The organism is Lysobacter sp. MMG2 (assembly GCF_016735495.2).
Classification (GTDB): domain Bacteria; phylum Pseudomonadota; class Gammaproteobacteria; order Xanthomonadales; family Xanthomonadaceae; genus Lysobacter_J.
The window spans coordinates 1,422,685-1,477,766 of record NZ_JAERQY020000001.1; the positions used below are offsets into that span (position 1 = coordinate 1,422,685).

58 protein-coding genes (2 of these 58 only partly in view) are annotated in these 55,082 nt (G+C 67.9%); 26 read left to right on the forward strand and 32 right to left on the reverse strand.

Annotated features, from left to right (window positions below):
• The 3 genes from JI752_RS06440 to hemN (JI752_RS06450) all read right to left on the reverse strand — a co-directional run.
• Positions 1-364 carry the 5' portion of a nitric-oxide reductase large subunit gene (locus tag JI752_RS06440; RefSeq protein WP_216960908.1) on the reverse strand. The gene continues 1,910 nt to the left of window position 1, outside the view, so 364 of the gene's 2,274 nt are visible here — the first part of the coding sequence; its start codon is at positions 362-364; the stop codon falls past the left edge of the window.
• 105 nt (positions 365-469) lie between these two features.
• Entirely contained in the window at positions 470-1,225 is a 756-nt protein-coding gene (locus JI752_RS06445) for a helix-turn-helix domain-containing protein (RefSeq protein WP_216960910.1), read from the reverse strand.
• Between the two features lie 12 nt (positions 1,226-1,237).
• Positions 1,238-2,638, reverse strand: coding sequence for an oxygen-independent coproporphyrinogen III oxidase (hemN, locus tag JI752_RS06450; protein ID WP_216960911.1), 1,401 nt, complete (start codon positions 2,636-2,638; stop codon positions 1,238-1,240).
• Positions 2,639-2,803: 165 nt separating this feature from the next.
• Between hemN (JI752_RS06450) and JI752_RS06455 the strand changes: the two genes are divergently transcribed.
• Positions 2,804-3,043, forward strand: a complete 240-nt coding sequence (locus JI752_RS06455) for a DUF2249 domain-containing protein (RefSeq protein WP_254200205.1) — start codon at positions 2,804-2,806, stop codon at positions 3,041-3,043.
• A gap of 20 nt (positions 3,044-3,063) precedes the next feature.
• Here the strand turns inward: JI752_RS06455 and JI752_RS06460 are convergent, their stop codons facing one another.
• From JI752_RS06460 to JI752_RS06490, 7 genes are all read right to left on the reverse strand, one after another.
• Positions 3,064-3,552: a GNAT family N-acetyltransferase gene (locus JI752_RS06460; RefSeq protein ID WP_216960913.1), complete on the reverse strand. Its 489-nt coding sequence runs from the start codon at positions 3,550-3,552 to the stop codon at positions 3,064-3,066.
• A 26-nt stretch (positions 3,553-3,578) separates the two neighbouring features.
• Positions 3,579-4,259, reverse strand: a complete 681-nt coding sequence (locus tag JI752_RS06465) for a hypothetical protein (protein ID WP_216960914.1) — start codon at positions 4,257-4,259, stop codon at positions 3,579-3,581.
• A 65-nt stretch (positions 4,260-4,324) separates the two neighbouring features.
• Positions 4,325-4,816, reverse strand: coding sequence for a hypothetical protein (locus tag JI752_RS06470; RefSeq protein WP_216960915.1), 492 nt, complete (start codon positions 4,814-4,816; stop codon positions 4,325-4,327).
• 124 nt (positions 4,817-4,940) lie between these two features.
• On the reverse strand, positions 4,941-5,660 hold the full coding sequence (locus JI752_RS06475) for an HAD family hydrolase (protein WP_216960916.1): 720 nt from the start codon (positions 5,658-5,660) through the stop codon (positions 4,941-4,943).
• Positions 5,661-5,781: 121 nt separating this feature from the next.
• Positions 5,782-6,129 (reverse strand): EF-hand domain-containing protein, encoded by a 348-nt coding sequence (locus JI752_RS06480; RefSeq protein WP_216960917.1) that lies wholly within the window; start codon positions 6,127-6,129, stop codon positions 5,782-5,784.
• A gap of 303 nt (positions 6,130-6,432) precedes the next feature.
• Positions 6,433-6,621 (reverse strand): CPXCG motif-containing cysteine-rich protein, encoded by a 189-nt coding sequence (locus JI752_RS06485; protein WP_216960918.1) that lies wholly within the window; start codon positions 6,619-6,621, stop codon positions 6,433-6,435.
• A 2-nt stretch (positions 6,622-6,623) separates the two neighbouring features.
• Positions 6,624-7,136, reverse strand: a complete 513-nt coding sequence (locus JI752_RS06490) for a hypothetical protein (RefSeq protein ID WP_216960919.1) — start codon at positions 7,134-7,136, stop codon at positions 6,624-6,626.
• 135 nt (positions 7,137-7,271) lie between these two features.
• Between JI752_RS06490 and JI752_RS06495 the strand changes: the two genes are divergently transcribed.
• Positions 7,272-7,769, forward strand: a complete 498-nt coding sequence (locus JI752_RS06495; RefSeq protein WP_216960921.1) for a hypothetical protein — start codon at positions 7,272-7,274, stop codon at positions 7,767-7,769.
• Between the two features lie 19 nt (positions 7,770-7,788).
• Here the strand turns inward: JI752_RS06495 and JI752_RS06500 are convergent, their stop codons facing one another.
• Entirely contained in the window at positions 7,789-8,592 is an 804-nt protein-coding gene (locus JI752_RS06500) for a lytic transglycosylase domain-containing protein (RefSeq protein ID WP_216960923.1), read from the reverse strand.
• A gap of 144 nt (positions 8,593-8,736) precedes the next feature.
• Between JI752_RS06500 and hemN (JI752_RS06505) the strand changes: the two genes are divergently transcribed.
• Positions 8,737-10,131, forward strand: coding sequence for an oxygen-independent coproporphyrinogen III oxidase (hemN, locus tag JI752_RS06505; RefSeq protein WP_216960925.1), 1,395 nt, complete (start codon positions 8,737-8,739; stop codon positions 10,129-10,131).
• A gap of 50 nt (positions 10,132-10,181) precedes the next feature.
• Here hemN (JI752_RS06505) and JI752_RS06510 read toward each other — a convergent pair whose 3' ends face one another.
• Positions 10,182-11,606: a PLP-dependent aminotransferase family protein gene (locus JI752_RS06510; RefSeq protein ID WP_216960927.1), complete on the reverse strand. Its 1,425-nt coding sequence runs from the start codon at positions 11,604-11,606 to the stop codon at positions 10,182-10,184.
• Positions 11,607-11,704: 98 nt separating this feature from the next.
• Between JI752_RS06510 and JI752_RS06515 the strand changes: the two genes are divergently transcribed.
• The 12 genes from JI752_RS06515 to JI752_RS06570 all read left to right on the forward strand — a co-directional run bounded on the left by JI752_RS06515 (position 11,705) and on the right by JI752_RS06570 (position 21,231).
• Positions 11,705-12,031, forward strand: coding sequence for a hypothetical protein (locus JI752_RS06515; RefSeq protein ID WP_345777324.1), 327 nt, complete (start codon positions 11,705-11,707; stop codon positions 12,029-12,031).
• Between the two features lie 10 nt (positions 12,032-12,041).
• Positions 12,042-12,248 carry a twin transmembrane helix small protein gene (locus JI752_RS06520; protein ID WP_216960930.1) on the forward strand — a complete coding sequence of 69 codons (207 nt, stop codon included), beginning with the start codon at positions 12,042-12,044 and terminating at the stop codon, positions 12,246-12,248.
• Positions 12,249-12,387: 139 nt separating this feature from the next.
• Complete coding sequence (ccoN, locus tag JI752_RS06525; RefSeq protein ID WP_216960932.1) at positions 12,388-13,827, forward strand: cytochrome-c oxidase, cbb3-type subunit I; 1,440 nt, start codon at positions 12,388-12,390, stop codon at positions 13,825-13,827.
• Positions 13,828-13,837: 10 nt separating this feature from the next.
• The gene (gene ccoO, locus JI752_RS06530; RefSeq protein ID WP_216960934.1) at positions 13,838-14,452 is read left to right on the forward strand and encodes a cytochrome-c oxidase, cbb3-type subunit II; all 615 of its coding nucleotides are present in this window, start codon (positions 13,838-13,840) and stop codon (positions 14,450-14,452) included.
• Position 14,453: 1 nt separating this feature from the next.
• Positions 14,454-14,594 carry a cbb3-type cytochrome c oxidase subunit 3 gene (locus JI752_RS06535; protein WP_216960937.1) on the forward strand — a complete coding sequence of 47 codons (141 nt, stop codon included), beginning with the start codon at positions 14,454-14,456 and terminating at the stop codon, positions 14,592-14,594.
• Positions 14,591-15,523, forward strand: a complete 933-nt coding sequence (gene ccoP, locus JI752_RS06540) for a cytochrome-c oxidase, cbb3-type subunit III (RefSeq protein WP_216960941.1) — start codon at positions 14,591-14,593, stop codon at positions 15,521-15,523. The genes JI752_RS06535 and ccoP overlap by 4 nt, the downstream gene beginning before the upstream one ends.
• Positions 15,524-15,544: 21 nt before the next feature.
• Entirely contained in the window at positions 15,545-15,838 is a 294-nt protein-coding gene (locus tag JI752_RS06545) for a hypothetical protein (RefSeq protein ID WP_216960942.1), read from the forward strand.
• A 13-nt stretch (positions 15,839-15,851) separates the two neighbouring features.
• Positions 15,852-17,405, forward strand: coding sequence for a 4Fe-4S dicluster domain-containing protein (locus tag JI752_RS06550; protein WP_216960946.1), 1,554 nt, complete (start codon positions 15,852-15,854; stop codon positions 17,403-17,405).
• Positions 17,405-17,914: a FixH family protein gene (locus JI752_RS06555; protein ID WP_216960948.1), complete on the forward strand. Its 510-nt coding sequence runs from the start codon at positions 17,405-17,407 to the stop codon at positions 17,912-17,914. The genes JI752_RS06550 and JI752_RS06555 overlap by 1 nt, the downstream gene beginning before the upstream one ends.
• Positions 17,911-20,325: a heavy metal translocating P-type ATPase gene (locus JI752_RS06560; RefSeq protein ID WP_254200207.1), complete on the forward strand. Its 2,415-nt coding sequence runs from the start codon at positions 17,911-17,913 to the stop codon at positions 20,323-20,325. Before JI752_RS06555 ends, JI752_RS06560 begins: the two co-directional genes overlap by 4 nt.
• Complete coding sequence (ccoS, locus tag JI752_RS06565; RefSeq protein WP_216960951.1) at positions 20,322-20,522, forward strand: cbb3-type cytochrome oxidase assembly protein CcoS; 201 nt, start codon at positions 20,322-20,324, stop codon at positions 20,520-20,522. The genes JI752_RS06560 and ccoS overlap by 4 nt, the downstream gene beginning before the upstream one ends.
• The gene (locus tag JI752_RS06570) at positions 20,512-21,231 is read left to right on the forward strand and encodes a sulfite exporter TauE/SafE family protein (protein ID WP_216960954.1); all 720 of its coding nucleotides are present in this window, start codon (positions 20,512-20,514) and stop codon (positions 21,229-21,231) included. Before ccoS ends, JI752_RS06570 begins: the two co-directional genes overlap by 11 nt.
• 43 nt (positions 21,232-21,274) lie before the next feature.
• Here the strand turns inward: JI752_RS06570 and fnr are convergent, their stop codons facing one another.
• Both fnr and JI752_RS06580 read right to left on the reverse strand, forming a co-directional pair.
• The gene (gene fnr, locus JI752_RS06575) at positions 21,275-22,039 is read right to left on the reverse strand and encodes a fumarate/nitrate reduction transcriptional regulator Fnr (protein WP_216960957.1); all 765 of its coding nucleotides are present in this window, start codon (positions 22,037-22,039) and stop codon (positions 21,275-21,277) included.
• A 288-nt stretch (positions 22,040-22,327) separates the two neighbouring features.
• Positions 22,328-22,651, reverse strand: coding sequence for a hypothetical protein (locus JI752_RS06580; RefSeq protein WP_216960959.1), 324 nt, complete (start codon positions 22,649-22,651; stop codon positions 22,328-22,330).
• A 362-nt stretch (positions 22,652-23,013) separates the two neighbouring features.
• On the opposite strand from JI752_RS06580, the gene JI752_RS06585 reads away from it, so the two are divergent.
• Both JI752_RS06585 and JI752_RS06590 read left to right on the forward strand, forming a co-directional pair.
• Positions 23,014-23,547: an outer membrane beta-barrel protein gene (locus JI752_RS06585; protein WP_216960962.1), complete on the forward strand. Its 534-nt coding sequence runs from the start codon at positions 23,014-23,016 to the stop codon at positions 23,545-23,547.
• A 135-nt stretch (positions 23,548-23,682) separates the two neighbouring features.
• Complete coding sequence (locus JI752_RS06590; protein WP_216960966.1) at positions 23,683-24,963, forward strand: APC family permease; 1,281 nt, start codon at positions 23,683-23,685, stop codon at positions 24,961-24,963.
• A 3-nt stretch (positions 24,964-24,966) separates the two neighbouring features.
• Here JI752_RS06590 and JI752_RS06595 read toward each other — a convergent pair whose 3' ends face one another.
• Entirely contained in the window at positions 24,967-25,731 is a 765-nt protein-coding gene (locus JI752_RS06595; protein WP_216960968.1) for an N-acetylmuramoyl-L-alanine amidase, read from the reverse strand.
• Positions 25,732-25,831: 100 nt separating this feature from the next.
• Positions 25,832-26,341 carry a DUF1993 domain-containing protein gene (locus JI752_RS06600; RefSeq protein ID WP_216960972.1) on the reverse strand — a complete coding sequence of 170 codons (510 nt, stop codon included), beginning with the start codon at positions 26,339-26,341 and terminating at the stop codon, positions 25,832-25,834.
• A gap of 180 nt (positions 26,342-26,521) precedes the next feature.
• Here JI752_RS06600 and JI752_RS06605 point away from each other — a divergent pair, with 180 nt between their 5' ends.
• A complete protein-coding gene (locus JI752_RS06605; protein ID WP_216960975.1) occupies positions 26,522-27,217 on the forward strand; it encodes a hypothetical protein in 696 nt (231 codons plus the stop codon).
• A gap of 18 nt (positions 27,218-27,235) precedes the next feature.
• Here the strand turns inward: JI752_RS06605 and JI752_RS06610 are convergent, their stop codons facing one another.
• From JI752_RS06610 to JI752_RS06640, 7 genes are all read right to left on the reverse strand, one after another.
• Positions 27,236-27,673 carry a hypothetical protein gene (locus JI752_RS06610; RefSeq protein ID WP_216960978.1) on the reverse strand — a complete coding sequence of 146 codons (438 nt, stop codon included), beginning with the start codon at positions 27,671-27,673 and terminating at the stop codon, positions 27,236-27,238.
• Positions 27,674-27,777: 104 nt separating this feature from the next.
• Positions 27,778-28,683: a phosphogluconate dehydrogenase (NAD(+)-dependent, decarboxylating) gene (gene gnd, locus JI752_RS06615; RefSeq protein WP_216960980.1), complete on the reverse strand. Its 906-nt coding sequence runs from the start codon at positions 28,681-28,683 to the stop codon at positions 27,778-27,780.
• Positions 28,684-28,797: 114 nt separating this feature from the next.
• A complete protein-coding gene (locus JI752_RS06620) occupies positions 28,798-29,208 on the reverse strand; it encodes a hypothetical protein (protein WP_216960983.1) in 411 nt (136 codons plus the stop codon).
• Between the two features lie 85 nt (positions 29,209-29,293).
• Positions 29,294-29,710, reverse strand: coding sequence for a hypothetical protein (locus JI752_RS06625; protein ID WP_216960985.1), 417 nt, complete (start codon positions 29,708-29,710; stop codon positions 29,294-29,296).
• A 76-nt stretch (positions 29,711-29,786) separates the two neighbouring features.
• Entirely contained in the window at positions 29,787-30,308 is a 522-nt protein-coding gene (locus tag JI752_RS06630; RefSeq protein ID WP_254200439.1) for a lipocalin family protein, read from the reverse strand.
• Positions 30,309-30,400: 92 nt separating this feature from the next.
• Positions 30,401-30,955: a DUF4166 domain-containing protein gene (locus JI752_RS06635; protein WP_216960991.1), complete on the reverse strand. Its 555-nt coding sequence runs from the start codon at positions 30,953-30,955 to the stop codon at positions 30,401-30,403.
• 45 nt (positions 30,956-31,000) lie between these two features.
• Positions 31,001-31,216 (reverse strand): hypothetical protein, encoded by a 216-nt coding sequence (locus JI752_RS06640; RefSeq protein WP_216961910.1) that lies wholly within the window; start codon positions 31,214-31,216, stop codon positions 31,001-31,003.
• A gap of 311 nt (positions 31,217-31,527) precedes the next feature.
• On the opposite strand from JI752_RS06640, the gene JI752_RS06645 reads away from it, so the two are divergent.
• Complete coding sequence (locus tag JI752_RS06645) at positions 31,528-32,301, forward strand: response regulator transcription factor (RefSeq protein WP_216960994.1); 774 nt, start codon at positions 31,528-31,530, stop codon at positions 32,299-32,301.
• Between the two features lie 61 nt (positions 32,302-32,362).
• Here the strand turns inward: JI752_RS06645 and JI752_RS06650 are convergent, their stop codons facing one another.
• The 8 genes from JI752_RS06650 to JI752_RS06685 all read right to left on the reverse strand — a co-directional run bounded on the left by JI752_RS06650 (position 32,363) and on the right by JI752_RS06685 (position 41,606).
• The gene (locus JI752_RS06650) at positions 32,363-32,572 is read right to left on the reverse strand and encodes a dodecin (protein ID WP_216960996.1); all 210 of its coding nucleotides are present in this window, start codon (positions 32,570-32,572) and stop codon (positions 32,363-32,365) included.
• A 147-nt stretch (positions 32,573-32,719) separates the two neighbouring features.
• Positions 32,720-33,202 (reverse strand): hypothetical protein, encoded by a 483-nt coding sequence (locus tag JI752_RS06655; RefSeq protein WP_216960998.1) that lies wholly within the window; start codon positions 33,200-33,202, stop codon positions 32,720-32,722.
• A 79-nt stretch (positions 33,203-33,281) separates the two neighbouring features.
• Entirely contained in the window at positions 33,282-34,256 is a 975-nt protein-coding gene (gene motB / locus JI752_RS06660) for a flagellar motor protein MotB (RefSeq protein ID WP_216961001.1), read from the reverse strand.
• A 1-nt stretch (position 34,257) separates the two neighbouring features.
• Positions 34,258-35,112 (reverse strand): flagellar motor stator protein MotA, encoded by an 855-nt coding sequence (motA, locus tag JI752_RS06665; protein WP_216961006.1) that lies wholly within the window; start codon positions 35,110-35,112, stop codon positions 34,258-34,260.
• Between the two features lie 103 nt (positions 35,113-35,215).
• Positions 35,216-36,010, reverse strand: a complete 795-nt coding sequence (locus tag JI752_RS06670; protein WP_254200209.1) for an aldose epimerase — start codon at positions 36,008-36,010, stop codon at positions 35,216-35,218.
• Positions 36,011-36,017: 7 nt separating this feature from the next.
• Complete coding sequence (locus tag JI752_RS06675) at positions 36,018-37,043, reverse strand: glycoside hydrolase family 43 protein (RefSeq protein WP_216961011.1); 1,026 nt, start codon at positions 37,041-37,043, stop codon at positions 36,018-36,020.
• A gap of 38 nt (positions 37,044-37,081) precedes the next feature.
• Positions 37,082-38,560, reverse strand: a complete 1,479-nt coding sequence (locus JI752_RS06680; RefSeq protein ID WP_216961013.1) for an MFS transporter — start codon at positions 38,558-38,560, stop codon at positions 37,082-37,084.
• A gap of 121 nt (positions 38,561-38,681) precedes the next feature.
• Positions 38,682-41,606 (reverse strand): TonB-dependent receptor, encoded by a 2,925-nt coding sequence (locus JI752_RS06685; RefSeq protein WP_216961016.1) that lies wholly within the window; start codon positions 41,604-41,606, stop codon positions 38,682-38,684.
• Positions 41,607-42,015: 409 nt separating this feature from the next.
• Between JI752_RS06685 and JI752_RS06690 the strand changes: the two genes are divergently transcribed.
• From JI752_RS06690 to JI752_RS06720, 7 genes are all read left to right on the forward strand, one after another.
• Positions 42,016-43,320, forward strand: a complete 1,305-nt coding sequence (locus JI752_RS06690) for an MFS transporter (protein ID WP_216961019.1) — start codon at positions 42,016-42,018, stop codon at positions 43,318-43,320.
• 26 nt (positions 43,321-43,346) lie between these two features.
• A complete protein-coding gene (locus JI752_RS06695; protein WP_216961023.1) occupies positions 43,347-44,345 on the forward strand; it encodes an endo-1,4-beta-xylanase in 999 nt (332 codons plus the stop codon).
• Positions 44,342-47,197 (forward strand): glycosyl hydrolase 115 family protein, encoded by a 2,856-nt coding sequence (locus JI752_RS06700; RefSeq protein WP_345777325.1) that lies wholly within the window; start codon positions 44,342-44,344, stop codon positions 47,195-47,197. Before JI752_RS06695 ends, JI752_RS06700 begins: the two co-directional genes overlap by 4 nt.
• Before the next feature lie 166 nt (positions 47,198-47,363).
• Positions 47,364-48,785 carry a glucuronate isomerase gene (gene uxaC / locus JI752_RS06705; RefSeq protein ID WP_216961025.1) on the forward strand — a complete coding sequence of 474 codons (1,422 nt, stop codon included), beginning with the start codon at positions 47,364-47,366 and terminating at the stop codon, positions 48,783-48,785.
• A 167-nt stretch (positions 48,786-48,952) separates the two neighbouring features.
• The gene (galB, locus tag JI752_RS06710) at positions 48,953-51,658 is read left to right on the forward strand and encodes a beta-galactosidase GalB (protein WP_254200443.1); all 2,706 of its coding nucleotides are present in this window, start codon (positions 48,953-48,955) and stop codon (positions 51,656-51,658) included.
• Positions 51,659-51,723: 65 nt separating this feature from the next.
• Complete coding sequence (locus tag JI752_RS06715) at positions 51,724-52,818, forward strand: endo-1,4-beta-xylanase (protein WP_254200445.1); 1,095 nt, start codon at positions 51,724-51,726, stop codon at positions 52,816-52,818.
• A 112-nt stretch (positions 52,819-52,930) separates the two neighbouring features.
• The gene (locus JI752_RS06720; RefSeq protein ID WP_216961030.1) at positions 52,931-53,965 is read left to right on the forward strand and encodes an SMP-30/gluconolactonase/LRE family protein; all 1,035 of its coding nucleotides are present in this window, start codon (positions 52,931-52,933) and stop codon (positions 53,963-53,965) included.
• Between the two features lie 449 nt (positions 53,966-54,414).
• Here JI752_RS06720 and JI752_RS06725 read toward each other — a convergent pair whose 3' ends face one another.
• Positions 54,415-55,082: the final stretch of a mannitol dehydrogenase family protein gene (locus JI752_RS06725; protein ID WP_216961858.1), read on the reverse strand. It continues 790 nt past the right edge of the window; the window shows 668 of its 1,458 coding nt (coding positions 791-1,458); its start codon lies beyond the right edge, outside the window; the stop codon is at positions 54,415-54,417.

The following is a 55,082-nucleotide window of genomic DNA, read 5'->3' on the forward strand; positions in this document are numbered from 1 at the left end:
CGCGATACGCGGCCTGGGTGTCCGGGCCAAGCTTGCGGTAACTGTCGACGCCGTCCTCGCGACGTGCCCAGCCGTCCAGGAGGGCTTCGGCTTCGCGGTGCAGCCAGTCGGCGCTCCAGTCCGGCGCGACGTAGCCGCCGTGGCCCCAGATGGAACCCAGTTGCTGGCCGCCGATCGATTGCCACACCTGCCGGCCCGTCTGGATGTCCTGGCGGGTGAAGACGACTTCGCCGGTCGGTCCGACGACCCGCTCGGGCATCGGCGGTGCCTGGCGGTGGATCTCGCTACCGACCCATAGCAGGACGGCGAACGAGGCGATGAGCAGGACCGCCAGGCCTGCCCAAAGCTTGCGAGTGGAAGTCATGTCTGCGCTCCTGTGAATGCGCAGGCATCTTCCGGCCGGGTGACCACCCGCCTCCATGATTTATGTCAAGGCGAAACGATCTGATTGACACGACTCGACACCGCATCAGTGCCGCAGCACGGCCCGCGCCATCGCCTCCAGGCGGGGCATGTCGAGGATTTCCACGTCGCGGTGCTTGATCTGCACCAGGCCGTCGCGCTCGAACCGCCGCAGCACGCGGCTGACGGTCTCCGGCGCCTGGCGCAGGTAGTTGGCGATGTCGGTGCGCGACATCGTCAGCTGGAATCGCCGCGGCGAGAAGCCGCGTTGCGCCAGGCGCCGCGACAGACCGATCAGGAACGCCGCCATGCGCTGGTCGGCCGAATGGTCGCCCGCGAACAGGGAGGCCACGCCGATGTCGCGACTCATCAGGCGGAACAGATGGCGCTGCAGATTGGGAAGCCGCGCGGCCAGCGTCGCGATGCGCGGGAACGAGAACCGGCACAGCATCACCGTGTCCAGCGCCACCGCGTTGCACGGGTAGCGGTCGTCGTGGATGGCGTTGAGGCCGATCACCTCGCCGGGCAGATGGAAACCCAGCACCTGCTCGCGGCCGTCGGCATCCACCATGTAAGTCTTGACCGTGCCTGCGCGAACCGCGGCGATCGCGCCGAACCCGTCGCCTTCACGAAAAACGTGTTCGCCCGGATGCAGCGGACCGATGTGTTCGACCAGCACGTGCAGATCCTGCAGCGCCGCCTTGTCCATGCCCTCGGACAGACAGGCCTGCGAGAAGGCGCAGGTCGAGCAGAAGTGAAATGTGTCGCCGTCGTCCGCGAGCACCGAGGCGTCTGTGCGCGGAAACACGATGCCCTGATTCATGCGGCCGCTCGCTCACACCATCCGCGAGAAGGGCGCCGGCCGTTCCCCGGGCGGTGCCGCGAGGTAACGGTCGAAACAGGACGCCAGCACCCGCAGCAGCAGGCGACCTCGCGCGGTCGCGCGGATGCAATGCGGACCCACCTCCACCAGTCCGTCTTCTTCCAGCGGCTTCAACTTCGCCAGGGCCTGGGCGAAGTAGACGCCGAAGTCCATGACGTGGCGGCGCTCGGTGGCCGTCACGTCGATTTCTCCCAGGCACATCAGCTGCTGGATGACGTCGGCGCGGATCACGTCGTCGTCGTCCAGCTGCATGCCGCGCCACACCGGCATGCGTCCTTCATCGATAGCGCGCTCCCAGCTCGGCAGATCGCGTGGATTCTGGCTGAAGCTGCTGCCGACGTGGCTGATCGCGCTGACGCCCAGGCCGAGCAGGTCGCTGTCGGCGCAGGTGGTATAGCCCATGAAATTGCGGTGCAGCTCGCCGCGTCGCTGCGCGAGCGCCAGGTCGTCGCCCGGCAGTGCGAAGTGGTCCATGCCGATGTGGACGTAGCCCGCTTCGCCGAGGCGTTCGATCGCCTGCTGCAACAGCGCCAGTTTGGCCTGCGGCGTGGGCAGGTCCGCCTCGTTGATCTGCCGCTGCGGCCGGAACAAGGTGGGCAGGTGCGCGTAGCTGTAGATCGCCAGGCGATCGGGTCGCGCGCGCAGGGTGATGTCGAGCGTGCGGTCGAACCCGGCCATCGTCTGCCGCGGCAGGCCGTAGATCAGGTCGACGTTCACCGAGCGGAAGCCATGCGTGCGGCAGGCATCGATGATGCGCAGCGTTTCCTCCACGCCCTGGATGCGGTTCACGGCCTGCTGCACGTCCGGGTCGAAGTCCTGCACGCCCAGGCTGGCGCGGTCGAAGCCCGCTGCGGCCAGTTCGCGCACATAGGCTTCATCGACGAAGCGCGGGTCCAGCTCGATCGAGCACTCGCGCCGGCCACGCGCAGCGAACCGGAAGTGATGCCGGACCACGTCCACCGCCTCGGCGAGTTGCTCGGCTGACAGGAAGTTGGGCGTGCCGCCGCCGAAATGCAGCTGCACCACTTCGCGATCGCGATCGAACATCGCCGACGCCAGTCCGATCTCGCGATACAGCCGCGTCAGGTAGGTCTCGCCGCGTGCCTTGTCGCGCGAGATGATCCGGTTGCACCCGCAGTAGAAGCAGGGACTGGCACAGAACGGCACGTGCACGTAGAGCGACAGCGGGCGTGGAATCGGATCGCCGTTGCTCGCCGCCGCGGCCTGGCGCAGCTGCGCTTCGCCGAATCCGGGCTTGAACTGCGGCGCCGCCGGATACGAGGTGTAGCGCGGCCCCGGGCGGTCGTAGCGCCGGAGCAGCTCGGGATCGAAGACAACACGCGAGGTAACCATGGCCGGCATCGTCCGTGGCCCGGGCCGGTTCCACCTTGATTTTTATCAAGCAGCAGCACGCATGCACCCCTGGCGCACCTGATCGCGTTCGGCTTGACCCATGTCATACCGCGCCGCCGCCCGGCATGCGCGAATGGCATGCACTCCACCAGTCATGACACGACGATGAACCAGTACCCCTTCGACGCGCGCGGCATCAGCAAGCGCTTCCGCCATGCCTCCATCTTTGGCGCGCTGGACGCACTGACGCCCGGCGAGACGATGCGCTTCTTCAACGACCACGATCCGGTCCCGTTGCTGCAACAAATCGCGCAACGCTACGGCGAAGGCATCCGTGTGGAATACCGGCAGCGGGAGGTCGGCGTGGTGATCATCGACTTCACCGTGACCGACAGTCCGGCCTGAGCGGTCAGTCGCGCGGCTGCCTAATGAGGCTCCGCAGGTTCCCACACCATGTACACGTCGGCCCGCACGTAGTGCGAACCCGGGCGCGGCGCAGGGTGATGGCGGAAGCCCACGCTCTCGTAGAGCGCCAGCGCCGGGCCGAGCTTGCTGCTGGACTCCAGGAACAGCTCGCGGCCGTTGCGCGCGCGGAAGGCGTCGAGCGCGCCCTGCATCAGGGCGCGGCCCACACCGGAACCGCGCGCCTCGGGGGCGACGGCCATCTTGGTCAGTTCGTACACGCCCTCGGACTCGCGCTTGAGCGCAACCGTGCCGATGGCGTGACCGTTCCCGTCGACAGCGAACAGCACATGGCCGCCGTCGGCGAGGATGTGGCGTTCGGGGTCTCCCAACACTTCACGGTCGATCGGCTCGACCGTGAACCAGCGTTCGAGCCATTCGATGTTGAGGCGGGCGAAGTCTTCGCGCCAACGCGGCGCGTAATCGACGATGCGAAGGGTGGCGATGTTCATGCCGCCATCATAGGCCGCACGACGGCTCAGCCCTTGCCCTTGTCCTGGCCCTTCGCCTTGCCGCTGTCCTGGCCCTGGCCCTGTCCTTTCGCCTTGCCGCTGTCGTGCCCGTTGCCCTTGCCCTGTCCATTGGACTGACCAGCCGGCGCAGCGTGCTTCTTCGCCGGCGCCGTGGCCTGGCCTTTCGGCCGGGCGGGCTCCTTCGCACGTCCCGGGAAATCGCGGGACAGCTCATTGTCGAGCGTGATGCCCCGCCCCCAGCGGTCGTAGCTGGGAACGAAGCCCTTCTTCAGCCGGTGGAACTCCGGCGAACCGGGCTTGATGCCCAGTCCCTGCGCGACGGCGCCCCAACCTTGCGCATGGTCGCGCTCCCACACATCGGCCACATAGCGGCACGGACGGCCGAGCACCGAGGCGATCGCGCAGGCGAAGTACACATCGCCCGGCGCCCAGCGACGCTCTCCGAGCAGGTCGTTGACCAGGTCGCGGGGCGCGCCGTAGTAGCGAACCATCTCGTCGACGAACGGATCGCGATAGCGCGCGCCGTAGCGGTTCATGTCGGACAACCAGGTGTCCACCCATACATCGCCCGTGCGTGGATTCCAGCCGAAGGTGTAGTCCTGCGCCGAGGCGGTGGTGCCCCACCCCAGTGTGGCCGCGGCCGCCACCAGCAGCGCGCCCATCCGTGCTCTCCAGGTCATCGCCATCGGCAAGCTCCCTTCGTCATCGAAGGAACGCCACGCGGGCGTTCCGTTGCGGTCCACGGCCATGATCAGTCGTCGCGGTCGTCGCGCCAGCGGCGATCGTCCCGGTCGCGGTGGTCGTGGCGATCATACCGGCGGTCGTCCCAGCGGCGGTCGCCGTAGTAATACGCGCGGTCGTCGTGACGGCCGTAGCGGCGATCGTCGTAGCGGTGATCGTAGCGGGCGTCGTAGTAGCGCGTGGTGCACTTGCCGTGCTTGTTGCAGTTGCCGCGCGGGGCGTTCCAGTAGCCGTAGGCGTTGCCGTAAGGCGGGCCCGCCCGGTAGACGCGGCGGTAGTAGGTCGGGGCGCCGCGATAGTCGTGCACGACGACCAGCCGGTCGCGATAGCCGCGGTCGTATCGGTAGTACGGATAACCGCCGTGGTAGATCACATCGGCGACGCTGACGATCACGCGCGCCCAGTCGTCGTCGGCGCGCGCGGGCGTCGGGGCCATCGCGGCCGCGCCCACACCCACCGCCAGCACCACAGGGGCGAACCATCGGGTCAGGACAGTGGCCATGTCTGCGCTCCTTGTTGGCCCGCACCCTGCGGGCCCCGGAGCCAAGATACGACCGGCGCCATGAACCATTTTCTAACCCGGCCGGGGTCTGCCGGGAGCGCTCAGCCGGCGTTGGGGAACCCGTTCAGCCGGCTTGCGCGGCGAGGGCCTTCACAGCCGCCGGAAGCTCGTGCGCGCTGCCGATGCGGCGCAGGCGCGGTGCGGCATCGGCCACTTCGGCCTCGTTCTCGTGGGCCCAGGTGGTGTGGTACGGAACGTGGATGCCCCACCCGCCCAGTTCCAGCACCGGCGCGATATCGGACCGCAGCGAGTTGCCGACCATGACGAAACGCTGCGCCGGCAGGTCGAACTCTTCCAGCAGCCGCGCGTAGGTCGCCGTGTCCTTCTCGCTGACGATCTCGATGCGGCGGAACAGATCGGCGAAGCCGCACTGGCGCACTTTCGCTTCCTGGTGGAACAGGTCGCCCTTGGTGATCAGCACCACGTCGAAGTCGGCCGCGATGGTTTCCACGGCCTCGCGCACGCCCGGAAGAAGCTCCACCGGATGGCGCAGCAAGCCCTTGCCCAGTTCCACGATGCGATGCACGTCCTGCGCGGCGATACGCTGGGCGGTGATGTCCACGGCGGCCTCGATCATCGACAGCACCATGCCCTTCACGCCGTAGCCGAACAGCGCGATGTTGCGCTTCTCCACTTCGTACAGGCGGTCCTGCACGCGCGCATCGCGCAGGTCGACGTAGGCACCGACGATGCGCTCGAACTCAAGCTGGGCTTCGTCGAAATAGTCCTGGCTGCGCCAGAGGGTGTCGTCGGCGTCGAAGCCGATCAGTTGGATTTCGCTCATGTGCCTAGTGTATTCGACGCCGCGCGCGGGGCCGGACACAACGAAGCAGGGGCGGCCGAAGCCGCCCCTGCCGGAGTCCAACAATGCGCAGGTTGGACGGGATCGATGACGCGTGTGCGGGTTACTTGCCGCCGCTGCCGCTGCCCGAGGCACCGGTCTGCACCTTGGCGACGTAGGCCTTGTATTCGTCGGCGGTCAGCGCACCGTCGGCATCGGCATCGGCCTGGTCGAACACCTGGCCCAGCGCCGGCACGCTCGAAGCTTCGGACTTGCTCAGCGACCCGTTCTTGTCGGTGTCCACGTCCGACCAGCTCTTCTTCGCCGGTGCGCCCGATGCCGGCTGCGCGGCCGACGCGGCGGCCGGATCCTGCGACTGCGGGGTGGCGGACTGCGCGAAGGCAAGCGGCGCTGAAAGGACGGCCACCAGGGCGGCGGCGGCGATGAGCGGCTTGCGGTTGCGGATGGTCATGCGGTGTCTCCTGGAATGAAGGAAGTTCTGCGCGTGCCTGCCCCAAGGCGTGCCGCACGGATCGACCTTGCCCACCTCCGCATGAACGTATCGGCGCGCGCGAGTGTTAACGCAACGTTGCTTTAACCACCGCGCCCGGCGCTGCCGGTAGGCGCGGGGCCGATTGTCGATGCGATCGGCCCGGGAATGTGACGCGCACCGAAGTTAAGTTGCCTGCCCTCGCGTGCCGCAACTGAACCGAACACAACCTTCACCGGCGACCGAAGTCAACGCGCGCCGAGCGGAAACGTTTTCCGCGCCCGCTCACGCCTCGTCTTCGCTGCCCACGTCGACGTCGATCGCCCCCTCTTCGTCGATGCGCACGCGCACCACCATCGGCCGGCAGCACACCTGGCAATCCTCGATGTAGGTCTGCGCGCCGGCGGAGTCGTCGATCAGCAACGTAAGCGGTTCGCCGCAGTACGGGCACAGGACTTCGACGGCGGGCAGCATGGTCATTTCTCCGGTGCGGCGCTCGGCAGTGCCTCGCCCGGAGCGGCGGTCAAGACGATGTCCACGGGCTGCCCGGGGTTATGGCTGCGCAGATGCAGCTCGTTGGCGTCGAGCTTGAGGATGTCGGTCGGATACGCGATGCCCTCTTCGACCATCGTCAACTTGCCGCTCTCGAAGCTCCACTTTCCGTGCATCGGCGTTGCGTTGGGCGAATCGATCACCAGCGTGCCGTCACCGAGGAAGGCATACACGGTGTCGGGCTCCACCGAACCGGACGACTTCACCTTCCACACCTTGTCGGCGAATGCCGCGGGTGAAATCGCGGGCGCGACGGTCGGTGCGTCGGTCGCGGGCTGATCGGTCGAACGCGCCGGCTGCTGCGAGGTATCGGCAGTGACCTGCGGCGCGGCAGGCGCGGCTGGCTCCTGCGCGGGAGGCGACGACGGCTGGCAGGCGACGAGCATCCCGCCCGTCAACGCGGCGAGAAGAATGGAGGAACGCGCGGAAGGACGCATTGCAGGCTCGCATGTGCGGAAGATGCGCGCACCTTAACACCGCCATGTGCAAGCCCGCGTTCATCACGTCCCGGTAACTCCGGCGCGGCAAAGCTTCGGCCATCGCGTCGCCATGAATCCGTGCGGGAGGGAGCGATGAAGGTTCGCCATGTTTTCAGCACGCCCGATCTGGCCACGGCGCAGTCGGTGATGAACGCAGCGCGCGGCGCCGGCGTGCGCGACGACGACATCCTGCTCGTCGCGCGATCGGACATCGAGCTGGAAGAGATCCCCAACGACCGCAAGGAAGCCGATACCGACCTGATTCCCGCTGCACTGCGCGGCGCGGGTTATGGCGGTGCAGCGGGATTGCTGGCGGGACTGGCGGCCATCGTCATCACGCCGATCGGCCTCACGCTGGCCGGTGCCGCGGCCGCGGCGGTGGCGGGCGCGCTGGTGGGATCGTGGGCATCGGCGCTGGTGGGTTCATCGCTGCCCGATCCGATCCGTCGCAAGTTCGACGAGGAGATCCAGGCAGGCCGCATCCTCGTCGTGCTCGATGGCGACAAGGAATTCCTCGACGGCATCGAATCGCAACTGGCGACCGCGGGTGCCGTGCATCTTCCTTACGAATCGACCAAAGCGATGGCGTAATGCGCCGCCGCTGCGCTCGCTAAGGAGAAGCCCATCCGCGCGCGGACTGTTTTGCGAGCGGCTTGCCGAGCGCATCGCGATAGCGGCCGTGGAGCGTGCGTACCTTCACCACATAGGCCTGCGTTTCGGCATACGGCGGCACGCCGCCGTAGCGCGTGACCGCACCGATGCCCGCGTTGTAGGCCGCGGCCACCATCGTCATGTCGTTGCCGTAACGTCGCATCAGCGCGCGCAGGTGACGCGCGCCGGCCATGATCGACTGCTCGTACGAGAACGGATCGGTGACGCCGTACTCGCGGCCCGTCTCCGGCATGAGCTGCATCACGCCCTGCGCGCCCTTGGGCGAAACGGCGGCGGCATCGAAGTCGCTCTCGGCGTGGGCGATCGCGCGCAGCCAGGCCTCGTCCACGCCGGTCGCTTTGGCGGCGGCGCGGAACTGCTTCGGATATCGGTCGAGCCTCGGCGGTCCCAATCGGCCGAGCCCCTCGTGCGCTGGTTCGCCCGGCGGTGCGGGCACGGTGAAGGACAGCACCTTCACGGCGCCCGGCAGCTTGCGCGTGCCGTAAACGGGCTTGCCGTCCTGCATCCGTTCGTAGAGCACGCCGCTCACCGCCTCGCCGGTGCCGAACAGGTTGGGCACCGCGGCGGCGTTGTCGTCGATCTGCTTCGGCGTGCAACGCGAGCCCGGCTCGGGCGCGGTCGACAGGCTGACGGTGCCATCGCGCACGCATCTATATACGGTGCGCGCCTGCGCCTGGCCGATCGCACAGAGCACGAGCAGCACGCAGAGCAGCACGACGGCGGGAGCGCGAAGCCGGGCCATGGCGCGGATTCTAGGCGCCCCGCCCGAACGGCGATGCAACGCGGGCGCCCGTTCATCGGGGCGGGCGCGGCCTGAACCACCACGCTCGGAAGCGACTTGATTCAGGTCAAAGCGACCCGCGACATGCTCGATAGGCTGCGCGCCATGCCCACCCTTCCGCCCTTTCCGACCGAACTGCTGCGCCGCTACGACCGGCCGGGGCCGCGCTACACGTCCTATCCCACCGCGCCCCAGTTCAGCCAGGACTTCGGCCCGGCGCAGTTGGTCGACGCCGCCCAGGCGAGCAACGGCGATCCGATTCCCAGCCGCCTCTCGCTCTATGTGCACGTTCCCTACTGCACGAGCCCCTGCTTCTACTGCGGATGCAATCGCATCATCACGCGCGACCGCTCGCGCAGCGAGCCCTATCGCACGCGACTGGCGCGCGAGATCGGCATGATGGCCGGCCTGTTCGATCCGGACCGCGAAGTGGTGCAGCTGCATTTCGGCGGCGGCACGCCCAACTTCTTCACTCCCGCACAGCTGCGCGCGACGGTGCAGGACCTGCGCGACCACTTCCGCTTCAGCGATGCCGCCCACCGCGACATCTCCATCGAACTGGACCCGCGCGAGCTCACGCCCGACGACATCGCCGAACTCGCCGACGCCGGCTTCAATCGCGCCAGCCTGGGCGTGCAGGATTTCGACCCGGACGTGCAGCGCGCGGTGAACCGCGAGCAGGACGTCGCGGCGACGCTGGCCATCATCGACGCGTGTCGCCACCACGGCATGCGCTCGGTCAACGTCGACCTGATCTACGGCCTGCCGTTGCAGACCCTGGACGGGTTCTCGCGCACGCTCGACACCGTGATCGACGCGCGCCCGGAGCGTCTGGCCGTCTACAGCTATGCGCATCTGCCGGAGCTGTTCAAGCCGCAACGGCAGATCCGCGCCGAGGACCTGCCGTCGGCGGATCTCAAGCTTGATCTGCTGCGCCTGGCGATCGAGCGCCTCACCGCCGCCGGCTACGTCTACATCGGCATGGACCACTTCGCACTGCCCGACGACGAACTCGCGCTGGCGCAAGCGCGCGGCGGCCTGCATCGCAATTTCATGGGCTACACCACGCATGCCGATTGCGACCTCGTCGGCTTCGGCGTGAGCGCCATCAGCCACATCGGCGACAGCTACAGCCAGAACCCGCGCGATCTTCCGGGCTGGGAACAGGCCATCGACGCACCGCGCCTGCCGGTGTGGCGCGGCCTGCGCCTGAGCGCCGACGACCAGCTGCGCGCGGACGTGATCCAGCGTCTGATGTGCCAGGGCGAAGTGCCCATCGACGCGATCGAACGCGCGCATGGCATCGACTTCACGCACTACTTCGCCGACGCCCTGCGTCGCCTGCAGCCACTGCAGGACGACGGCCTGGTCTGGGTGGAGCCCGAACGCATCGTCGCCACGCCGGAAGGCCGCCTGCTGCTGCGGGTGATCGCGATGTGCTTCGACGGGTATTTGCGCCAGCCGCAAGCGGCACCCGCGCGGTTCTCGCGGACGGTATAGAGCAACGCAACGAAAAGCCCGCGCGCGCCCCTCTCCAAGCAGCAAAGGCGCTAACCGATCGGTCGCGCCGTACGCGCCAGCGCCCCGAGCGACTCCAGCGCCGACTGGCTGCGCGCATCGAACGGATGCCCGAAATTCAGCCGCAGGCAATGACCGAAGCCGCGACTGGCGGAGAAGATCGGACCCGGCGCGATGCTGATCCCCGCTTGCAGCGCGCGACGGTGCAGCGTCAGGGCGTCGCGCCCGTCGGGCAGTTCGATCCATGCGAAGTAACCGCCCGAGGCACGGGTGACACGCATGCCTTCCGGAAAGCAGGCCGCAACGGCCTCGATGTACGTCGCCTGCTGCGCGGCGAGCGTGGCGCGCAGTCGGCGCAGGTGGCGGTCGTAGCCGCCGCCCTGCAGGTAGCGGCTGATCGCGTGTTGCGCCGGCACGTTGGTGTTGAGTGTGGTGGTGAGCTTGTTGCGCGCGATGGTCTCGCGGAACCGGCCCGCCGCAACCCAGCCGATGCGGTAGCCCGGCGCCAGGCATTTGGAGAACGAGGAGCAATGCAGCACGCCCCCCTCGCGGTCGTGCGCCTTGGCCGGCAGCGGACGCTGGGCGCCGTGGTGCAGCTCGGCGTAGACGTCGTCCTCGATCAGCGGGATGCCGTGTCGCGCGAGCAGCGCGACGAGATCCCGCTTGGCCGCATCGGGCATGGTCGCGCCGAGCGGATTGTGGAACGTCGGCATGAGCCAGCATGCGCGCGGCGAATGGCGCAGGATCGACCGCTCCAGAGCCTCCAGGTCGACACCGTCGCGCGGATGCGTGGGCACTTCCACCGCACGCAGGCCGTTGCGCTCCAGCGACTGCAGCGCGGCGTAGAAACAGGGCGATTCCACCAGCACCGCGTCGCCGGGACGGGTTATCGCGGCAATGGCCAGATTCAACGCTTCCAGCGCACCGTTGGTGACGATGATTTCCTCGGCCGGCACCTCGATGCCGTCGATCAAGTAACGCAGGCTGATCTGGCGGCGCAGTTCGCCCAGTCCGGGCGTGAGGTCGTCCACGGTGCTCCACGGGTCCAGCTCCTGCGCGGCCGAGGCGACGGCTCGACCGAGGCGGGCCAGCGGAAACAGCAGCGGGCTGGGGAAGGCCGAGCCGAATGGCACCAGCTCGCGCCGCATCGCCGATTGCAGCACCTCTAACACCAGATCGCTGACATCCACCGGACGCGAGTCCCCGTCCGGTCGCGACGCGGCCTCGGGCTCCGGCGGCAGGCGCGGCGGGTGGGCGGCGACGTAGTAGCCCGAACGCGCGCGTGACTCGATCAGGCCGCGCGCCTCCAGCAGGTAGTACGCCTGGAAGACCGTGGACGGGCTGAGCCGGCGCGCGGCCGTGGTCTGGCGCACCGACGGCAGGCGGTCCCCCGGGTGGAACACGCCGGACTGGATCGAGCGGGCCAGATCGTCGGCCAGGGCTTCGTAGCGCTTCACCGGGAGGCAACTGATACGGTTTTTCTGTCGAATTCTGATTCTACTTCAACTGATACGGTCGCCCTAGACTGCGGCCACTTCCCCCGCCCGAGCCTGCCGTGTCCGAAGGCGTCCAGCTGCACCTCGCCCTGATCCTGTTCGCGCCGTGGTTCGCGGTGCTGTCGGTTTTGTTCTGGCGCTATCCGCGACAACCGCGCGGCCCGGCCCGCTCGCTGTTCGACACGGTTGCGCTGACGCTGGCAACGGCCGCCGCTTTCGGCGGCATGTACTGGGGCATGGCGCACGCGGACGCGGGTTTCGGCCCGATGTGGAAGCAGGTCTTCGCCACCTCGATCGCCTATGGCCTGTACCTGGGCGTGATGGCGGTGGCGTTGGTCGCTCGCATCCGCTGGCTGGCGCGCGCGTCCTCCTTCTCTCCTACCTGATGGGCTGCCCATGAAGACCCTGATCGTTGTCGGATTCCTCGCCCTGATCGTCTACAACCTCGGCGCCGCGCTGTTCTACATGCTCACCGACCGAGGTGAGAGCAAGCGCGCGGTCAACGCCCTGACGCGTCGCATCGGGTTGTCCATCGCCCTGATCGCAATGGTCGCCGTCGGCATCGCCAGTGGCTTCATCCAGCCCCACGCGGTCGGCGCCTGACAGCCGCCGAACGGTCCTCCGCGCGCGCGCGGTTGCGTTTGAATGGCGTGGCCGGCGCTTTGATCGAGATCAAGCGCCCAATGTGAACGGGTTCCTAACATGCCGCCGACCCCGGCCTACCGCTCGGGAGTGCCTACCCATGCAAACCCAACCCGAAACTTATAACGACAAGATCGTGCGCCAGTTCACCGCGATGACGGTGGTCTGGGGCATCGTCGGCATGCTGGTAGGCGTAATCATCGCCGCCCAGCTGTACTGGCCGGCGCTCAACTTCGACCTCCCATGGCTCAGCTACGGCCGACTGCGACCACTGCACACCAATGCGGTGATCTTCGCCTTCGGCGGTTGCGCGCTGTTCGCCACCAGCTACCACGTCGTCCAGCGTACGTGCCACGTGCGCCTGGCCTTCGACAAGCTGGCAGCCTTCACGTTCTGGGGCTGGCAACTGGTAATCGTCGCCGCCGCCGTCACCCTGCCGCTGGGCCTCACCCAGGGCAAGGAATACGCCGAGCTGGAATGGCCGATCGACCTGCTGATCGCCGTCGTGTGGGTGAGCTACGGTGTGGTCTTCTTCGGCACCATCGTCAAGCGCCGCGTCAAGCACATCTACGTGGCCAACTGGTTCTACGGCGCGATGATCATCACCATCGCCCTGCTGCACATCGTCAACAACCTGGCGATGCCGGTGGGCGCGTTCAAGTCGTACTCGCTCTACACCGGCGCGGTCGATGCGATGGCGCAGTGGTGGTATGGGCATAACGCGGTCGGTTTCTTCCTGACCGCCGGCTTCCTGGGAATGATGTACTACTTCGTCCCCAAGCAGGCCAATCGCCCGGTCTACTCGTACCGGCTGTCGATCGTGCACTTCTGGGCGCTGATCGCCATCTACATGTGGGCCGGCCCGCACCATCTGCAGTACACCGCGCTGCCGGACTGGGCGCAGTCGCTGGGCATGGTGTTCTCGCTGGTGCTGCTGGCGCCCAGCTGGGGCGGTGCGATCAACGGCGTCATGACGCTCTCGGGCGCATGGGACAAGCTGCGCACCGATCCGATCCTGAAGTTCCTCATCGTCGCCGTGTCGTTCTACATGATCGCGACCTTCGAGGGACCGATGATGTCGATCAAAACGGTCAACTCGCTCTCGCACTACACCGACTGGACCGTCGGCCACGTCCACGCCGGTGCGCTGGGCTGGGTCGCGATGATCTCCGTCGGCGCCGTCTACTCGATGCTGCCGCGCCTGCTGGGTCAGGAGCGCATGTATTCGGTGAAGGCGATCGACCTGCACTTCTGGCTGCACACCATCGGCGTGGTGTTCTACATCGCCTCGATGTGGATCGCCGGCGTGATGCAGGGCCTGATGTGGCGCGCCACCAACCCCGACGGCACGCTGACCTACAGTTTCGTCGAAGCACTCAACGCCACGTATCCGTACTACCTGGGCCGACTGGCCGGTGGTGTGATCGTGCTGAGCGGCATGTTCGTGATGGCCTGGAACGTGATCCGTACCTGGCAGCAGGCGCGTGACCTCGTCCCGACGCCCGTGCTTCCGCCCGACACTGCGAACGCACACGCCTGAGGCCGCCCAGATGAGTCATTCTCACGAGAAAGTCGAAACCAACGTCGGCCTGATGGCGGTGCTGATCGCCGTGGCCGTCTCCTTCGGTGGTCTGGCGGAAATCGTCCCGCTGATGCACCAGGCCGAAGCCATCGAACCGTTGCCGGGCGTGAAGCCCTACCCCGCGCTGCAACTCGCCGGACGCGACGTCTACGTCCGCGAGGGCTGCTACAACTGCCACTCGCAGATGGTGCGCACGCTGCGCTTCGAGACCGAACGCTACGGCCATTACTCGCTCGCGGGCGAATCGGTCTACGACCGTCCGTTCCAGTGGGGCAGCAAGCGCACCGGACCCGACCTGGCACGCGTCGGCGGCCGCTACTCCGACGACTGGCACCGCGTGCACCTGCTGAACCCGCGCGATGTCGTGCCCGAATCCAACATGCCCGGTTTCCCGTGGCTGGCGAAGAACACGGTCGACGGCGCGCAGGTCGAAGACCGCATGCGTGCGCTCAAGACCATCGGCGATCCGTACACGGCCGCCGATATCGCCGGCGCGAAGGCTGCCGTCGAGGGCAAGACCGAACTCGACGCCGTCGTCGCTTATCTGCAAGGTCTCGGTCGCCATGCGCCGAGGGGAGGCTGAGATGCTGTCCGGAATCGTGACAACCGTGCTGCTGGTGCTGTTCGTGGCCGGCTGGATCTGGGTGTGGAGCCCGAGACGAAAGAAAGAATTCGATGCGGCGGCGCGACTGCCGCTCGATGAAAGTAAGGAGATGCCGCAATGAGCGCCGGCTGGTCGTGGTTCGTGATCGCGCTGGTCGCGATCAATATTCTGGGTTGCGTGTGGCTGATCTGGTGGACCGGCAAGCGCCGGCCGGGCGATCCCGCCCCCACCGACACCAGCCATGTGTGGGACGGCACCCTCACCGAGTACAACAAACCGATGCCGCGGTGGTGGATCAACCTGTTCTACATCACCATCGTCTTCGCCATCGGCTACCTCATCTACTTCCCGGGCCTGGGCGCGTATGCAGGCGTGAGCAAGTGGAGCTCCGCCAAGGAGCAGGCGGCCGACAAGGCACGCGACGACGCCAAGCTCGAGGCCGCCTTCGCGCCGTACGCAGGCAAGTCGATCGACGTCATCGCGCATGATCCCAAGGCCGTGGCGCTGGGCCGCTCCATCTTCAACAACACCTGCGCCACCTGCCATGGTTCGACCGCGCAGGGTGCCATCGGCTATCCCAACCTGACCGACCAGGTCTGGCACTGGGGCGGCACGCCCGACGACGTGCTGCATTCGGTGCTCGACGGCCGCGAAGGCGTGATGCCCGAATGGGGCAAGGTGCTGACCGGCATGGGCGGCGACAACGCGGTGGACTACGTGGCGGCCTACGTGCGCACGCTGTCGGATCCGGACAGCATGCAGAACAACTACATGGCTGCTCAGGGCAAGTCGCTCTACGAGGGCGTGTGCATCGCCTGTCACGGCGTCGACGGCAAGGGCAACACCGCCATGGGCGCGCCGGATCTCACCGACGACTACTGGCTGTACGGCAACAGCAGCGACAGCCTGCGCCAGACGATCAGCAACGGCCGTCACGGCGTGATGCCCGCATGGCGCCAGACGCTCGGCGAGACCCGCGCACGCCTGGCCGCGGCCTATGTCTGGTCGCTGTCCCACCCGACCAAGCCTCCCATTACCGCCGCGAAGTGACCACCCCATGAGGGGCACGCCATGACCGTGCAGGAACCGCGATTCGACCACCCGCCCCGACCGCTCTCGCAGCGGCTCGGGGCGATCCTTTGGCCAAGCTTCTTTGCCGCCTGCGTGGCGACGATGGTGTTCTTCGCCTTCGTCGACCCGCTCGCACTGCGCGACATGACGTTCCCCCACCTGCCGATGACGCGCACGCTCGGGTACAGCCTGGGCTTTTTCATGTTCTGGGTGGCCACCGCCGCCTCCAGCGCATTCACCTGGGTGCTGCTGCGCCCGGCCAGTCGTTTCAACCGGCCGCTTCGGCCGGAGTAGTACCGGACCTGCAATGAGCAAGAAAATCACGATCGACCTTGTCGAAGACACCGGCAGCGCGCTGTACGTCAGCGAGCGCAAGATCTACCCGCGCAGCGTGAGCGGTGTGTTCCAGACCTGGCGAAATGTCGCGGTCGTGGTGTTGCTGGGCATGTTCTACGTGTTCCCCTGGCTGCGCTGGGACGGACGTCAGGCGGTGCTTTTCGACCTGCCGGCGCGCAAGTTCTACGTGTTCGGGCTGAACTTCTGGCCGCAGGATTTCTTCCTGCTCTCGGTGCTGCTGATCATCGCCGGCCTGACGCTGTTCTTCTTCACCGCGTTGGCCGGCCGCCTGTGGTGCGGCTTCGCCTGCCCGCAGACGGTGTGGACGGAAGTGTTCCTGTGGATGGAGCGCTGGACCGAAGGCGATCGCAACGCGCGCATGAAGCTCGACGCCGGCCCCTGGAACGGCACGAAGGTCTTGCGCAAGGGTGCCAAGCATCTGCTCTGGCTGGTGTTCGCGCTGTGGACCGGCTTCACCTTCGTCGGCTTCTTCACGCCGATCACCGACCTGGCCGCACGCGTGCCGCTGATTGGCCAGCCGCCCGGCTGGGGCGGCTGGGAAACGTTCTGGGTGTTGTTCTATGCGCTGGCGACCTGGGGCAACGCCGGCTTCCTGCGCGAGCAGGTCTGCAAGTACATGTGCCCGTATGCGCGCTTCCAGAGCGCGATGTTCGACCGCAACACCCTGATCATCGCCTACGACCCGATGCGCGGCGAACCGCGCGGCCCGCGCAAGCGCGGCCTGGGCAGCGTGCTCGAACGCGCGCGCGGCCTGCTCGATGTCGCCACCGCCTACAACTACGTGTTCCGAGCCGCGCGCCAGGGCAACGCCGTCGCGCTCGAGGCCGCCGGCACCACCGCCGTCACCGACGTCGGCCTCACCGCCGAACCGCTGCCGAAATTCGCGCCCGAACAACTGGGCGACTGCATCGACTGCACGATCTGCGTGCAGGTCTGCCCCACCGGCATCGACATCCGCAATGGCCTGCAGTACGAGTGCATCGCCTGCGGCGCGTGCATCGACGCCTGCGATTCGGTGATGGACAAGATGGGCTACCCCAAGGGCCTGATCCGCTACTCCACGCAGAACGCCATCGACGGCAAGCCCACGCGCGTGGCGCGTCCGCGCGTGCTCGTCTATGGCACGCTGCTGGCCGCGTTGTGCGTGGCCTGGGCGTGGGGCGTCGGCCATCGCAGTCCGCTCATCGCGGAGGTGCTGCGCGACCGCAACGCGCTTTACCGCGAGACGGCCGACCAGCGCATCGAGAACACCTACACGCTCAAGCTGATCAACAAGGACATGGAGCCGCGAAGCTTCCGCATCCGCGCGCAGGGCCAGGCCGGCATCACGCTGGTGGGCGGCGAACAGACCATCGACGCCGCCGCCGAGGAAGTGCTCAACCTGCCTCTGGTACTGTCGGCACCGAAGGACGTACACGGCAAGCAGCCGGTCACCTTCCATGTCGAGCGTACGGACGGCGCGGCCAGCGCCAACGTGGAATCCAACTTCTTCGGACCGATGTGATGGAACAGCGCGGACGCACCCGCAATCCCGTGATGTGGCTGGTGATCGGACTGCCGATCCTGGCCGTGGTGGCCGGCGTCGGGCTGGTCGTGATCGCGCTGCGCAGCGGCGGCGACGACGCCGTCATCGACACCGTGCAGCGCACCGCGCAGATCCAGACGACCGAACTCGGCCCCGACGAGCGCGCGCGGGAGATGAAACTCTCCGCGGTGCTGCGCGTGGATCGCCGTGGCGTCGAGCTGCTGCCCGTGGACGGTGGTTTCGGCGACGGCCAGGTGCCGCGCGATGTGCCGCTGACCCTCGCGCTGTCGCACCCGAGCCAGGCCACACAAGACCGCACGCTCGAACTCCGGCCCAGCGAGCTGGGCTGGCACGCGGACGTGGACCTCCCGCTCGACCACGACTGGCTCCTGCAACTCACCCCGAACGACCGGCAGTGGCGTCTGCACGGCCGCCTCGTCGCCGGCCAGCAGGCCGCGCACCTGGCGCCGGCGCTCGCCGGCGAATGACGATGGACGCGGCGCTGCCCCTGCGGGACACGCGCGCCGCCGAAGCCGGCGGTTGCCAGCACTGTGGCGAGTCGCTGCCGCCCGACGCGGTACGCGCCGACGGCCGCGCCTTCTGTTGCAGCGGTTGCGCCGCGGCGGCGTCGTGGATTCGCGATGCCGCGCTGGGCGATTACTACCAATTGCGCACCTCGCCCGCCGGACGCGTGCAGGCCGAGGCGACGGACTTCAGCGCGTGGGACCGCGATGTCGTGCTCGCCGAACACAGTCGCACCGTGCCCGGCGGACGCGAGATCACCGTGCTCACCGACGCCATGCGCTGCGCCGCGTGCGCGTGGCTGATCGATCGCGCGCTGCGGCGCCTGCCCGGCGTGCTCGATGCGGGCGCGAACGCAGTGACCGGTCGCATCACCGTGGCGTGGGATCCGCAGCGCACCGCGCTCTCCACGTTGATGCAGCGCCTCGCCGCGCTCGGTTATCGCCCCTGGCTGGCGACCGGCGACGCACGCGAGCAGGCCCAGCGCATCGAACGCCGGCGTTGGCTGATGCGACTGGGCGTGGCAGGCCTGGGCGCGATACAGGCGATGATGTTCGCCGAAGCGCTCTACCTCGACAGCGCCCAGCAGATGCCTGCGGCGACGCGTGACTTCTTCCGCTGGATCACCTTCCTCGTCTCCACGCCGGTCGTGTTCTATTCCGGCTGGCCGTTCCTGGAAGGCATGTGGCGCGAACTGCGCGGCCGTCGCATCGGCATGGACACGCTGATCGCCGGCTCCACCCTGCTCGCCTACTTCGCCAGCCTGGTCGAAACCCTGCGCGGCGGCGTGCATGTCTGGTACGACGCGGCGGTGATGTTCGTGCTGTTGTTGCTGGTGGCACGCATGTTCGAGCAGCGCGCGCGCGGCATCGCCAGCGCGCAGGTCGATGCGCTCGCGCGTGCGCGCCCTGCGCTGGCGCTGCGCGAGCGGGGCGACGGCGCGCCGGAACAGATTCCGCTGGGCGAACTCGTGGTCGGCGACGTGCTGCGCGTGGCCGCCGGCGAAGCCGTGCCGGCCGATGGCGTGCTTCTGGATCGCGCCGCGTCCTTCGACGAGGCGCTGATCACCGGCGAATCCACGCCCGTGCGACGCGAGCCCGGCGACGCGGCGCTGGCCGGCAGCGTCTGCCGCGAGCAATCCGCGCGAGTGCGCGTGACGCGCACCGGCGCGGACACCTGGCTGTCGCAGCTCACGCGGCTGGTCGAGCAGGCGCAGTCCGCGCGGCCACAGCTGGCGCGCGTCGCCGAACGCGTGGCGGGCGGCTTCGTCGTCGCCCTGCTGCTGTGCGCCACCGCTACGTACGCGTGGTGGCGCGTGCACGATCCAGCGCGCGCACTGGAAGTCACGTTGGCGCTGCTGGTGGTGAGCTGCCCCTGCGCGCTTTCGCTGGCGATCCCCACCGCGCTGACCACCGCCCACGGCGCGCTCGCGCGCATGGGCGTGCTCGGCTTGCGTGGCGATGCGCTGTCCACGCTCGCGCGAATCGACCGCGTCATGCTCGACAAGACCGGCACGCTGAGCAACGGCCGTCCCGAACTCGACCGCGTCGCCGTCTTCGCCGACATGGACCAGGCGCGGGCACTGGCCATCGCGGCCGCGCTGGAACACGGCAGCGCGCATCCGCTCGCCCAGGCATTCGCGCATGTGGAGACCGACCTCGCCGCACGGCACGTCACCAGCGTCGCCGGCCAAGGGGTCGAAGGCGACATCGACGGCGTGCGTTGGCGGCTGGGCCGCGCCGAGTTCGCCGCGTCAGGCGTGGACGACGGAGCGCTCTGGCTCGGCGACGGCACGCGCGCGTTCGCGCGGATGACGGTGCGCGAAACCATGCGCGAGGATGCCCGCGCCGCGATCACGGCCCTGCATCGCGCGGGACTCGCCGTCGAGCTTTGCAGCGGCGACGCGGACGGCGCGGTCGCGCGCTTCGCACTTCAGGTCGGCATCGAAACGTTCCATGCGCGCCAGACGCCCGAACAGAAACTGGCGCAGGTGCGGACGGCGCAGGCACGCGGCGAGATCGTGGCGATGGTCGGCGACGGGCTCAACGACGCACCCGTGCTGGCAGGCGCCGACGTCTCGCTCGCGATGGCCGAAGGCGCCGCGCTGGCGCAGCGGGCGGCGGACTTCGTCATCACCAGCCCCTCGTTGTTGCGCGTTCCGCAGGCGATCGTGCTGGCGCGACGGACGCAACGCATCGTCCGCCAGAACCTGGCCTGGGCACTGGGTTACAACATCCTCGCGATCCCCCTGGCCGCGACCGGCCACGTCACGCCGTGGATCGCGGCGGTCGGCATGGCCGCATCCTCGCTGCTGGTGACGCTCAATGCATTGCGGTTGAGCCGGCGCGACGCCGACGACACGCGGAGGTCCGCATGAACATCCTGCTCCTGCTCGTTCCGATCAGCCTGGTCCTGCTGGGCATCGCCATCGGCGCCTTCGTCTGGGCCGTGCGGCGCGGACAGTTCGACGACCTGGACACACCGGCCATCGACATCCTGCGCGACGACCCGCTGCCCATGCGCGCGCCCGAGCGCGCCATCCCGAACGACGACCCGCCACGTCATGACGATTGACTGGCTGACGCTAGGCGCGGCCTCGCTCAGCGGACTGCTGGGCGGCGCGCATTGCGCCGCGATGTGCGGCGGCATCGCCACGGGCTTTTCCGCAACGGCGCAACGGTCGATCGCACCGGCGATCGAAGCGAACCTGGGACGTGTCGGCGGCTACATCATCGCCGGGGCGATCGCCGGTGGCCTGGGCCACGGCATCGTCGGCGTGGCGCGGCTGGACGGTCTGGCCACCGCACTGCGCATGCTGGTCGGGCTGGTGCTGGTGATCGTCGCGCTGCGTTTGTTCGACCGCCACGGTCGCTTCACCTCGCTGGGGCGTCCCGGCGCGCGGATGTGGCGCTGGTTGCAGCCGCTTCAGGCGCGTCTGTTGCCTGCGGACTCGCGCGCGAAGCGTCTGGGCCTGGCGGTGCTGTGGGGCTGGCTGCCGTGCGGGCTGAGCACGACGCTGCTCGCGGCCGCATGGTTGCAGGCCAGTGCGCTCGGCGGTGCGCTGACGATGGCGGCGTTCGGCCTGGGCACGCTGCCGGTGATGCTGCCGCTGACCTGGAGTGGCGCGCGCCTGGGACGCTGGTTGCAGACGCGATGGCGCAATGCCGGCGCAGCGCTGGTGATGGCCGCAGGGCTGCTCACGCTGTCGGCCCCGTGGCTGATGCAGGTGCCGGAACTGCACGCGGTGCTTTCCGCGCTGGGCTGTGTCACGCCGTCGGCGTGATGCCGACAGGGAAGTACCGACGGGATCGCCTGAGAGAGCGGGCTCAGCGTGCGCGACGCGCGCGCGATGCGTTGTCCGCTTCGGCACCGTGCGCAAGGCGCGTCAGCTCTTCGACGTCGAGAATCTCCACGCGCCGGCCGTGCACCAGGATCACTTCGTCTTCCTGCAAACGCGTGAAACCGCGGCTGACGGTTTCCAGCGCGAGGCCGAGATAACGCGCCACATCCTCGCGGCTCATCGGCAACTTGAATGCGGTCGGCGACTGTCCGATCTGGCGGAAACGCTCGGTCAGGCCATGCAGGAACAACGCGATGCGTTCGTTCGCCTGCCGCCGCACCAGCATGCCCATGTGGTCGTGATCGCGGTTGAGGCTGTGGCCGATCACGCGCAGCAGCTGCTGCTGCAGGCCGGGCAGTTGCGCCGCGATCTCGGTGAGCTGGTCGAACGGCACTTCGCACACGTTGGCCTCGCCCAGTGCGATCGCCTCGCATCGGTGCGCGCCGCCGCCCAACGCATCCAGGCCGATCAGTTCGCCCGGCAAGTGGAAGCCCAGCACCTGTTCCTCACCGTCCTCCGTCACGCTGACCGTCTTGAACGCACCGTCGCGCGCCACGTACACCGATGCAAGCGGATCGCCGATGCGGAACAAGCGCTCGCCGCGGCCGATGGCGCGACGGCGGCGGACGATGTCGTCCAGGCGCTCCAGTTCCGGCCCGGTGATGCCCGCCGGAAGGCAGAGCTGCTGCAGCGAACACTGCGAGCAACTGCGGCGCAGGCGGGCCAGATCAAGGGCGGAGGCTTCGTTCATGGTGGCCGTATTGTCGCATGCGCAACGCCGCGGCCGCGCTCCAACCCGGACTTTGGCCGTCGATCGCCCTGAAAAGCGAAAGGCGGCCGAAGCCGCCTTTCGCGCCACACACCCGAAGGTTCCGCCCTCTCGCGGGGCTCGCCGGACGCCACCGAACATCGGTGCCGACCGCGACCCGACTGTGCGCCCGGCCGGATGAATGCCAGCGCGCCCGGAGTCCGGCCATGCACGCGCGCTTAACCCCGTGCGCTGCGAATTCTGCTTATGACGGGAATGCGGCCAATGGCGTCACTGGCCTGCGCACTGCGGGCTCGCGCAGATGCTGCGCGTCTGCATCATGCGATCGGTCGCCTGCTGGCCGGCCCGCGTCTTCGCGCTCTCGCGTTCTTCAGCGCGTTGCTTGGCGGTCTTGCACACGCGTTCGACCTTGTGGCTGCCGGTGGATTTCACGCGCTCGCAGATCAGGCGCTCTTCGTCGGCCTTGGCGACCTGGCTTTCCTGCGGCTTCGCCTGCTCCTGCGCAGGCGCCGTCGCGGCGGTGGATTCGCGCGCCATGGCGGGCGTCGCGCACAGGCTTGCCAATACGGCCAACGCCAGCATGCATGTCTTCATGAGTGCCTTCCCTGTTTGATGATGTGGGCCCCGCATCGGGCGGGAATTGCTTGCCACGCGCACGACGCTCCCCGCGCGGCACGGCGTTCGATCTTAGGAGCGCGCATCACCACGCGACGCGCCTTCACGCCAAGCGCCAGATTGGGTAAAGCCGCACCGCGCGATCGCGCCCACGCGCGTCCCGCGCCGGAAAGTTCCAGTCGCGGGACAGAGCATCCCCCGATTCCGGCCTTTGTTCCGCGCATGGAACTCCCATCTCCTCCGTGCAGCGACGGCCGTCCAGGCATTCCGCCAGGGCCCGTCGCACGGAACCGCCGCTCCCTCCCCCCTTCGCGGCGCCCCGATGCAGGAGTCCATTCGCAATGAAGAAGAACAAGCTGCTGTCCACTGCCCTCGTCGCCGTCATCGCCAGCGCCGCCGCCTTTGGCGCGCAGGCCGCCGACAAGGGCTTTTACGCCGGTGCAGGCGTGGGCCAGTCCTTCGTGGACGAAGGTGCCTACGACGATGAAGACACCGCGTTCTCGGTCTTCGGCGGTTATCAGTTCAACCGCTATTTCGGACTTGAAGGCGGCTACGCCGATTTCGGCAAGCTCGAGCCGCGCGGCGCGGGCCCGGAACTGGAAGCCAGCTCGGTCTACCTGACCGCCGTCGGCACGTTGCCGATCACCGACAAGTTCTCCGCCTACGCCAAGGCGGGCATCCAGCGCTGGGACCTGGACACGGCGATTCCGTCCGTCGTCGGCAATAGCGACGACAGCGGCACCGATCCGACCTACGGCCTGGGCGTGCAGTACCGCTTCACCGACCACGTCGCGCTGCGCGGCGAGTACAGCCGCTTCGAGATCGAAGACACCGATCTGGACCTGGCCCAGTTGCAGGTCCGTTACGACTTCTGAGTCAGGACGCGTCTGCATACGACCAAGGCCGCCGGTGAGAACCGGCGGCCTTTTTGCTGATCGAGGTTGCAAGGGAGACTGGCGCCGGCGCCGCGGGACGGGCACTCTCGGCACTGGCCGACCACGGGAACGCCCTTGGAGCAGTCAGACACGTCGCCCGGCACGCTGCGCGCCGTCAGTCGATGGCAGATCGTCGGCCTCTCGATCAACGACGTCATCGGCAGCGGCATCTACCTCCTGCCCGCCGCCGCGGCGGCACTGCTCGGGCCGGCAAGCCTGTGGGCCGTGCTGCTCGCCGGCTTCGCGGTGAGCCTGCTGGTGCTGTGCTACGCGCAGGCGGCGAGCTATTTCGACGGCCCCGGCGGCGGCTACCTGTATGCACGCGAGGCGTTCGGCCCGTTCGTGGGGTTCGAAGTCGGCTGGATGCTGTTGCTGACGCGCATCGCCACCGCCGCCGCGCTCGCCAATGGCCTGGCCGAAGCAGTCACACATTTCTGGCCGGCGGCCGACACGGGCTGGGCGCGCGTATCGATCGTCGCCGGCTCGCTCGGCCTGTTGGTGGCGATCAACATAATCGGCGTGCGCGCGGCGGCGAATGCCGGCGTACTCCTGGCGATCGGAAAGCTCGTGCCGCTGGTGTTGTTCGTCGCGATCGGCGCCTTCCACGTGGACGCCTCACTCGCCGCACCGGCAGGCGCACCGCTGTCGGTGCGTTCCCTGGGCGAAGCGGCGCTGCTGTTGCTGTTCGCCTACGCCGGTTTCGAGAACCTGCCTGCAGCTGCCGGCGAATACCGCAATCCGCGCCGCGACGTTCCGTTCGCCCTGCTGACGATGATCGCCACCGTCACGCTGGTCTACGTGAGCGTGCAGTGGGTCGCGCTGGGCACGCTGCCCGCGCTGGCCGGATCGTCCACGCCGCTGGCCGAGGCGGCCTCGCGCTTCAGCGGCGAAGGCCTGGCGTTGCTGATGACGGTGGGCGCGAGCATCTCGATCCTGGGCACGAGCAGCAACACCGTGCTGATGGCGCCGCGCTACCTGCTCGCGCTTGCGCAGGACGGCTACGGGCCGCGCTGGCTCGGCGCAATCCACCCGCGCTTCCGCACGCCGGTGACGGCGATCGTGCTGATCGGCGTGATCTCGCTGGCGCTGGCGCTGTCGGGCTCGTTCGTGCAGCTGGCCCTGCTGTCGGTGGTCTCGCGCCTGTGCACGTACCTGGGCACTGCAGGTTCAGTGCTCGTGCTGCGTCACCGCCACGGCGACCGCGACGGCGCGCTGCGTCTGCCGGGTGGGCCACTGATTCCGCTGGCGGCGATCGCACTGAGCATCGGGCTGCTCGCCAGCGCGCAGGTCGCCAACCTCATCGCGGCGGCGATCGCGCTGGTGATCGGCGCGGTCATCTACCGGCTGCGCCGCTGATCCTCACGGCGCCGGCGTGTCCGGCATCTGCATCAGCTGAACTTGCAGGTCGAACAGGATTTCCGCATCGCCCGGCAGCCACTGCCCTTCCTCGTTGCCGCGATAGTGGCGATGGAAGGCGCGCAGCGCGGCTTCCGGATCGCGCAGGTCGTAGCCAACCAGACGCATCGCCGCCCACGGATCGAAACCGATCGGCGCCGGTGCCGGATTCGCGCGCGGCCACAGACCGTACCCGGCCTGCGCGAGCCGCTGCCAGGGAAACAGCGCGCTGGGATCGCGCTTGCGTGTCGGCGCGATGTCGCCGTGACCGATCACCAGGTGGCGCGGGATATCCAGTCGACCGGTGATGTCATCGAGCAGCCGCAACAGCGCGGCGATCTGCGCATCGCTGAAGGGCTCGACGCCGTCGTTGTCCAGCTCGATGCCGATCGAACCGGAATTGAGGTCGGCCACGCCGCCCCAGCGCGAGGCGCCCGCATGCCACGCGCGCTCGCGTTCGGCGACGAGCTGGTACAGCCGACCGTCGTCGCCGATGAGGTAGTGCGCACTCACGCGTCCGCCCGAGTTGCGCGTCTGCAAGGTCAGCAACGCCGCTTCCGCGCTCTCCATTTCGGTCTGGTGCAGCACGATCATCTGCGCGCTGCGCGGGTTGTGGTTGGGCGAAGGACGCCACGCCGCCAGCGGATTGCGCTCGGGCGCGGGCGTCGTGGCGCAGGCGACGAGCGTGAGCGCGACGGTGCAGACAACGGCGATGCGATGGGCCTTCATGCGGAGCTTCCCTTGCCGGCGGACATCGCGCCGGCACCGTGCCGGAGCTTCGCGACGCTTCGCATTGTTCCACACCGCATCGCACGCTGTGTTCGGGCGCTCACTTGGGCCAGAGGAAATCCGTCTTGCCCAGCGGCACGCCGGCCTTGCGCAGGATCGCGTAGGAGGTGGTGCAGTGGAAGAAGAAGTTCGGAAGCATGAACTCGCTCAGGTAGGCCGCGCCTTCGAAATGACGATCGCCTCCGCTGCGCGTGCTGAGCGTGATGGTGCGCGTCTCGCCGGCATCGACCTGTTCGGCGGTGAACGTGCCGATGTAGTCGATCGCACGCTCGATGCGCGCATACAGCTGCTCGAAGCTCGTCTCGTCGTCTTCGAACTTCAGCGCTTCCACGCCGGCCATGCGCGCGATGCCGTTCTTCGCGGTGTCGGTGGCCATCTGCACGTTGCGCACCAGCGGCGCCATGTCGTCGATCAGGCGCGATTGCAGCAATGCGTCGTCGGCGATGCCTTTCTGGCGCGCGTGCGCCTGCCCGACCTCCAGCACATGGCGCAGGTTGCGCAGCGCGCGTTGCACGGTGGGGACGATGATCTGATGGGTGGAAATCGCCATGCGCGCAGTTCCTGTAGGGGGGCGTCCAGCCTACCGTCATGCATTGCGCTCGATTAGTCCGGCGCGGAGGGAAGCGCCGTCCCGCACGCGGGCCAATGCGGAACCGGACGCAGTGCGCGATTCCCCTCGGCACCCTTGCCCTATGCTGTCGACCAACCGAGCCGGCCCGGGGGGACCGACATGGATGCACTGATCGTCGCGCTGCACTTCGCCGTGGCGCACAAGATCGCGGTGATGATGGTGATGATGGGCCTGGCGCTGCCGGCCATCGTGCTCGCGAAGAAGCGGCGGACTGCGGCGTGGAGTGCGGTCGCGGTGCTGATCGTGGCCTTCGCGTTCGGCAACATGTTCTTCGGTCAACGCCTGCTGGGGCGGCTGCTGGACGCGCACGGCGAGCACGGCACCGGCACGATCGTGGCCGTGCACGACACCCGCAGTCGCATGAACGGCCAGCCCGTGAAGCGCTACGACGCGCTGATCCGCGCCGTCAACGGCAGCACGGTCGAAGCGCGCTTCGACGGCTTTTCGTTGCCACTTCACCCCGCGCCGGGCGAGGGCTACCTGTTTCCGCAGCCCGGTGTGGAGTTCCAGGTGTCGTACCTGCCATCGCAGCCGCAGGTGTTCGTCATCCGCACCGATGGCGCGAGCGCCTACGCGCAGGGCCTGCGCTGCGCCGGACTTGCGCGGGCGCTGAGTGCGGCGAAACAGCGCGCGGTGTTCGCACGTGCATCCGCCCAGTACCGCACGGCGCACGCACGGGCCATCGACGCGTACACCGATGCGGGCTGCATCGCCAGCCCGGACCTCACCGAGCGCATGCGTGCGCAGGCGCGCACATTGCGCGGCACGCCGGGCACGTCACCCGGCGCACCCTGACGGCAAACGCGCGATCGCTCAGCGCAGCCAGCCGCGCGCCGCGGCACGTCGCGCGTACGACAGCAGGAACAGCGCGATCAGCAACAGCAGGATCGGCATGATCAGCCCCGCCGGTCCAAGCGCGGCCCATGCAGGCGTCACCGTGAACGTGCCGACGATCTGCACGATCAGACCCAGCAGCGACAACAGGAAGAAGGTCGCCGCCCAGCGCCTGCTCATCAGCAGCCCGATCGCGCCGAGCACGCCGCCGAACACCGCCACGCCGTAAGCGGCCTGCAACCAGGACGGCGTCGATTCGAGGATGAGGCGCTGCTCCGGCGGCATCATCGCGATCTGCCCCGGCGTCGCCGCCAGTTGCATGCAGAACATCAGCACGCCCAGCAGGTTCCACAGCAGCGCCAGGGCGGCGACGATCCAGTACGTCACGGGGCGCGGGGACGAAATGGCGGTGCTCATGGTCGATCTCCGGTCGTATGGCGTGAGGGTCCGGCGAAAGCGTAGGGCCATGCGGCGCTGCGGCATGGCGCACGCCGACGGACGGAGCCCGGCGTAGCGCGCGATCACTCCTTGCGGATCGCGTGCCCGCCGAATTCCCCGCGCATCGCCGCGAGCAGCTTGTCGGCGAAGGAATCGTCCTCGCGCGAACGCAACCGCTCCAGCAGCGACAACGTGATCACAGGGGCCGATACGTCCAGTTCGATCGCCTCGGCCACCGTCCAGCGCCCCTCGCCCGAATCGGCCACGAAGGGCGCGATACCGTCCAGCGTGGGGTTGCGTTCCAGCGCATTCGCGCTCAGGTCCAGCAACCAGGAACGCACGACGCTGCCGTGGCGCCAGATCTGCGCGATCTGCGCCAGGTCGAGCGCGAAGTCCGTGCGCTTCTGCATGATCGCGAAGCCTTCGGCGTAGGCCTGCATCATTCCGTACTCGATGCCGTTGTGAACCATCTTGGTGAAATGGCCCGCACCGCTCGGCCCGACGCGCCCCCAGCCGCGATCCGGCGCCGGAGCCAGCGCTTCGAACAGCGGGCGCAGGCGTTCCACCGCGGTTTCTTCGCCACCGATCATCAGGCTGTAGCCTTCGCTCAATCCCCACACGCCGCCGCTGGTGCCGCAGTCGATGTAGGCGATGCCGTGTTCGGCCAGCATCGACGAACGGCGCAGTGTGTCCTTGTAGAACGAGTTGCCGCCGTCGATGAGCGCATCGCCCGGCGCGAGCTGCGGCAGCAGATCGGCGATGGTGCGATCCACCGGATCGCCCGCCGGCACCATCATCCACACCGCGCGCGGCGCGGCGAGCGCATCGATCATCGCGGCGAGCGACTCCACCGGTTCGATGCCGGCCTGGGCGGCGCGTTCGCGCGCCTGCACGCCCGGGTCGAATCCGACCACACGATGCCCATGCTGCACGAGCCGCTGCGCCATGTTCGCGCCCATGCGGCCCAGTCCGATCATGCCCAGTTCCATGTCGCCTCCGATTCCGGCGGTGGGGCCGCCGCGAGGCCGACAGGATGGCCCATGCGCGCGCGCACTTCATCCCTCGATGCAGGCGCGCGAAGGGGACGTGAATGCCGTGCCGCGCTAAGGGCAGCGTCCGAAGCGCGCCTTCATCGCCTGCGCGCCGACCACGGGCGCCGCGGCCGGCACGTAGTCCTGCAGCGGGACGAACTGCCCCTTGGCGTCTTCGAACACGTAGAGCGAAAAGTCGTCGCCGATGAATTCGACGCGGTAGCCCTCCGGCACCGGCGAGGTCGGGGCGGCGCCGAAGCTGGTGTAGGAGTCCATGGTCACGCGCGTGCGCAGCTTGCGTGCGCCGTGGGCGATCTCCAGTCCGTCGGCGGCGATGCGCACGCGCGGCGCGGACGGGTCGCCGCAGGCCGGCGAGAACGTTCCGCCGTATTGCTTCAGCGACTCCGGCCGCAGGTCCTGCGCCGATGCGGAGGCGGCGGCCAGGCAGGTCAGCAACGCGATGCCGAGGGTCGGGATGCGCATGTCACCGCTCCGTTGGGTCCGGTGTCCGGATCAACGCGGCGAACGCGCGGCCTCGGCCACGCGCGTTACGGAGCTGCGGACGCGTTCAATGCGGCAGGGACGGCGCCTGCACCGGCGCCAACGAATCGCGCTCCAGGCGCTCCTGCTCCAGTGCCGCCAGGTACTCCTCCAGCGTCTGTCCGGCCGCCGCAGCCTCGCGACCCGCGGCGTGCAGCAGCGGCGGCGAGGCTTCCAGGCGGAGTTCGCGCCCCGTGCGTGCCTGCAGGGCGACGACATGCTTGAGCATCGCCAATGCCATCGCGGCGCTGTCGCTGCGTGCTGCGATCTGCCCACCCAGGACCAGCAGCCACTCGCCGTCGCGCCAGGCCACGCCGCCAATGGATGCGTCGTCGGCATCGAGCAACTGCGCGTGCGGCTGCAGCGCTCCGCCCAGGCGGCGGATGGGCCGGCCGGGCTCCTTCTTGATGCGCGCTGTGCGCTTGGCCTTGGAATTACGTGACATGACTCGGTTCGAACGCTCCCTGGGCGCGCATTCTAGGCCGATCGCGTCGCCGATGCGGAGGCGATGGCCGCACCGGTCAGCGCAGCGGCGCCATGACCTTCAGTTCCCGCAGGTTATAGCCTTTCATGGCCGCGCTGGCCTTGAGCCGCTGGAACAGCGCACGGTTCATCTCCGGCGTGCGCGAGAGGATCCACAGGTACTCCCGGTCCGGGCCGCCGACCACCGCCCAGCGGTACTCGGGGTCCAGGTCCACCACCCAGTAGTCCGCCCAGACCATCGGCAGCCAGGCCAGCCACTCCGGCGCGAAGCGCACCTCCAGCGCGCCGGGCTTGCCCTCCACCGGCCGGGCGATGCCTTCGGACACATCGGTCGTGCCGTCCTCGGTGCGGCAGGCATTGCGCACGCCGACCGTGCCGTCCGCGTTGGGCGTGTAGGTCGCGGTGATGTCCCCCACGCACTGGCGCTGGAAGAACATCGGCAGGTGTGCGATCTCGTGCCACTGCCCGCTGTAACGCTGCAGGTCGAGCTGCGCGACCGGCGCGTTCACCTGTTCCTGCGCGCGACACGGCAGCACGAATGCCGCCAGCAGCGCGAGCATCGGCAAGGCAGTGATCGGAAATCGCGGCATGGCGGGTCCTCGTTGCGTGGACCCGCAGGTTCACCGCGCCTGCGTCGTTTTGGCGTGAGCGGTCAATGCGTGAGTGAACGCGACTTCAACCGACCCGAATACGCGAACAGCAACCCCAACCCCGGCAGCGTGACGCGCACATCGAACACGTAGCCTTCACCCGGATCGCTGCGTTTTCCCGCCGCGACGCGCGGCAGCAGCGCCAGCGGCACGCGCATGCCGTTCCACCAGGCCGCGCACAGGCGCCATTGCCATCCGCCGTCCTTCGTTTCCACGGCCAGCGCCAGTTGCATCGGGCCGAGCGTTTCGCGCCAGTAGCCCGACGGCCAGCCGCCGACGGGCACGAAGGTCGATGGCATTTCGTCTGCGTCGTCGAAGACGCGGTGCCAGTGCAGCACGTCCGCATCCGAGGCGATTCGCACGCGCAGACGTGCGGTATCGCGTCCCGGCGGCAGGCCCATGCGGCGTGCGATGCGTCGCCCCAGCCAACCGGCGGCGGCGCGTCCGTACTCGATGCGGATCAGGCCTTCCAGCTCACCGCCGTGGCGGTGCAGTTCGCGCAGTCGCGGATGCAGTCGTTGAAAACCGTCCGCGAACCAGCGTTCGACCGCATGCATCCGGCGCCCTCCCCGTGAGGGCGCCAGTGTGCCTTGCGGCCGGGTTCAACGGAATGGCGACAGCGCCGTGGTGCCGCACACGAAAGACACCGCATGGTTGTGGAAACTGGAGCGACGGCGCGGGCCGTCACCGCATTCCACGCGCGCGGTGTCGCGTTCTTCCTTGCGCGGCACCGGCTCTTCGACCCCGGCCAGCGAGCGCGCCAGGTCGGCGTCGGCAACATGGCCGTGCAGGAACAGCAATCCGGAATAGAGGTTCATGGCAAGACTCCCTGTCGTTCGATGTGCGTCCACGTTAGTGCGCGGGCATGCCTTGAAAAAGCGACGGTTCGGCAAGGCTGTATTGAATGGGATTCAAGGCTCGGGCGACGACGGGGCTCGGTCAGGCGATCGATCGCGCAGTGGCGAAAAAACAGTCCGTCATTCCCGCGAAGGCGGGAATGACGATCGAGCCTTTCCGGGAGCAACGGGGCCGGCCGCGACACCGCGAGCCTCCATCCCTCGCATACAGCCACCGCTCACGTCGTTTTCACGGCCGGATTCGCAGCCTTCACGCACCTATCGGAGGCATCATGAAGAACAACGGCGGACTCATCCTCATCGTCGAAGACCACATGGCCATCGCGGAAATGGTCGGCGAGTTCCTAGAGGGCCGCGGCTACGAAGTCGATTTCGCACGCGATGGCGCCGACGCGCTGCGCCTGACGGCCGAGAACACCTACGACGCGATCATCCTGGACCGCACGCTGCCGCGCCTGGACGGCCTGGACGTGTGCCGGCGCATCCGTTCCGAGCAGCGCCGCTCCACGCCGGTGCTGATGCTCACCGCGCGCGACACGCTCGACGACAAGGTCACCGGGCTGGAAGCCGGCGCGGACGACTACCTGACCAAGCCCTTCGCCATTCAGGAACTGGAGGCGCGCATCGCGGTGCTGATCCGCCGTGGGCGCAAGGCCATGGGCGGCGGTGCGCTGCGTGTGGCCGATCTGGTGCTCGACCCGGAAGCGATGACCGTGCACCGCGCCGGGCTGGAACTGCGCCTGTCGCCGACGGGCTTCCAGCTGCTGAGCATCCTGATGCGCGAATCGCCGCGCGTGGTGTCGCGGCAGGAGATCGAGCGCGAGATCTGGAAGGGCGAGTCGCCCGATTCGGACACGCTGCGCAGCCACCTCTACAACCTGCGCAAGAGCATCGACCGGCCGTTCGACAACCCGCTGCTGCACACCATGCAGACCGCTGGCTACAAGATCGCCGATCTGTCCGGCACGGAAGTGCACGAGGTCGCGCCGACCGTCGCCGCGCAGAATCGCTTCGCGGCACCGCCTGCGGTGGTCGGCCTGCATTGACGGGGCTTGATTGCGATGCGACGCGAAGGCCGCCTGCGGGCGGCCTTCGTGCATCGGCACGTCATTCGTCGAGGGTGAAGCCGACCTTGATCGTCACCTGCCAGTGCGCGACCTTTCCATCCTCGACGTGGCCGCGCACGTCCTGCACGCAGAACCACTTGATGTTGCGCACCGTCTGCGAGGCGCGTTCGATCGCCTTGCGGATCGCGTCGTCGGTGCTGGTCTTCGACGAACCGGTCAGCTCCAGGTGCTTGTAGACGTGCTCGCTCATGGTCGGGTCTCCGGTGGGGGTGTCGGGCATGCCGCCCGATCATAGTCCCCTGCCCGTCCCGGGCCATGTGATGCGATTGCGGTTTGGGGGTCGCCCCAGACGCCCCCACGAAGCCGTCATTCCCGTCTGCGCGGGGATGACCGTCCCTCAGAACCCCACGCAGCTGTCACCGGAACGCATGCACGCGGCGTTGCGGTCGGCCATCTTGGAGGCGGCGTCGCGGCGGGCGGCACGTTCGGCGGCCGTCATGCACACGGTCTCGGTGCGGTTGCTGCCGACCTTGCGCGTGCGCTCGCAGACCAGCTTCTCTTCCGGCGCGCGATTGACGATGGCCGAGATCGATTCCAGCGAATTGAACACGACGATGCGGTCCGACTCGGGCAGGTCGGTGATGGCGGCACGGTCGCGCAGCAAGGTGAACACCTTGTCCTGCTCGCGCAGCAGGGATTCGCGCTCGGCCGCGGGAAGGTCCTTGTAGCGGCCGTTGCGCTGCTCGACCTCGGTGCGGATCTGGCGCTGCTGGGTGAGGATCGCGTTGGCGTCCAGGTTCGGATGGACATCGTTGGCGGACGCGATCGGAAGCGTCGCGGACACCGCGAGCGCCAGCATGAAAACGACGGTCTTGAGCATTCCCTTACCCCTTGCCCTGGTCGAAAGTCCACGACCGTACCGGCAAGGGTTTCCGCCGTCCAGTGCAAAGGAAGAGGTATCAGCCGCTTCCGTGAACTTCGGACGCCGAGGCCTGGGCAACGCTGATCGGGGCGACCTGGGGCAAGGCGCCCGGCGCCGGCGCGCCCGTGCCCGGGAGGCTGTCGGCCGGCGGCACGTTCTCGGCCTCGGGGTTCAGCACGACGATGCTGATGCGGCGGTTGATCGGCGCGTTCGGCTGGGTCTTGTCGAACGGCACCGACGCGGCCAGGCCGACCACGCGCGAGATGCGGCCTTCTTCCAGCCCGCCCTCCACCAGCGCGCGGCGCGCGGCGTTGGCGCGTTCGGCCGACAGCTCCCAGTTGCCGTAGCCGCCGATGCGGTGGAACGGCACCTCGTCGGTGTGGCCGCTGAGCGCGATGCGATGGTGGCCGTCGTTGAGCAGTCCGCCCATCTCGCCCAGCAGCGTGTGCGCGTAGTCCTTCAGACGTGCGCTGGCGGTGTCGAACATCGGCCGGTTCTGGCGATCGACGATCTGGATGCGCAGCCCCTCGGGCGTCAGGTCGATCATCAGCTGGTCCTTGAACGGCGCCAGCGCCTGGCTGCGTTCCACCGCCTCTTCCAGCGCGCGCTTGAGCGCGTCCAGCCGGCGCTGTTCCTCCGCGCGTGCGGCCGCCTTGGCTTGCTGCGGCGTCAGCTTCATCGGCTCGCGCGCGCCGAATTCGGCGCCGTGTCCGCCGGCGACGGCGACGACGCTGGTGGTGGGAATCAGGCGATCGGCCGCGCCGCCCGGCCCGTTGGCGCCCGGCGCAGGCTTGAGCGATTTGCCGACGACGGCGCTGGGATTCTTGAAGTACTCGGAAATCGCGGCGCGCTGCTGCTTGTCGGCGATGCCGACCAGCCACATCACCAGGAAGAACGCCATCATCGCGGTGACGAAGTCGGCGTAGGCCACTTTCCACGCGCCGCCGTGATGCCCCGCGGCCACGCGCTTGACGGGTCGCAGGATGACCAGCGGGCGCGGCTTGGCGCTCATGTCAGCGCTTTGCGCGCAGGTGCGCGTCCAGGTCGGCGAAGGCCGGGCGCGTGTCGGAGAACAGCAGCTTGCGCGCGAACTCCACCGCCACGCTCGGCGAATAGCCGCGCAGGCTCGACACCAGCGCCATCTTGATGATCTCGAAGGCCTTGGCTTCTTCGTGCGCGTGGTGCTGCATCGCCGCCGCGAGCGGGCCGACGAAACCGTAGCCCAGCAGGATGCCCAGGAACGTCCCGACCAGGGCACCGGCGACGTGCTTGCCGATCTCCGCCGCTTCGCCGCCGATGGAGGCCATCGTGATCACGATGCCCAGCACCGCCGCGACGATGCCGAAACCCGGCAGCGAATCGGCCAGCACCTGCAACGCGTGCGCCGGCTCGCTGGCTTCCTTGGTGTGCGTTTCCAGCTCGATGTCGAGCACCTGTTCGAGCTCGTGCGGCTCGAAGTTGCCGCTGACCATCAGGCGCAGGCAGTCGGTGGTGAATTCCATCAGGCGTTTGTCGGCCTGCAGTTTCGGGTACTTCCCGAACAACTCGCTGGCGGCGGGATCGTCGACGTCGCGCTCGATGCCCATCATGCCTTCGCGGCGCGCCTTCATCAGCACGTCGTAGAGCATGGCGAGGATGTCGACGTAGTCGCTCTTCTTGTAATGCGTGCCCTTGAGCAGGCGCGGCACGCCCGCGGCACAGGCCTTCACCACCTTGATCGGATTGGCGACCAGGAACGCGCCGAACGCTGCGCCGCCGATGATCAGCAGTTCGTAGGGCTGCCACAGCGCACCGAGCTTTCCGTGCGCCAGCACGTAACCGCCCAGCACGCTGCCGAGCACGACGATGAAACCGATGATGATGAACATTGGACGCCCCGAAACCCCAGAAGGGTTAACGGCACGGTTCGCGGAAGATTGAGTTCCGCACTGATGCTCCCCTCTCCCGCTTGCGGGAGAAGGGCTTCAGTCGTCAGAACGCAATGCGGAACCAGCGCTCCAGCGTCTGCCCCGGCGCCAGCGTGCGCGGCTCCAGGTTGAACGCATCGGGCGGACCGCTCTGCGGCTCCACGCAGGTCGTGCGCTCGGGCATGTCGTAGACGACCCAGTGCACGCAGTCGGAGGTCAGCGTGATGCGGCGACCGTCGCGATGCAGCACCGCGGGTGCGTCGTTGAGGAAGCAGTCGTCCCACGGGCCCGGCGGAGGTGGCGCGAGCGGACGCGTCGCCATGCCGTCCGCGTCGCGCGGATACCACTGGCTCGGCGTGAACTCCAGCCGTTCCGGCTTGAGGAACCAAGGATGCCAGCCCAGTTCCGCCGGCAAGGCGTGCGCACCGGCGGTTACCGACAGCGTCATGCGCACACTGCCTTCTTCGACTTCGATTCGCTGCCGGCAGATACCGCCGAACGGCCAGCGTTCGTCCTGCGGCAACGCCAGCGACAGTTCGACGTGGTGCTGCGATTGCGCATCCACGCGCCAGGGCAGCGCGAAGCCGACACCGTGGATCGCGTGTCGCCCCAGGTTGATCGCGAGCCGGCGCGGTTCGCCCTCGAACGCGAATTCGCCCTGCCGCACGCGCCCGGCCCACGGCACCATCGGGTACGAACCCCACGCGATCATCGCCGCGTTGTCGTCGCGGTAGCCGGCAAGCTGTTCGACACCGTCGAGGCGGATCTGCGCGATGCGCCCGCCCGCTTGCGGCGCGATGTCCACCGATACCGCGCCTCGGGCCAGCGTGATCAGCGGGCCCGGCGCAAGTCGTTCCATCGCCGCATCAGGCGCCATAGGGATCGATCGTGCGGATGCGCCCGTCGGCCTCGTGATGCAGCGGAGCGACCTTCACCGAACGCAGGTGCGTCACGCCGCCGGAAAGAATGGAGTCGTGATAGAACAGGTACCACTGCCCGTTGAACTGCGCGATCGAGTGATGCGTGGTCCAGCCCACCACCGGCGACAGGATGCGGCCCTGATAGGTGAACGGTCCGTACGGACTGTCGCCCGTCGCATAGCACAGGAAATGCGTGTTGCCGGTGGAGTACGAGAAGTAGTACTTGCCGCCGAACTTGTGCAACCACGAGGCCTCGAAGAAACGGCGGTCGTGGTCGCCGGCGCGCAGCGGCTCGCCGTTCCCGTCGAGGATGAGCACTTCGCGCGGCGCCTCGGCGAACTCCTTCATGTCGGCGCTCAGGCGCGCGACCTTCGGGCCGAGCGCGGCTTCGGAGTCGCCCGGCTCCTCGTGCGTCGCGTTGTAGGCGTTGTCGCGGTACTTCTGCAACTGCCCGCCCCAGAGGCCACCGAAGTACATGTAGCTTTCGCCGTCGGCATCGGTGAACACCGCCGGGTCGATCGAGTAACTGCCGCCGATCGCCTCCGGCTCCGGCACGAACGGCCCTTCCGGCCGATCGCCCACCGCCACGCCGATCTGGAAGACGCCGTCGGCGCGCTTGGCCGGGAAGTACAGGTAGTACCTGCCGTCCTTCGTCGCCGCATCGGGCGCCCACATCTGCCGCTGCGCCCACTTCACGTCCTTGACGTGCAGCGCGACGCCGCAGTCCACCGCGATGCCATCGGGCGAATCCATGCGCAGGACGTGGTAGTCCTCCATGCCGAAGTGCGAGCCGTCGTCGTCGAAGGGAATGCCCGCGTCGATGTCGTGCGAGGGGTAGATGTACAGCTTGCCCTCGAAGACGTGCGCCGACGGATCGGCCGTGTAGATGTGCGTGACCAGCGGCTGCGAGATCGCCCTGGCGGCGAGTGCCTGCAGGTCGTCGGTTTCCGGTTGCTGCGATGCGTCGGACATGGGGGTCTCCGGTGCGTTGCGTGGAGGTCGGGTGCGGATCAGGACACCGCGCCGGCACGGCGCGCGGTGAGTTCCTGTTCGATGCGCGATTCCATCGGCTTGTTGATTTCGTAAAGGAACAGCAGCGCCACGCACAGCAGGAACGGCAGCGAGGCGTAGAGGCTGACCGCCAGGCGGATGCCGTCCACGGTCTGCGGCGCCTGTGCCGCTGCGTCCGCGTTGTAGCCGTAGTAGGCGAGGATGCCCGCCACCGAGGCGCCGCCGACGCTGAGGCCGATCTTCAGTCCGCACAGCATCGCCGAGAAGATGATGGCGGTGGCGCGACGGTGGTTCTTCCATTCGGAGTAGTCGGCCACGTCCGCGATCATCGCCCACAACAGCGGAATGGTGATGCCGTAGAAGAAGCCGTGCAGGATCTGCGAGGTGAACACCACCCACGTCGCCTGCGGCGGAAACACGAAGAACGCCAGCATGAACAGCGTGGAGACCAGCAGCGCGCCGCCGAAGACGTCGCGCTTGCCGAAGCGGTCGGCCAGACGCTTGGAGAAGCCGATGCCGATGATCATGAAGATGATGCCGCCGGCATTGAACAGGCTCAGCGCGGAGGTCGGCGCGTCCTTGGGCCACTGGAACTCGGTCAGGCCGACGCCGGTGAGCACCGAGTTCAAGCCGGCGATGAAGCCGTTGAAGCCGACCTGTTCGAGGAACGCCGCCAGGTGCGGCTCGCTCAGGTAGTACTTGAAGTAGTACACGTACATGCCGCCCTTCAGCGCGAGCGTCATGAACACCAGGATGGTCAGCATCAGCATCACCACCCACGGCCGGTTGCGCGCGAGGTCGGTCAGGTCCTGGCGCACGCTGGACTTCTGCTCCGGCGCCGGGACGATGCGCTCCTTCGTGGTGAAGAAGGTGATCAGGAAGAACACGGTGCCGACGACGGCGAACAGCATCATCGTGTTGTGGAAGCCGCGCACCTTGTCGCCGTCGCCGAGGATCAGCACCAGCGGCAGCAGCAGCGCCTGGATGACGAACTGCGCGACCATCACCGCGACGAAGCGGTACGACGACAGGCTGTTGCGCTGCGCCATGGACCCGGTGAGCACGCCGCTGAGCGCCGAGTACGGCAGGTTGTTGGCCGCGTAGATCAGCACCAGCAGCGTGTAGGTGCCCATCGCGTAGGCGACCTTCGCGCCCGGTGCGAGATCGGGCGTGCTGAAGGCCAGCAGCGAGAACACACCGAACGGGATCGCCGTCCACAGGATCCACGGCCGGAACTTGCCCCAGCGCGTGTTGGTGCGGTCGGCCGCGATGCCGATGATCGGCGTGAACACGAATGCGCCGAGCATGCCGCCGATGAAGATGATGGTGGCCGCCGTCGCCGCGGGAATGCGGTAGACGTCGGTGTAGAAGAACGCAAGGAACGTCACCAGCGTCTGGAAGATCAGGTTCGCGGCGAGGTCGCCGAGGCTGTAGCCGACCTTCTCGGTGACAGACAACGTTTCGGAAGTGTTGTTCATGTGCCCCTGGCGTTCGAATTCGAGGGCCCCGCCGCGGCGGGGCCGAAGTAGCGCGGCCCGCCCGGTGTTTCCACCGGAACGGGCCGCAGGTTACCGCTGTTGGATCATGTTGTGCGACTGATCAGAACGTGCCGCGGACGCCGATGGTGTACGTGGTGCCCGGGTCGTACATGTCGTTGACCGCATTGTCGTAGGCGAAGAACGAACGGCGTTCCTCGCCGGTGATGTTGAGCACGTTGAAGAAGATCTGCGGCTCGGACTTGATGCCCTTCAGCGTGTAGCTGGAGGACAGGTCGAGCTGGCCGCGGTCTTCGCCGTAGAGCTGCGCGAACGGAATGCCCTGCTGGTTCGGACCCGTGCCTACCGCGCCTTCCTGCCAGTTGTACGACAGGCGCACCGAGGCGACGTCGTTCTCCCAGTAGGTGGTGGCGTTCCACATCTTCGGCGAGACGCCGTAGACGTTGCCGGCCAGCGCGCTGGAATCCTTGCCGATCGTGTCGATGTTGAGCTTCGAGAAGTTGGCCATGAAGCCCAGGCCTTCGAACACGAAGTTCAACGGCTGCACCCAGATCAGTTCGATGCCGCGGATCTCCAGCTCGGCATCGGCGTTGACCTGCTGCTGCACGTTCACGGTCGCCACGTTCGGACCGCCGCGGTTGTTGATGGCGATCTGCTGTGCTTCGGTCAGGCTTTCGAACGGAATCTCCAGGCTGGTGAACGGCCGGGTGGTCACGCCCTGGAAGGTGTAGCCCTCGATGCGCTTGTTGAACAGCGTCACGCCGACGAAGCCTTCGCCACCGGTGTACCACTCGCCGCCGATGTCGAAGTTGGTCGAGATGTACGGCGTCAGATCCGGATTGCCCTGGTTCGCAATCTGGGCACCCTGATCCGTGAACGTGGTCGACGGCAGCATCGAGCTCGGGTTCGGCCGCGTCATGGTGCGCGAAGCCGAGGTGCGCAGCACGACGTTATCGGCCACGTCCCACGCCGCACTGAACGACGGCAGCCACTCGGCGTAATCGCCGGTCAGCGTCCGGTAGTTGCGCACGCCGTTGATGGTCACAGGACCGGTGATGTCCTGGTCGGTCTGCGCATAGCGCATGCCGAGGTTGAAGCGCATCGTGCGGTGCCAGACCTCCGACTCGCCGTTGACCATGATGAAGGCGGCGGTGTTGGCCTCGTCGAAGCCACCGGTGGGCGCACCGGTGTTGGCGCCGCTGGATTCAGGTGCGTTGTCGCGATAGAAGGCGTAGTTCGTGTCCGCCATGAAGCGGTCGAAATCCACCGACACGAAGCCGAACGGACCCGGCGTGATGTAACCCGGGAGCGCCGAGGTCGGCACCTGCGACAGCGCATACGGCTGCCAGCTGGTGCCGGTGTCGCCGAAGCCGACGATGGTGCGGTAGTTCTGGTCCCAGGCCAGGCCGAAGACGACGTTGTTGCGGTCGTCGCCCAGCTGCAGGCTGGCGTTCAAACCCTTCGTCTCGGTCACGCGCTTTTCGTTCTGCGCCCAGACGCGGCCGCCGGTCCAGGTCCAGCCGGCGTTCGGGTCGTTCAGGTCGAGATCGGTGGTCCAGGTCGGGATGTCGCCGTTGTTGGTGTACTGGATCGTGGTGAACGGCGAGTTGAACAGGATCGTCGGCGAGTCGCGGCGCATCCAGCTGCGGCTGTAGCTGCCCGCCACGTCGAGCTTGACGTCGTCGGCGAAGTAGAACGTGCCGCCCGGGGTGACCTGCCAGTACTGCACTTCCTCGTTGTACGGACGGGCCTCGAGGAAGAACTGCGCGTTGGCGAACGTGGCGCTGGTGACGACGTTGTTCGCGTCCAGCTGCATGTTCATCGGGATCATCGCGCCGTTGCGGCCGATGAGGTTCATGTCGATGCGGTCGTTGCTGCGCTCGGCCTTCGTGTACAGGACATCCATGTACATGTCGGCCCAGTCGGCCGGGCGCCACTGCACCGAGCCGAGGAACGAATCGCGGTCGCGGTCGCCGGACATGTGCACCGGGCGGCCCAGGCGCGGGATCAGCGCTTCGCCGATCTGCTGCGTGGTCAGGCCCGGGTTGTGATCGCGCAGCCACTGTGCGTTGAAGGTCTGGCCCGCAAGGCCGGCGGCGGTCGTGTAGGGAGTCGTGGCGACAGAGTCAGGAATGCGCCAGCCGTTACCACCCGTCAGATTGCAGGGCTGACCCAGCGCGGGGAAGGCGCCCGGTGCCGTCGCCGCGGCGGCATTGCCGCACTGCGCGTTGGTCAGGTTCGGGTTGGTCCAGCCCACCGTTTCATAACCTTCCACGCCCAGCTTGCCGCGCGCGGAGGTCACGCCGGCCAGCACGCCGAAGGTCTTGTCCTCGTTGAGCCAGCTGCCGATCACCGTGCCGCGCGGGCTGGCTTCCTCGGCGATGTCGTTGTAGTCGGCCTGCAGGATGTAGGTCAGCTGCGAATCCGGACGGTCGAACGGGCGCACGTTGCGCATGTCGATCACGCCCGCCGCGCCGCCTTCGGTCAACGCCGCCGTCGGGGACTTGTAGACCTTGATCTGGCTGAAGAATTCGGTCGGGAACAGGTTCAGGTCGACTTCGCGGTTCTGGTTGGTCGAATCCAGGCCGATCGAGGCCGTGGCGACCGACGCACCGTTGATGGTGGTCTTGGTGAAGCTGTTGGGCAGGCCGCGGATGGCGACGTTCAGACCTTCGCCGTTGACGTCGCGGTTGAGCTGGATGCCCGGGATGCGGGCCAGCGACTCGGCGATGTTCACGTCCGGGAACTTGCCGAGGTCCTCGGCGAAGATCGAATCGGTGAAGCCGGTGGAATCGCGCTTGGCCTGCGTCGAATACTCAAGGCTCTGGCGGAAACCGGTGGTGACCACGCGGTCCAGCTCGGTGACCTGCTCGCTCGACGCCGATGGCGACGCCTGCGCTTGTTCGGTGGCGGGCTGCGCCGCCGCTTGCTCCGTTTGTGCCTGCGCGAACGCCGTGCTGCTGATCATGCCCAGCAGCGCCACGCTCAGCGCATGCGACAACGTCGACTTCTTCACCTGGTGTTGCACCGTACTCCCCTCCCGATTTTCTGGTGATTTGTGCTGGTAATCCGGGCCGTCCCCCTGGGACTGGCGACCGTTTCCAGTTGTTCTGGTTGAAACCCGTTTGACGCGGTGACCCATGAAGCAGCGCCGGCGGATGGTAGCGCTACCATTTTTTCACCGCACGCTGCGGAGCAACATGACGAAAACGGGGCCTGGAAACGTCTTTTCGCTGCAATGCAGCATGACGTTGGCCCCTTAAAGCAGGTTGGATACGCGATGTGGCAGCGCGGTTGGTCCCACGCCGGCGCTCATGCTAATGATAGCGCTACCACTTTTTCTTCCTCTTTCAATACCTGCGCGTGTGCAGGGGGACGTTCGCGACGATGCATCACACCTGCCTGCCCTTCGCGATGCCTCACGCAGGCGCGCGCGCATGAACGATCTGAGCCAGGGCACCGCGCCCGCCGCGACGACGAAGGTCGGCAACTACCGCTGGCGCGTGTGCGCGATGCTGCTGGCGGCCACGACCATCAACTACGTCGACCGCCAGGTGCTCGGCGTGCTCGCGCCGTTCCTGCAGACCGAGATCGGCTGGAACGAGATCCAGTACGGCTACATCGTCACCGCGTTCCAGGCCGCGTACGCGATCGGCCTGTTGTGCACGGGCGCGATCATCGACCGCTTCGGCACGCGCATCGGCTACGCCATCGCGATCAGCGTGTGGAGCGTGGCGGCGATGGCGCATGCGCTGGCCGGCACCGTGGTGGGCTTCGCGCTCGCGCGTTTCGCGTTGGGCCTGGGCGAAGCAGGCAACTTCCCCGCCGCGATCAAGACCGTCGCCGAATGGTTCCCGCGGCGCGAGCGTGCGCTGGCCGTGGGCGTGTTCAACGCCGGCTCCAACGTCGGCGCGGTGCTCGCGCCGCTGCTGGTGCCGATCATCGCCGCGACGTGGGGATGGCAGGCGGCGTTCCTGTTCACCGGCGTGCTCAGTGCGACGTGGCTGGTGGCCTGGCTGCTGACCTACCGCACGCCGGAGGACCAGCCCAAGCTTTCGGCCGCTGAACTGGAGCACATCCGCAGCGATCCGCCCGAACCGAGCGTCAAGGTGCCGTGGCTGCAACTGCTGCGCCACCGCCAGGCGTGGGCCTTCGTCGCGGCCAAGTTCATCACCGATCCGGTGTGGTGGTTGTTCCTGTTCTGGCTCGGCAAGTTCCTGGCCTCCGAATACAAGCTTTCGCTCGCCACCATCGGACTGCCGATGATCGTCGTATACCTCATGGCCGACGTCGGCAGCATCGCCGGCGGATGGCTCGCGGGCCGTTTCATGCGCCTGGGCTGGGACGTGAACCGCGCGCGCAAGGGCGCGATGCTCATCTGCGCGCTGTGCGTGGCGCCGATCGTGCTGGTCACGCAGGTCGACAACCTGTGGATCGCGGTGGCGCTGATCGGCCTGGCGATGGCCGGCCACCAGGGTTGGTCGGCGAACGTGTTCACGCTGCCGTCGGACATGTTCCCGCGTCACGCGGTCGCGTCCGTGGTCGGCATCGGCGGCTTCGCCGGCGCGGTGGGCGGCATGATGATGTCGGTCTTCACCGGCGCGCAGCTGGAATCCACCGGCAGCTACGCCCGCATCTTCCTGATCGCCGGCTGCGCGTATCTGATCGCGCTGCTGGTCGTGCACCTGCTGGTCCCCAAACTCAAACCCGTGGCGCTGGAAAGCAAGCCGGCCGCCGCATGACCTCATTCATCCGTAGGAGGGACGGAATGAAACATCGCCACACCATTCTTTGCGCGCTGCTCGCCGCGGCGCCGGCCATCGTCCACGCGCAGGACGCCGGCACCGCACTGGCCGCAGGGCAGCCGAAGTTCCTCGGCAGCGCGTACAGCAAACCGCAGTCGAAGGACTTCGCGCGTTACTGGAACAAGGTCACGCCTGAAAACGCCGGCAAGTGGGGCGAAGTCGAACGCAAGCGCGATCGCATGGACTGGCGCGGGCTCGACGAGGCCTATCTCGCCGCCAAGGACAACGGCCTGCCCTTCCAGATGCACGTGATGGTCTGGGGCAACCAGCAGCCGGAGTGGATCGAGAAGCTCCCCGTCGCCGAGCAGCGCGAGGAGATCGAAGAGTGGTTCGCCGCCGTGGCCGAACGCTATCCGCAGCTGGACTACGTCGAAGTGGTGAACGAGCCCCTCAACGATCCGCCGAACAAGGACGACAAGGGCGGCGGCAACTACATCAACGCGCTCGGCGGCAGCGGCGCGACCGGCTGGGACTGGATCATGGAATCCTACCGCCTGGCCCGCAAGCATTTCCCGAATTCCAAGCTGCTCATCAACGACTACAGCATCACCAACAAGCCCGACGCGACGAAGCGCTATCGCGAGATCATCGAGCTGCTGCGACAGGAAAACCTCGTCGATGGCATCGGCGTGCAGGGCCACGCGTTCGCCACGACGCCCGACGTCCCGATGTCGGTGCACAAGGCCAACCTCGACTCGCTCGCGCAGACCGGCCTTCCGATCTACGTGACCGAACTGGACATCGACGGCCCCACGGACGAGCAGCAACTCAAGGATTACCAGCGCATCTTCCCGGTGTTCTGGGAGCATCCGGCGGTGAAGGGCGTGACGCTGTGGGGCTTCCGCCCCGGCCTGTGGCGGCAGAAGGAAAAGGCGTACCTGGTGCGCAAGGACGGCAGCGAACGTCCGGCCCTGCAATGGCTGCGCGAGTACGTGCGCGACACCGCGAAACCGGCACCGTGACGCGAGTGCGTGCCGCCGTCGCCGCGCTGGCGATGCTCGCCAGTGCGCCGTGTTTCGCGGCGAGCGGTTGCGAACAACCGGCGGCGGTCTGCGACACCGCCGTCGCCGGCGCGCTCGCACTGGTCGATCACGGCCGCACCGCGCGCGTGCTCACCGACGAAGCGGATTTTCCCGGCGTGCTGCGTGCCGCGCGCGACCTGCAAGGCGACCTGGCCAAGGTGGCCGGCGCCTCCGCGCAGGAAAAACCGACGAAAACCGCGATCATTGCCGGCACGCTCGGCCGCAGCGCGCGCATCGACCGCATCGTGAAGGCCAAACGCCTCGACACGACGGGGGTCGCCGGCACGTGGGAAGGCTACCTGTTGCAGGTCGTCGACCGCCCCGAGCCCGGCATCGACCGCGCGCTCGTCGTCATCGGCGCCGACAAGCGCGGCACCGTCTTCGGCCTGTACGAACTCTCGCGCCGCCTGGGCGTGTCGCCGTGGTCGTGGTGGGCGGACGTGCCGGTGCCGGTGCGCGAAACGCGCTACATCGCGCCGGGACGTTTCACCGATGCGCCCGACGTGCGCTACCGCGGCCTCTTCCTCAATGACGAAGACCCCGCGCTGGGCGGCTGGATCAAGGCCACCTACGGCGGCCCGAACCACCAGTTCTACGAGCGCATCTTCGAGCTGATCCTGCGCCTGAAGGGCAACTACCTGTGGCCCGCGATGTGGGGCCGCGCCTTCGCCGACGACGACCCGCTCAGTCCGAAGATCGCCGACGAATACGGCGTGGTCATCGGCACCAGCCACCACGAACCGATGATGCGCGCCCACGTCGAATGGGAACGCCACGGCCAGGGCCCGTGGGATTACACGAAGAATGACGAGCGCCTGCGTGCGTTCTGGCGCGAGGGCATCTCGCGCATGGGCACGAACGAAAGCGTGGTCACGCTGGGCATGCGCGGCGACGGCGACGAGCCGATGACGCAGGGCACGGCGATCGAACTGTTGCAGACGATCGTCGCCGACCAGCGCAGCATCCTCACCGAGCTTACCGGCAAGCCGGCCGCGCAGACGCCGCAGGTGTGGGCACTCTACAAGGAAGTGCAGGACTACTTCGACGACGGCATGCAGGTGCCCGACGACGTCACGCTACTCTTCGCCGACGACAACTGGGGCAACATCCGCCGCCTGCCCAAGCCCGGCGACACGCGCGGCGGCGGCTACGGCGTGTACTACCACTTCGACTACGTCGGCGGGCCGCGCAACTACAAGTGGCTCAACACCACGCAGATCGAACGCACCTGGGAGCAGATGCACCTGGCGTACGAGTACGGCGCGCGGCAGCTGTGGATCGTCAACGTCGGCGACCTCAAGCCGATGGAGTTCCCGATCTCCTTCTTCCTCGATTACGCCTGGAAGCCCGACGCGTTCCCGCTGGAGCGCCTGCAACGCTACCCGGCCGACTGGGCCGCCGAGCAGTTCGGCGCGCAGCACGCGGCGCAGATCGGCGAGCTGCTCACGCGCTACACGCAGTACAACGCGCGCCGCAAGCCGGAGCTGATCTCGCCCGACACGTGGAGCCTGGTCAACGACGGCGAAGCGCAGCGGATCAACGCCGACTGGACCGCGCTGGCTGAGCGTGCGCATGCAATAGGCGCCGCATTGGGGCCGCAGTACCGCGACGCGTACTACCAGCTCGTCGAATACCCCATCCTCGCCAGCGCCAACCTCAACGCGATGTACGTGGCCGTCGGCCGCAACCGCCTGTATGCCGCGCAAGGCCGCGTCTCGGCGAATGCGCAGGGCGAACTTGCACGCACACTGTTCGATCGTGACGCCGAACTGGCGCGCATCTACGAGCAGGACATCGCCGGCGGCAAGTGGGTCCACATGATGTCGCAGCCGCGCATCGGCTACACCTCGTGGCAGCAGCCTGACCGGAACATCATGCCGACACTGGAACGCGTGGACGCGCGTGCCGGCGCGTCGATGGGCGTGACGGTCGAGGGCGACACGGCCGCCTGGCCGGGCGCGAAGTCCACGCCGGTGCTGCCGGCGCTGGACCCGTTCGCCGCGCGTTCGCGCGAGGTGGTGGTGTTCAATCGAGGCAGCGCGCCCTTCCACTTCACGGCCGATGCCTCGCAGCCCCGGCTGAGAGTGACGCCGACCTCCGGCGAAGTGCGCGAAGACCAGCCGCTGCGCGTCGAAGTCGACTGGAACGCCGCCCCCGCAGGCCAGCACGCCGCCCGCATCACGTTGCGCGGCGACGAAGGCACGCGGGTCGCGATCGACGTGCCGATCGTGAAGCCGGCCGACACCGCCGCCATCCACGGTTTCGTCGAAAGCGACGGCCGCATCGCCATCGAGGCCGAGCACCATGCGCGTGCCGTCGCGCCGACCGGCGTGCAATGGCGGACGATTCCGAACCTCGGCCGCACGCTCTCCGGCGTCACCTCGTTCCCGGTGACCGCAGCGGCGGGTACGACGGACGACCGTGGCGCCTGGCTGGAGTATCCGATCCACCTGGCGCGCAACGGCGAGTTCGAGGTCCGCGTCGTGATGTCGCCGACCCTGGATATCCAGCATGGCGGCGGCCTGCGTTACGCCGTTTCCATCGACGGCGAGGCGCCGCAGGTGGTGACCGTGAAATCCGATCCGACGCCCGAGCATGCCGATTTCAAGGCATGGACACGCGCGGTGAGCGACAGTGTGTACGTCGGGGCTTCACGCCACCGCGCCGATGCGGGCAACCGCATGATGCGCGTGTGGCGCATCGACCCGGGCGTGGTGCTCCAGCGCATCGAAGTGGTGCGCAAGGGCGCGCGCGAAAGCTACCTTGGGCCGGTGGAGACTCCGAAGCTGTAGGCATCCGAGGCAAACGAATCGCAGCGACCGCTCGTCATCCCCGCGAAAGCGGGGGTCCAGCGACGTCCGGCGATTTGGGCAAAGGCACTGGGTTCCCGCTTTCGCGGGAATGACGATCAAGGGTGGCGAGCTTGCTTCGCCGCCGAAACACACCAGAGAACACGACATGAGTTCCGCGACCGCTCTCCATCTCCACGAAGACCGCCTGTTCCCGTCCGACACCGTGCAGCGCGCCATCGCGCGCCGGCTGTACGGCGAAGTGGCCTGCCTGCCCATCGTCAGCCCGCACGGGCACACCGACCCGTCCTGGTTCGCCGGCAATGCGCCGTTCGCCAACGCGACCGAGCTGCTGCTGGTGCCGGACCATTACGTATTCCGCATGCTCTACAGCCAGGGCGTGTCGCTGGATGAAATCGGCATTCCGCGCGCCGACGGCTCCCGCGCCGATGTCGATCCGCGCGCGGCGTGGCGCGTGTTCGCGCGCAACTTCCATCTGTTCCGGGGCACGCCGTCGTCGATGTGGCTCAACCACGTCTTCCACGACGTGTTCGGTCTTCGCGAACGGCTCGGCGAAGGCACCGCCGATGCCTACTACGACCGCATCACCGAAGCGTTGCACACGCCGCAGTTCACGCCGCGCGCGTTGTTCGAGCGCTTCAACATCGAGGTGATCGCCACCACCGAATCGCCACTGGACCCGCTGGAGCATCACGCCACGATCCGCGACAGCGGCTGGAAGGGGCGCGTCATCACCGCCTACCGCCCCGACGCCGTGGTCGATCCCGAACACGAGCAGTTCCCGCACGCGCTGCGCGAGTTCGGCGCGCTGACCGGCGAAGACGTGTACAGCTGGGACGGCTACCTGCGCGCGCACCGCCAGCGCCGCGCGTTCTTCAAGCAGATGGGCGCCACCTCCACCGACCACGGCCACCCCACCGCCGCCACCGCCAACCTGCCGCCGGACGAGGCACGCAAGCTGTTCGACACCGTCGTGCGCGGTACGGCCACGCCGGCGCAGGCGGAGCTGTTCCGCGCGCAGGTGCTGACGCAGATGGCGGAGATGAGCCTGGACGACGGGCTGGTGATGCAGATCCATCCGGGCTGCTTCCGCAATCACAACGCGGGGCTGTTCGAGCGCTACGGCCGCGACAAGGGCGCCGACATCCCGCTGCGCACCGAGTACGTGCATGCGCTCAAGCCGCTGCTGGACCGCTTCGGCAACGACCCGCGCCTCACCGTCATCCTCTTCACGCTGGACGAAAGCACCTACAGCCGCGAGCTGGCGCCGCTGGCCGGCCACTATCCGACGCTGTTCCTCGGCCCGGCGTGGTGGTTCCACGATGCGCCCGAAGGCATGTGGCGCTTCCGCGAGCAGACGTTGGCCAGCGGCGGCTTCTACAACACCATCGGCTTCAACGACGACACGCGCGCGTTCCTGTCGATTCCGGCGCGCCACGATGTCGCGCGGCGCATCGACTGCGCGTTCCTCGCCAAGCTGGTGGCCGAGCACCGCATGGACGAGGACGAAGCGGTGGAAGTGGCGCGGGATCTGGCGTATCGGTTGCCGAAGCAGGCGTATCGGTTGTGATTGCCTGGACGTAGGCATCTGGAAGGGCCGTGTGATGCTGTCATTCCCGCGCAGGCGGGAATCCAACCATCCGGGCCCTCACAGTTGGATCCCCGCCTACGCGGGGATGACATCTTCAAGTGCGAGGGGCGCGAGTGCGGCCGATGACCAGCAAGTGTGTGAGGGGAATGCTGTGGGTGGCCTGTGCCGTGGTGTGGCTATGCGCTGCCGCGCCGACACTCGCGCAGCCGCCCCGCGAACGCATCCGCCTCGACACCGACTGGCGCTTCCACAAGGGCGACCCCGCCGGCACCACCGGCCTGGACTACGACGTGCGCCCCACCGTGGAGAAGAGCGCCGACGGCAAGGACGCCGACGCGCGTCCGGATGAAGCCGCGAAGGTGCACACGCGTGGCGAGCGCGTGCTCAAGCCGTGGATTCTGTCCACCGCAAATGCGTTGATCCGTGATCCTGCGCTGCGCCACGTCCGCCCTGCCGGCGATCCCGGCAGCGAAGTGAGCTACGTGCAGGCGCGGTTCGACGACAGCGCCTGGCCGCGCGTCACGCTGCCGCACGACTGGGCCATCGCCGGTCCGTTCCTCAAGGACGGCCCGTACGGCGGCATGGGCCGGCTGCAGACCTGGGGCCCGGTCTGGTACCGCCGCACGCTCGACATTCCCGTCAGCGACAAGGGCCGTTCGATCTTCCTCGATGTCGACGGCGCGATGTCGTACGCGACGGTGTGGCTCAACGGCCGTCTCGTCGGCGGCTGGCCGTACGGCTACAACGGCTGGCGCGTGGATCTCACGCCTTACGTTGTTCCCGGTGGCACCAACCAGCTCGCGATCCGCCTCGACAACCCACCCGATTCGGCGCGCTGGTACCCCGGCGCCGGGCTCTATCGCGATGTCTGGCTGGTGAAGAACGATCCGGTGCATGTCGCGCACTGGGGCACGCGCGTGACCACGCCGCAGGTGTCGACGGAACGCGCGACGATCGCGCTGGACGTGGCCGTCGACAACGATTCCGACGCCGCCGTCGACGTGGCGGTGAGCACCGACGTGTTCGCGCTCGACGCCGACGGCACGAAGACCGGCCGCGCCGTCGCGTGCATCGACGGCGGTCGCGCGCGCATCGCGGCGAAGTCCGGCGCCACGCTGTCCGGCAACACCGCCCTTGCCCGCCCGCGCCTGTGGGGCCCGCCGCCGACGCAGCAGCCGCACCGCTACGTCGCCGTCACCACGGTCACGCGCGATGGCCGCATTGTGGATCGCGTGGACACGCCGTTCGGCATCCGCACGATCCGCTTCGACGCCAACGAAGGCCTGTCCGTCAACGGCGAGCGCATCGTCATCCGCGGCGTGAACAACCATCACGACCTCGGCGCGCTCGGCGCGGCGTTCAACCTGCGCGCGGCGCAGCGCCAGCTGGAAATCCTGCGCGACATGGGCGCCAACGCCATCCGCATGGCGCACAACCCGCCCGCGCCGGAATTGCTGGAACTCACCGATCGCATGGGGCTTCTCGTCATCGACGAGGTGTTCGATTCCTGGGAGCGCAAGAAGACGCCGCTGGACTTCCACCTCGTCTTCCCCGACTGGCACGAGCCCGACCTGCGCGCGCTGCTGCGCCGCGACCGCAACCATCCCTCCATCGTGGCGTGGAGCGTGGGCAACGAAGTCGGCGAGCAGTACACGGGCGAACCCGGCGCGGCCATCGCGAAACGCCTGCACGCCATCGCACGCGAGGAAGACCCCACGCGGCCGACGATCAACGCGATGAACTGGGCCAAGCCCGACATGCCGCTGCCCGGCGCGCTGGACCTCATCGGCCTGAATTACCAGGGGGAAGGCATCCGCCAGGAGCCCGAGTTCGAAGGCACGCAGCGCATCCGCACGCCGCCGCAGTACGACGCCTTCCACGCGGCGTTCCCCGACAAGGCCATCGTCAGCACCGAAACCGCCTCCGCGCTGAGCAGCCGCGGCGTCTACCTGTTCCCGGTGACGCAGGCGTCGAGCGCGCCGGTGCGCGACGGGCGCGGCGGCGACTCGACGATCCGCCAGGTCAGCGCGTACGAACTGCACGCGGTGGATTTCGGTTCCAGCGCCGACAAGGTGTTCGCCAGCCTCGACCGGCATCCGTTCGTCGCCGGCGAGTTCGTGTGGACGGGCTTCGATTACCTCGGCGAGCCGACACCGTATTACGACTCGCGCAGTTCGTACTCCGGCATCGTCGATCTGGCCGGCTTCCCGAAGGATCGCTACTACCTCTACCAGGCGCGTTGGCGTCCGGACCTGCCGATGGCGCACCTGCTGCCGCACTGGACGTGGCCCGGACGCGAAGGCCAGGTGACGCCGGTGCACGTGTTCACTTCCGGCGACGAAGCCGAGCTGTTCGTCAATGGCGTGTCGCAGGGTCGGAAGAAGAAGGCGCCGTTCGAATACCGCCTTCGCTGGGACGAGGTGGTGTACCGGCCCGGCGAGCTGCGCGTGCAGGCGTACAAGGCCGGCAAGCCGTGGGCGAAGGAAACCGTGCGCACGGCCGGCGCGGCGACACGACTCGACGCGCGCGCCGATCGCCGCACGATCGCCGCCGACGGCCGCGACCTGTCCTTCATCACCGTGCGCGTGCTCGACCGCGATGGACGCTCCGTGCCGATTGCCGATCAACGCATTCGCTTCCGTGTGGAAGGCGCGGGCGAACTCGTCGCCACCGACAACGGCGATCCAACCGACATGGATGCCTTCCCCTCGCATGAGCGCGATGCGTTCAGCGGCCTGGCGCTGGCGATCGTGCGCGCGGTGCCGGGACGCTCCGGCGCGATCACCGTCCACGCCGAGGCCGACGCGCTGCAATCGGCACGCATCGAACTGACTTCACGGGAACAACCATGAAACTGCACCATCCCCTCCAACGCGCGTCCTTCGGCATGCTCGTGTTGAGCACGCTGGCGCTGGCCATGTCCGCGTGGTCGAAGGAACCGGCCACGCAACTGCAGAAAGCCTACGCCAACGATTTCCGCCTCGGCGTGGCGGTGAACGACGACATCGTCAGCGGCCGCGACGCGGCCTCGCAGGCGTTGGTGGTCAAGCACTTCAACGCCATCACCGCCGAGAACGTGATGAAGGCCGAGGTCGTCAACCCGAAGCCCGGCATGTACGACTTCGCCGCCGCCGATACCTTCGTCGACTTCGGCCACAAGCACGGCATGTACGTCATCGGCCACACGCTGGTCTGGCACAACCAGACGCCGGAGTGGTTCTTCCGCGACGCGAAGGGCCAGCCGAACACGCGGCAGGCGCAGATCGAGGTGATGCGCGCGTACATCGAGAAGGTGGCCGGCCGCTACAAGGGCCGTGTCGATGCGTGGGACGTGGTCAACGAGGTCATCGACGAGGACGGCAGCTACCGCGATACGACCTGGGTGCGCGCCGTCGGTGATGGCGACGAGCTGGTGAAGCACGCGTTCGAGTTCGCGCATCGCTACGCGCCCGACGCGCAGCTGTACTACAACGACTTCAACACCTGGCGACCGGAGAAGCGCGACGGCATCGTGCGCATGGTGAAGCAGTTGCAGGCGGCCGGCGTGCGCATCGACGGCATCGGCATGCAGGGTCACTGGGGCCTGAACTACCCGTCGCTTGCGGACATCGAAGCGGCCATCGACGCCTACGCCGCACTCGGCGTGAAGGTGATGATCACCGAGCTGGACGTGGACGTGCTGCCGCTTACGCGCGAAGGGCAGGTCATCGGCACGGTGATGGCGCACAAGCAGTTCCAGCTGCCCGAGTTCAAGCGCTACCTGGACCCGTACCGCGACGGTTTGCCGCCGATGGTGCAGCAGCAACTGGCGAACCGTTACGCCGAGCTGTTCGCGCTGTTCCACCGCAAGCGCGACGTGATCGACCGCGTCAGCCTGTGGGGCGTGCACGACGGCATGTCGTGGAAGAACGACTATCCGGTGCCGGGGCGCATCAACTACCCGCTGTTGTTCGATCGCGATCGCCAGCCGAAACCTGCACTGGACGCGGTGCTGCGGGTGCCCGCACCGTAGCCGTAGCCCGGGTAAGGCCAAAGGCCGCACCCGGGGTACCCTCACCGCAAGCGCCTCCCCGGGTGCGCTTCGCTTACCCGGGCTACTGCCGATCCTTACGAGGAACCGCACCATGCCGCATGCCGTTCGCATCACCGCGCTGTTGCTGTCGTGCTCACTCCTTGCCGCTTGTGCGTCGCCGCACGAAGCGACGCCACGCTACGAGGCGGTGGGTCGCATCAAGGCGTTCGACCCGGCCTTCCATGCACTGGTGCCGAAGGACGCGCGGATCGAAAAGATCGCCGAAGGCTTCGAATGGTCCGAAGGCCCGGCGTGGATCGCCAACGGCGACTACCTGCTGTTCAACGACGTGCCGGCCAACACGATGCACCGCTGGTCCGCGCGCGATGGCGCGTCGGTGTTCCTCGAACCCTCCGGCTACGACGGCACCGATCTGTCCGGCCTGCGCGAGGCCGGTGCGAACGGGCTGGAAGCCGAACCGGGCGGCACGGTGCTGCTGGCCGATTCGGGCTCGCGGCTGATCGCGCGCTTCAACCCGACGGACAAGACCCGGACGACGCTGGCGGCGACCTTCGAAGGCAAGCGCTTCAACAGCCCCAACGACATCGCGCGCCGCAGCGACGGCACGGTGTTCTTCACCGACCCGCCATACGGACTGAAGGGCATCGACGAATCGCCGCTGAAGGAGCAGCCGGTGAACGGCGTCTATCGCCTGGATGCGGACGGTTCCGTGCACCTGATCGAAGGCGCGCTGAAGTTTCCCAACGGCGTGGCGCTGTCGCCGGACGAGCGCACGTTGTACGTCGCCAATTCCGACCGCGCGCATCCGGTGTGGATGGCGTACGCGATCGACGCGAAGGGCGAGGTGCGCGACCGCCGCGTGCTGGCCGATGCGTCCGACCTGGCGGCCGCTGCGGAGGGTGCGCCGGATGGGTTGTGCGTTTCGCGCGACGGTCATCTGTTCGCCAGCGCCCCGGGCGGGTTGCTGGTGATGGACGCGAACGGCAAGCGATTGGGGATGATCGAGACCGGCGCGCGCGTGTCCAACTGCGCCTTCGGCGACGACGGGCGCACGCTGTACCTCACCTCGCACACGTTCGTGGCGCGGGTGCGGGTGACGGCGGTGGGGGCGGGGTTCGGCCCGTAGGATCGTCCGACCTCGCGTTCCTGCTCGCGGTCGCCCGGTAAGCCAAGCGCACTCCCTGCTTGCAGAGGGAGGGGCAAGAGCCGAGGCGAAAAGCAAAAGCTCGAGTAGCCCGGGTAAGCGAAGCGCACCCGGGGTCCCGCACGCATCACCCGGGTGCGGCCTGCGGCCTTACCCGGGCTACGACGCGGCAGAGGGAGGGGCAAGAGCCGAGGCGAAAAGCAAAAGCTCGCGTAGCCCGGGTAAGCGAAGCGCACCCGGGGTCCCGCACGCATCACCCGGGTGCGGCCTGCGGCCTTACCCGGGCTACGACGCGGCGCAGGCAACTCCCTCCCCTGCTTGCAGGGGGAGGAGCAAAACCGCCACCGCCCAGAACTGCCACCGCCAAATAAAACGGGCCACGCGATCCGGAGGGAGTGCGATCGCGCGGCCCCAAAACCTGCGCTGGTGCCCTATGCGTCCGCCAGCGCCCTCGCGACCGCGTCGGGCGAACCGTCACCGAGCGCCGCGTACGCCGCGCACAACCCCTCGACGAACCGCGCGTCCTCCGACAGCGACGCGAACACCGCATCCAGTTGCAGGAACGCCGCAACGTCATGCACCGCATCGCCGTTGGTGGCGAGGCCGACCGCCGACAGCGCCTCGTTCATCGGATCCACCAGCGCCACGCCCGCGTTCGCCTGGCGACGCACGAAGCGCAACCAGCCCGCCACCGGCAGGCACAGGCGGTCGATCGGACGCCCCGCCTCCAGCGCGTCGGCGATCGTGCCCAGCAACCGCACCGGGATCTTCTGTGAGCCGTCCCAGGCGATCTGCGCCAACTTGTGCTGGATCGCCGGATTGCGGAAGCGCGCCAGAATGTCGCCCGCATAACGCTGCGCGTCGAAGCCGCGCGGCGCGGCGACGTTCGGTGCGATCGCCTCGCGCATCAGCCGCTCGACGAAACCGGCCAGCACCGGCGTGGCCATCGCCTGCGCGACGGTCTCGATGCCCATCAGCGAACCCAGGTACGCCAGCGCCGAATGCGGTGCGTTGAGCAGCCGCAGCTTGGCCTTGTCGTAGCCGGCGATCTCGTTGCTCATCGTCACGCCCGCGCGCTCCAGCGGCGGGCGGCCGTTGC

What these genes read in the sequence shown, in the direction of transcription:
- JI752_RS06445 (WP_216960910.1), bottom strand. Translation starts at nt 1,225, where the DNA reads ATGAATCAGGGCATCGTGTTTCCGCGCACAGACGCCTCGGTGCTCGCG.
- hemN (WP_216960911.1), bottom strand. Translation starts at nt 2,638, where the DNA reads ATGGTTACCTCGCGTGTTGTCTTCGATCCCGAGCTGCTCCGGCGCTAC.
- JI752_RS06455 (WP_254200205.1), top strand. Translation starts at nt 2,804, where the DNA reads ATGAACCAGTACCCCTTCGACGCGCGCGGCATCAGCAAGCGCTTCCGC.
- JI752_RS06460 (WP_216960913.1), bottom strand. Translation starts at nt 3,552, where the DNA reads ATGAACATCGCCACCCTTCGCATCGTCGATTACGCGCCGCGTTGGCGC.
- JI752_RS06465 (WP_216960914.1), bottom strand. Translation starts at nt 4,259, where the DNA reads ATGGCGATGACCTGGAGAGCACGGATGGGCGCGCTGCTGGTGGCGGCC.
- JI752_RS06470 (WP_216960915.1), bottom strand. Translation starts at nt 4,816, where the DNA reads ATGGCCACTGTCCTGACCCGATGGTTCGCCCCTGTGGTGCTGGCGGTG.
- JI752_RS06475 (WP_216960916.1), bottom strand. Translation starts at nt 5,660, where the DNA reads ATGAGCGAAATCCAACTGATCGGCTTCGACGCCGACGACACCCTCTGG.
- JI752_RS06480 (WP_216960917.1), bottom strand. Translation starts at nt 6,129, where the DNA reads ATGACCATCCGCAACCGCAAGCCGCTCATCGCCGCCGCCGCCCTGGTG.
- JI752_RS06485 (WP_216960918.1), bottom strand. Translation starts at nt 6,621, where the DNA reads ATGCTGCCCGCCGTCGAAGTCCTGTGCCCGTACTGCGGCGAACCGCTT.
- JI752_RS06490 (WP_216960919.1), bottom strand. Translation starts at nt 7,136, where the DNA reads ATGCGTCCTTCCGCGCGTTCCTCCATTCTTCTCGCCGCGTTGACGGGC.
- JI752_RS06495 (WP_216960921.1), top strand. Translation starts at nt 7,272, where the DNA reads ATGAAGGTTCGCCATGTTTTCAGCACGCCCGATCTGGCCACGGCGCAG.
- JI752_RS06500 (WP_216960923.1), bottom strand. Translation starts at nt 8,592, where the DNA reads ATGGCCCGGCTTCGCGCTCCCGCCGTCGTGCTGCTCTGCGTGCTGCTC.
- hemN (WP_216960925.1), top strand. Translation starts at nt 8,737, where the DNA reads ATGCCCACCCTTCCGCCCTTTCCGACCGAACTGCTGCGCCGCTACGAC.
- JI752_RS06520 (WP_216960930.1), top strand. Translation starts at nt 12,042, where the DNA reads ATGAAGACCCTGATCGTTGTCGGATTCCTCGCCCTGATCGTCTACAAC.
- ccoN (WP_216960932.1), top strand. Translation starts at nt 12,388, where the DNA reads ATGCAAACCCAACCCGAAACTTATAACGACAAGATCGTGCGCCAGTTC.
- ccoO (WP_216960934.1), top strand. Translation starts at nt 13,838, where the DNA reads ATGAGTCATTCTCACGAGAAAGTCGAAACCAACGTCGGCCTGATGGCG.
- JI752_RS06535 (WP_216960937.1), top strand. Translation starts at nt 14,454, where the DNA reads ATGCTGTCCGGAATCGTGACAACCGTGCTGCTGGTGCTGTTCGTGGCC.
- ccoP (WP_216960941.1), top strand. Translation starts at nt 14,591, where the DNA reads ATGAGCGCCGGCTGGTCGTGGTTCGTGATCGCGCTGGTCGCGATCAAT.
- JI752_RS06545 (WP_216960942.1), top strand. Translation starts at nt 15,545, where the DNA reads ATGACCGTGCAGGAACCGCGATTCGACCACCCGCCCCGACCGCTCTCG.
- JI752_RS06550 (WP_216960946.1), top strand. Translation starts at nt 15,852, where the DNA reads ATGAGCAAGAAAATCACGATCGACCTTGTCGAAGACACCGGCAGCGCG.
- JI752_RS06555 (WP_216960948.1), top strand. Translation starts at nt 17,405, where the DNA reads ATGGAACAGCGCGGACGCACCCGCAATCCCGTGATGTGGCTGGTGATC.
- JI752_RS06560 (WP_254200207.1), top strand. Translation starts at nt 17,911, where the DNA reads ATGACGATGGACGCGGCGCTGCCCCTGCGGGACACGCGCGCCGCCGAA.
- ccoS (WP_216960951.1), top strand. Translation starts at nt 20,322, where the DNA reads ATGAACATCCTGCTCCTGCTCGTTCCGATCAGCCTGGTCCTGCTGGGC.
- JI752_RS06570 (WP_216960954.1), top strand. Translation starts at nt 20,512, where the DNA reads ATGACGATTGACTGGCTGACGCTAGGCGCGGCCTCGCTCAGCGGACTG.
- fnr (WP_216960957.1), bottom strand. Translation starts at nt 22,039, where the DNA reads ATGAACGAAGCCTCCGCCCTTGATCTGGCCCGCCTGCGCCGCAGTTGC.
- JI752_RS06580 (WP_216960959.1), bottom strand. Translation starts at nt 22,651, where the DNA reads ATGAAGACATGCATGCTGGCGTTGGCCGTATTGGCAAGCCTGTGCGCG.
- JI752_RS06585 (WP_216960962.1), top strand. Translation starts at nt 23,014, where the DNA reads ATGAAGAAGAACAAGCTGCTGTCCACTGCCCTCGTCGCCGTCATCGCC.
- JI752_RS06595 (WP_216960968.1), bottom strand. Translation starts at nt 25,731, where the DNA reads ATGAAGGCCCATCGCATCGCCGTTGTCTGCACCGTCGCGCTCACGCTC.
- JI752_RS06600 (WP_216960972.1), bottom strand. Translation starts at nt 26,341, where the DNA reads ATGGCGATTTCCACCCATCAGATCATCGTCCCCACCGTGCAACGCGCG.
- JI752_RS06605 (WP_216960975.1), top strand. Translation starts at nt 26,522, where the DNA reads ATGGATGCACTGATCGTCGCGCTGCACTTCGCCGTGGCGCACAAGATC.
- JI752_RS06610 (WP_216960978.1), bottom strand. Translation starts at nt 27,673, where the DNA reads ATGAGCACCGCCATTTCGTCCCCGCGCCCCGTGACGTACTGGATCGTC.
- gnd (WP_216960980.1), bottom strand. Translation starts at nt 28,683, where the DNA reads ATGGAACTGGGCATGATCGGACTGGGCCGCATGGGCGCGAACATGGCG.
- JI752_RS06620 (WP_216960983.1), bottom strand. Translation starts at nt 29,208, where the DNA reads ATGCGCATCCCGACCCTCGGCATCGCGTTGCTGACCTGCCTGGCCGCC.
- JI752_RS06625 (WP_216960985.1), bottom strand. Translation starts at nt 29,710, where the DNA reads ATGTCACGTAATTCCAAGGCCAAGCGCACAGCGCGCATCAAGAAGGAG.
- JI752_RS06630 (WP_254200439.1), bottom strand. Translation starts at nt 30,308, where the DNA reads ATGCTCGCGCTGCTGGCGGCATTCGTGCTGCCGTGTCGCGCGCAGGAA.
- JI752_RS06635 (WP_216960991.1), bottom strand. Translation starts at nt 30,955, where the DNA reads ATGCATGCGGTCGAACGCTGGTTCGCGGACGGTTTTCAACGACTGCAT.
- JI752_RS06640 (WP_216961910.1), bottom strand. Translation starts at nt 31,216, where the DNA reads ATGAACCTCTATTCCGGATTGCTGTTCCTGCACGGCCATGTTGCCGAC.
- JI752_RS06645 (WP_216960994.1), top strand. Translation starts at nt 31,528, where the DNA reads ATGAAGAACAACGGCGGACTCATCCTCATCGTCGAAGACCACATGGCC.
- JI752_RS06650 (WP_216960996.1), bottom strand. Translation starts at nt 32,572, where the DNA reads ATGAGCGAGCACGTCTACAAGCACCTGGAGCTGACCGGTTCGTCGAAG.
- JI752_RS06655 (WP_216960998.1), bottom strand. Translation starts at nt 33,202, where the DNA reads ATGCTCAAGACCGTCGTTTTCATGCTGGCGCTCGCGGTGTCCGCGACG.
- motB (WP_216961001.1), bottom strand. Translation starts at nt 34,256, where the DNA reads ATGAGCGCCAAGCCGCGCCCGCTGGTCATCCTGCGACCCGTCAAGCGC.
- motA (WP_216961006.1), bottom strand. Translation starts at nt 35,112, where the DNA reads ATGTTCATCATCATCGGTTTCATCGTCGTGCTCGGCAGCGTGCTGGGC.
- JI752_RS06670 (WP_254200209.1), bottom strand. Translation starts at nt 36,010, where the DNA reads ATGGAACGACTTGCGCCGGGCCCGCTGATCACGCTGGCCCGAGGCGCG.
- JI752_RS06675 (WP_216961011.1), bottom strand. Translation starts at nt 37,043, where the DNA reads ATGTCCGACGCATCGCAGCAACCGGAAACCGACGACCTGCAGGCACTC.
- JI752_RS06680 (WP_216961013.1), bottom strand. Translation starts at nt 38,560, where the DNA reads ATGAACAACACTTCCGAAACGTTGTCTGTCACCGAGAAGGTCGGCTAC.
- JI752_RS06690 (WP_216961019.1), top strand. Translation starts at nt 42,016, where the DNA reads ATGAACGATCTGAGCCAGGGCACCGCGCCCGCCGCGACGACGAAGGTC.
- JI752_RS06695 (WP_216961023.1), top strand. Translation starts at nt 43,347, where the DNA reads ATGAAACATCGCCACACCATTCTTTGCGCGCTGCTCGCCGCGGCGCCG.
- uxaC (WP_216961025.1), top strand. Translation starts at nt 47,364, where the DNA reads ATGAGTTCCGCGACCGCTCTCCATCTCCACGAAGACCGCCTGTTCCCG.
- galB (WP_254200443.1), top strand. Translation starts at nt 48,953, where the DNA reads ATGCTGTGGGTGGCCTGTGCCGTGGTGTGGCTATGCGCTGCCGCGCCG.
- JI752_RS06715 (WP_254200445.1), top strand. Translation starts at nt 51,724, where the DNA reads ATGTCCGCGTGGTCGAAGGAACCGGCCACGCAACTGCAGAAAGCCTAC.
- JI752_RS06720 (WP_216961030.1), top strand. Translation starts at nt 52,931, where the DNA reads ATGCCGCATGCCGTTCGCATCACCGCGCTGTTGCTGTCGTGCTCACTC.